The organism is Lachnospiraceae bacterium JLR.KK008, assembly GCA_037015955.1.
GTDB lineage: Bacteria > Bacillota > Clostridia > Lachnospirales > Lachnospiraceae > VSOB01.
Genome location: CP143548.1, coordinates 3144969 through 3188748 on the forward strand (window position 1 = coordinate 3144969; position 43780 = coordinate 3188748).

General features: G+C 41.3%; 41 protein-coding genes and 3 tRNA genes (1 of these 44 running past the window's edge). 36 read left to right on the top strand and 8 right to left on the bottom strand.

Annotation, left to right across the window (positions count from 1 at the left end; all coding sequences use genetic code 11):
• Together mnmG and rsmG are read left to right on the top strand one after the other, a co-directional pair.
• Positions 1-572, top strand: partial view of a tRNA uridine-5-carboxymethylaminomethyl(34) synthesis enzyme MnmG gene (gene mnmG / locus V1224_15530; protein WWR15856.1) — the final stretch only. The gene continues 1345 nt to the left of window position 1, outside the view; the window shows 572 of its 1917 coding nt (coding positions 1346-1917); its start codon lies off the left edge, out of view; its stop codon occupies positions 570-572.
• Positions 573-581: 9 nt separating this feature from the next.
• Positions 582-1331 (top strand): 16S rRNA (guanine(527)-N(7))-methyltransferase RsmG, encoded by a 750-nt coding sequence (gene rsmG / locus V1224_15535; GenBank protein ID WWR15857.1) that lies wholly within the window; start codon positions 582-584, stop codon positions 1329-1331.
• Here the strand turns inward: rsmG and V1224_15540 are convergent.
• On the bottom strand, positions 1328-2275 hold the full coding sequence (locus V1224_15540) for an alpha/beta fold hydrolase (GenBank protein ID WWR15858.1): 948 nt from the start codon (positions 2273-2275) through the stop codon (positions 1328-1330). The genes rsmG and V1224_15540 overlap by 4 nt on opposite strands.
• A gap of 96 nt (positions 2276-2371) precedes the next feature.
• Here V1224_15540 and V1224_15545 point away from each other — a divergent pair, with 96 nt between their 5' ends.
• From V1224_15545 to V1224_15590, 10 genes are all read left to right on the top strand, one after another.
• Positions 2372-3019, top strand: a complete 648-nt coding sequence (locus V1224_15545) for a sensor histidine kinase (GenBank protein WWR15859.1) — start codon at positions 2372-2374, stop codon at positions 3017-3019.
• Positions 3020-3023: 4 nt separating this feature from the next.
• Complete coding sequence (locus V1224_15550; protein WWR15860.1) at positions 3024-3668, top strand: response regulator transcription factor; 645 nt, start codon at positions 3024-3026, stop codon at positions 3666-3668.
• A 240-nt stretch (positions 3669-3908) separates the two neighbouring features.
• On the top strand, positions 3909-4676 hold the full coding sequence (locus V1224_15555) for an AAA family ATPase (protein WWR15861.1): 768 nt from the start codon (positions 3909-3911) through the stop codon (positions 4674-4676).
• Between the two features lies 1 nt (position 4677).
• Positions 4678-5571, top strand: a complete 894-nt coding sequence (locus V1224_15560) for a ParB/RepB/Spo0J family partition protein (GenBank protein WWR15862.1) — start codon at positions 4678-4680, stop codon at positions 5569-5571.
• Positions 5572-5598: 27 nt separating this feature from the next.
• Entirely contained in the window at positions 5599-6111 is a 513-nt protein-coding gene (locus tag V1224_15565; protein ID WWR15863.1) for a DUF4446 family protein, read from the top strand.
• A gap of 10 nt (positions 6112-6121) precedes the next feature.
• A complete protein-coding gene (locus V1224_15570) occupies positions 6122-7180 on the top strand; it encodes an HD domain-containing phosphohydrolase (protein WWR15864.1) in 1059 nt (352 codons plus the stop codon).
• Positions 7181-7209: 29 nt separating this feature from the next.
• Positions 7210-8487 (top strand): serine--tRNA ligase, encoded by a 1278-nt coding sequence (serS, locus tag V1224_15575; GenBank protein ID WWR15865.1) that lies wholly within the window; start codon positions 7210-7212, stop codon positions 8485-8487.
• Between the two features lie 44 nt (positions 8488-8531).
• Positions 8532-9431: a DUF3881 family protein gene (locus V1224_15580; GenBank protein WWR15866.1), complete on the top strand. Its 900-nt coding sequence runs from the start codon at positions 8532-8534 to the stop codon at positions 9429-9431.
• Positions 9432-9492: 61 nt separating this feature from the next.
• Positions 9493-9566 (top strand) — tRNA-Arg (locus tag V1224_15585).
• A gap of 98 nt (positions 9567-9664) precedes the next feature.
• A complete protein-coding gene (locus V1224_15590) occupies positions 9665-11149 on the top strand; it encodes a D-alanyl-D-alanine carboxypeptidase family protein (GenBank protein ID WWR15867.1) in 1485 nt (494 codons plus the stop codon).
• A gap of 16 nt (positions 11150-11165) precedes the next feature.
• On the opposite strand, the gene V1224_15595 is transcribed toward V1224_15590, so the two are convergent.
• Positions 11166-12122 carry a 3'-5' exonuclease gene (locus tag V1224_15595; GenBank protein WWR15868.1) on the bottom strand — a complete coding sequence of 319 codons (957 nt, stop codon included), beginning with the start codon at positions 12120-12122 and terminating at the stop codon, positions 11166-11168.
• On the bottom strand, positions 12119-14248 hold the full coding sequence (locus V1224_15600) for an alpha-amylase family glycosyl hydrolase (protein ID WWR15869.1): 2130 nt from the start codon (positions 14246-14248) through the stop codon (positions 12119-12121). Before V1224_15600 ends, V1224_15595 begins: the two co-directional genes overlap by 4 nt.
• Positions 14249-14409: 161 nt before the next feature.
• Between V1224_15600 and trmB the strand changes: the two genes are divergently transcribed.
• From trmB to V1224_15660, 12 genes are all read left to right on the top strand, one after another.
• A complete protein-coding gene (trmB, locus tag V1224_15605) occupies positions 14410-15066 on the top strand; it encodes a tRNA (guanosine(46)-N7)-methyltransferase TrmB (protein ID WWR15870.1) in 657 nt (218 codons plus the stop codon).
• Positions 15067-15112: 46 nt separating this feature from the next.
• The gene (trxA, locus tag V1224_15610; protein WWR15871.1) at positions 15113-15433 is read left to right on the top strand and encodes a thioredoxin; all 321 of its coding nucleotides are present in this window, start codon (positions 15113-15115) and stop codon (positions 15431-15433) included.
• Between the two features lie 61 nt (positions 15434-15494).
• A complete protein-coding gene (locus V1224_15615) occupies positions 15495-15974 on the top strand; it encodes a Na+/H+ antiporter subunit E (GenBank protein WWR15872.1) in 480 nt (159 codons plus the stop codon).
• Complete coding sequence (locus tag V1224_15620) at positions 15962-16279, top strand: monovalent cation/H+ antiporter complex subunit F (protein WWR15873.1); 318 nt, start codon at positions 15962-15964, stop codon at positions 16277-16279. The genes V1224_15615 and V1224_15620 overlap by 13 nt, the downstream gene beginning before the upstream one ends.
• Positions 16272-16595 carry a monovalent cation/H(+) antiporter subunit G gene (locus V1224_15625; protein WWR15874.1) on the top strand — a complete coding sequence of 108 codons (324 nt, stop codon included), beginning with the start codon at positions 16272-16274 and terminating at the stop codon, positions 16593-16595. Before V1224_15620 ends, V1224_15625 begins: the two co-directional genes overlap by 8 nt.
• Positions 16592-16873, top strand: coding sequence for a hydrogenase subunit MbhD domain-containing protein (locus V1224_15630; protein ID WWR15875.1), 282 nt, complete (start codon positions 16592-16594; stop codon positions 16871-16873). Before V1224_15625 ends, V1224_15630 begins: the two co-directional genes overlap by 4 nt.
• Complete coding sequence (gene mbhE / locus V1224_15635) at positions 16842-17822, top strand: hydrogen gas-evolving membrane-bound hydrogenase subunit E (GenBank protein WWR15876.1); 981 nt, start codon at positions 16842-16844, stop codon at positions 17820-17822. The genes V1224_15630 and mbhE overlap by 32 nt, the downstream gene beginning before the upstream one ends.
• A 1-nt stretch (position 17823) precedes the next feature.
• Positions 17824-18198: a cation:proton antiporter subunit C gene (locus V1224_15640; GenBank protein WWR15877.1), complete on the top strand. Its 375-nt coding sequence runs from the start codon at positions 17824-17826 to the stop codon at positions 18196-18198.
• Positions 18199-19692 carry a proton-conducting transporter membrane subunit gene (locus tag V1224_15645; protein WWR15878.1) on the top strand — a complete coding sequence of 498 codons (1494 nt, stop codon included), beginning with the start codon at positions 18199-18201 and terminating at the stop codon, positions 19690-19692.
• Positions 19693-19704: 12 nt separating this feature from the next.
• Positions 19705-21084 carry a proton-conducting transporter membrane subunit gene (locus V1224_15650; protein ID WWR15879.1) on the top strand — a complete coding sequence of 460 codons (1380 nt, stop codon included), beginning with the start codon at positions 19705-19707 and terminating at the stop codon, positions 21082-21084.
• A 113-nt stretch (positions 21085-21197) separates the two neighbouring features.
• Complete coding sequence (locus V1224_15655; GenBank protein WWR15880.1) at positions 21198-22673, top strand: proton-conducting transporter membrane subunit; 1476 nt, start codon at positions 21198-21200, stop codon at positions 22671-22673.
• A gap of 16 nt (positions 22674-22689) precedes the next feature.
• On the top strand, positions 22690-24819 hold the full coding sequence (locus V1224_15660; protein WWR15881.1) for a proton-conducting transporter membrane subunit: 2130 nt from the start codon (positions 22690-22692) through the stop codon (positions 24817-24819).
• 114 nt (positions 24820-24933) lie between these two features.
• Here V1224_15660 and V1224_15665 read toward each other — a convergent pair whose 3' ends face one another.
• Positions 24934-25953 carry a LacI family DNA-binding transcriptional regulator gene (locus V1224_15665; GenBank protein ID WWR15882.1) on the bottom strand — a complete coding sequence of 340 codons (1020 nt, stop codon included), beginning with the start codon at positions 25951-25953 and terminating at the stop codon, positions 24934-24936.
• A 320-nt stretch (positions 25954-26273) separates the two neighbouring features.
• Here V1224_15665 and xylB point away from each other — a divergent pair, with 320 nt between their 5' ends.
• The 6 genes from xylB to V1224_15695 all read left to right on the top strand — a co-directional run bounded on the left by xylB (position 26274) and on the right by V1224_15695 (position 35863).
• A complete protein-coding gene (gene xylB, locus V1224_15670) occupies positions 26274-27743 on the top strand; it encodes a xylulokinase (protein ID WWR15883.1) in 1470 nt (489 codons plus the stop codon).
• Positions 27744-27795: 52 nt separating this feature from the next.
• Complete coding sequence (locus tag V1224_15675) at positions 27796-28416, top strand: DUF4867 family protein (protein WWR15884.1); 621 nt, start codon at positions 27796-27798, stop codon at positions 28414-28416.
• A 50-nt stretch (positions 28417-28466) separates the two neighbouring features.
• Positions 28467-29951, top strand: coding sequence for an L-fucose/L-arabinose isomerase family protein (locus V1224_15680; protein WWR15885.1), 1485 nt, complete (start codon positions 28467-28469; stop codon positions 29949-29951).
• Positions 29952-31126: 1175 nt separating this feature from the next.
• Positions 31127-32611, top strand: a complete 1485-nt coding sequence (locus tag V1224_15685) for a flagellin (GenBank protein WWR15886.1) — start codon at positions 31127-31129, stop codon at positions 32609-32611.
• A 145-nt stretch (positions 32612-32756) separates the two neighbouring features.
• Complete coding sequence (locus V1224_15690; GenBank protein WWR15887.1) at positions 32757-34952, top strand: glycosyltransferase; 2196 nt, start codon at positions 32757-32759, stop codon at positions 34950-34952.
• Positions 34953-34975: 23 nt separating this feature from the next.
• A complete protein-coding gene (locus tag V1224_15695; protein ID WWR15888.1) occupies positions 34976-35863 on the top strand; it encodes an alpha-1,2-fucosyltransferase in 888 nt (295 codons plus the stop codon).
• 83 nt (positions 35864-35946) lie between these two features.
• On the opposite strand, the gene V1224_15700 is transcribed toward V1224_15695, so the two are convergent.
• The 4 genes from V1224_15700 to V1224_15715 form a co-directional block, all read right to left on the bottom strand.
• Positions 35947-37971 (bottom strand): flagellin, encoded by a 2025-nt coding sequence (locus V1224_15700; protein WWR17506.1) that lies wholly within the window; start codon positions 37969-37971, stop codon positions 35947-35949.
• A 194-nt stretch (positions 37972-38165) separates the two neighbouring features.
• On the bottom strand, positions 38166-38756 hold the full coding sequence (locus tag V1224_15705; protein WWR15889.1) for a tyrosine-type recombinase/integrase: 591 nt from the start codon (positions 38754-38756) through the stop codon (positions 38166-38168).
• 235 nt (positions 38757-38991) lie between these two features.
• Positions 38992-39065 (bottom strand) — tRNA-Pro (locus V1224_15710).
• A gap of 107 nt (positions 39066-39172) precedes the next feature.
• Positions 39173-39580 carry a hemerythrin domain-containing protein gene (locus tag V1224_15715; protein ID WWR15890.1) on the bottom strand — a complete coding sequence of 136 codons (408 nt, stop codon included), beginning with the start codon at positions 39578-39580 and terminating at the stop codon, positions 39173-39175.
• Between the two features lie 141 nt (positions 39581-39721).
• On the opposite strand from V1224_15715, the gene V1224_15720 reads away from it, so the two are divergent.
• The 6 genes from V1224_15720 (at position 39722) to V1224_15745 (ending at position 43477) form a co-directional block, all read left to right on the top strand.
• Positions 39722-40093, top strand: a complete 372-nt coding sequence (locus V1224_15720) for a VOC family protein (GenBank protein ID WWR15891.1) — start codon at positions 39722-39724, stop codon at positions 40091-40093.
• Positions 40094-40180: 87 nt separating this feature from the next.
• Positions 40181-40306 carry a hypothetical protein gene (locus V1224_15725; GenBank protein WWR15892.1) on the top strand — a complete coding sequence of 42 codons (126 nt, stop codon included), beginning with the start codon at positions 40181-40183 and terminating at the stop codon, positions 40304-40306.
• Positions 40284-41558 carry a GTPase HflX gene (hflX, locus tag V1224_15730; GenBank protein WWR15893.1) on the top strand — a complete coding sequence of 425 codons (1275 nt, stop codon included), beginning with the start codon at positions 40284-40286 and terminating at the stop codon, positions 41556-41558. Before V1224_15725 ends, hflX begins: the two co-directional genes overlap by 23 nt.
• 12 nt (positions 41559-41570) lie before the next feature.
• Positions 41571-42413: a fumarate hydratase gene (locus tag V1224_15735; protein ID WWR15894.1), complete on the top strand. Its 843-nt coding sequence runs from the start codon at positions 41571-41573 to the stop codon at positions 42411-42413.
• 235 nt (positions 42414-42648) lie between these two features.
• A complete protein-coding gene (locus V1224_15740; protein ID WWR15895.1) occupies positions 42649-43197 on the top strand; it encodes a Fe-S-containing hydro-lyase in 549 nt (182 codons plus the stop codon).
• Between the two features lie 192 nt (positions 43198-43389).
• A tRNA-Ser gene (locus V1224_15745) sits at positions 43390-43477 on the top strand.
• The last annotated feature ends 303 nt before the right edge of the window (positions 43478-43780 follow it).

The window sequence follows — 43780 nt, forward strand, 5'->3', positions numbered from 1 at the left end:
TGCTCCGTCAGGATAATGCCGATTTGCGGCTGAGAAAAAAGGGATATGAAGTAGGTTTGATTACGGAAGAACAGTATCAGAACATATGTTTGAAAGAATCTATGATTTCAAATGAGATCGAGAGATTGAAAACTACTTCTGTCGGTGCGTCTTCTGACATACAGAAATTTCTACGAGATCATGGAAGCGCTGAGCTCAGGACTGGTACCTGTTTGTCGGAATTGATGTGCAGGCCGGAATTATCTTATGATTTGTTACAGGAGATTGATCATAAACGGAAACCTTTGCCGAAGAGCGTAATTGAGCAGGTGGAGATTGAAATCAAATATGAAGGATATATTTCCAGGCAGCTTCGTCAGGTAGAGCAGTTCAAAAAAATGGAGAAGAAGAGGATTCCCGAGGTTTTGGATTACGATGATGTTCCCAGTCTCCGGATTGAGGCGAGACAGAAGTTGATTGCTTACCGTCCATCTTCCGTTGGACAGGCTTCGAGAATATCTGGAGTATCTCCTGCAGATATATCCGTGTTATTGATATATTTGGAGCATTATAATAAATACAGAGGAGTTTAGAAATAGCAGATGGTGACAGAGGATACAATTTTATTGGAGAAGTATGAGACGAGTTATTTTGTCGAAGATTTGCAGGAATTGTCGCTTACCTTAGATAAACGACAAATATGTCAGTTTTTAAAGTATTATAATCTTCTTGTTGAATGGAATTCGTTTATGAATTTAACAGGGATTACGGAATATCCGGAAGTCATTAAGAAACATTTTATTGACAGTCTTTCCGTTGTCAAATGTATTGATCTTTTAAAAATAAATTCGGTCATTGATATTGGTACAGGAGCGGGTTTTCCAGGAATTCCTTTGAAGATTGTATTTCCTCATTTGAAAATTACACTGTTGGATTCTTTACAGAAGAGAATTCGTTTTCTTGATGAAGTGATCGGAGAATTGGAACTTTCCGGGATTGAGACGATACACGGAAGAGCGGAAGAGTTTGCAAAGCCGGATAAATTACGGGCAAAGTATGATTTGTCTGTTTCAAGGGCAGTAGCAAATTTATCTACACTCTCAGAATACTGTATTCCTTTTGTTAAAAAAGATGGTTTCTTTCTGTCTTATAAATCCGAGAAAATTTCGGAGGAGTTATCAATGGCAGAGCGGGCGATCCATGTATTAGGAGGTGAATTGATGGACAGAGTAGATTTTACGCTTCCTCGTACAGATATGAAACGAACGATTCTTCTTATAAAAAAAGTAAAGGAAACTCCGCTTAAGTTTCCACGTAAGTCGGGGCTTCCTTCAAAAGAACCGATTCATTAATTTAAAAATATATCAAGTTGATTTATTACTTTTTGTGGTGCTTCCAAATGGGGATACTGTTTTGTGTCAGAGATATAAATGGTTTCAATGGAATTATTATAGGATAAATAACTTTTTACTATTGATTCGCTCTCCTTTTTTTCTTTGCCCGCAATAATAAATATACTGTGATTGATTTCTTTTAATGAGTGTAAAATATTGAGATTCATATATCTTCCAATATAACTGGAAAATGAATATTTTGAATTATAATCATTGATATGACTGGATTCTATATAGGCCATAATTTCTTCTTTTTCAATTCGGTCAGCATTGGCATAATAGTATTTACGGAATAATTTTTTGTAAGAATATTTGGAAGTAATTATATTGTAAATGAAAGTTCCCAGTATTGGGGTGTCTATGATTATTTTAAGTGCCTTTGTTTTTTTGGAAGGTATTAAGTGAAACTGATACAGGCTTTGAGGATTAATGAAGAACAGTTTATTAAATACTTCCGGGTTGTTGTGGCATGTCATGACTACAAGTGAAGAGGAGTCTCCTGTTGCTATGACATTTGTTTTTCTTCCAATGACAGTCTTTATAAAATCCGTAATTAATTGCACATATAGAAAACTGGTGTAAGTGATATTTGGTTTATCAGAGAGTCCATAGCCAAGCATATCGATACAGTAGACTTCATATTGTTTAGAAAGTTGGTCGATTATTTTATGAAATTCATAACCAGAGCTTCCAACCGTAAGGTCATGGATCAAAAGAAGTGGTGTACCGTTTCCTCTTTTGGTATAACGAATTTTCCCAAATCGCCATTCATAGTATTGATTGTATGTGCTGCTTAATATTTCTCTGGCAGTGGATGCAGAATATTGTATTTTGTTTATAATATGGATTGCCGTAGTGATAGTACTGGCAATTATGGCGATTTTATTACTATTTTTATTCATGGCAAACCTCTTTTTTTATTTTATTATATAAGAAAAGCGGAGAGGTTACAAGAAAGAAATTTTTTATAAAATTAATAATATTTAAAGGGAGATATTATGACAGACAGAGAGAAAAAATTGGCTTTTGATATTCAAGAGCTGGACAGAAAAAGGATAGCGAGAGAAATTCATGATGTACCGCTTCAAAATTTGACACATGTTGTGCACAATCTTGAGTTGGCGTCTCTTTATATGGATAAAGATATTGTGCAGGCAAAACTGGAAATTGCTTCAATCACAAAAAATATAAATGATACGATCCAGGAGATCAGGGATATTATCTATGACCTTCGACCGATGATCTTTGATGATCTTGGTTTGCGGGAAGCAATCGAAAGACATCTTGCCAGAATTAAAGAAATATCGGATATGGTTATTTTATCGGAAATTGATGAGATAGATCTGAATAAGTCTGATAGTCTTACTATTTTTCGAATTATCCAGGAGTCAGTAAACAATGCCTGTAAACATTCTCAAGGAAGAAATTTAAAAGTATTATTAAAGAATAATCCGGAATACATAGAAATTTATGTAGAGGATGATGGTGTCGGTTTTGATCTGGAGCAATATAAAATAAGTAATAGAAATTTCGGGCTGATCGTATTAAAGGACAGGGTAGAATCTATATCAGGAAAAATGAGGATTACATCACTTCCTGGAATAGGGACGAAAGTTCATGTCATTATATTAAAAAAGAAAGGATGAAGAAATGGCAAGTATAAAAGTTATGATTGCAGACGATCATGTATTGGTAAGAGAAGGAATCAGACGTTTATTAGAATTTGATGGGGATATAGAAATAATAGCGGAAGCAGATAATGGTGTGAAATGTCTTGATATATTAAACTCTGTTTTACCTGAAGTTTTGTTGTTGGATATTAATATGCCACAGATGGATGGAATTGAAACATTACGGGAAATTAGAAGTAGAAAGATACCGGTTAAAGTTTTAATTTTGACAGTACACAATGAAAGTAATTATCTTGTTAAGGCAGTAGATATTGGTATTGATGGTTATCTATTGAAAAATTCCAGTTCTGAGGAACTGAAAAAGGCAATTAGATCTGTATTAAATGGTGAGTCGTATATTCAGCCGGAATTGATACCGGAGCTGAATTCACAGTTGATCCGCAAAAATGATCACAAAGAGAAAATAGATTCTTTAACTAAAAGAGAATTGGAAGTGCTTATTTTACTTGCACATGGGGTTTTTAATAAAGAAATTGCAGAAAAAATGGGGATTAGTGAGAGAACGGTTAAGAATCATATATCCAGTATATTTCGAAAAATAGATGTGTCAGATCGAACACAGGCTGCGGTTTTTGCTATTAAGAATGATTTGATTGTTATTTAAAATGTTTCACGTGAAACATTTTTTAGATTTTCATTTTCTGCTATTGTCATTGTGTTGATAATCAATATACAAAGAAAAGAGGACAATATATAAATAATACAATTATTGAAATCATTGTTACTAGATATAGATGTTTCACGTGAAACATTCATCAAGATATTGTTATAGATTCTATGATAATAAAGTGATATAATCATAACAATACATATAAATAAAAGTAAAAGAACGAAAGGTGAAATAATGGGAAGAATAATAGCAATCGCTAACCAAAAAGGTGGCGTGGGAAAGACAACGACATCAATTAATTTATCGGCATCTCTTGCTGCAAAAGGGAAGAAAGTATTAATGATCGATACAGATCCGCAGGGAAATGCAACAAGTGGATATGGTATTGATAAAAACGATTTGGAAAATACAATATATGAATTAATATTGGGAGAGTGTTCTATTCAAGATTGTATTATCAGCAATGTAATAGAGAATGTATCTATATTGCCCTCTAATGTAAATCTTGCAGCGGCAGAGATAGAATTAATTGGTGTAGAAAAGAAAGAGTTTATCTTAAAAAACGAGATGGATTGGATCAAGGACTCTTATGATTTTATTATTATAGATTGTCCACCTTCATTAAGTATGTTGACTGTCAATGCAATGACAACAGCAGACAGTGTGCTTGTACCAATTCAGTGTGAGTATTATGCTCTGGAAGGATTGAGTCAGCTAATACATACTGTGAATTTAGTAAAGGAAAGATTGAATCCTAAACTGGATATGGAAGGTGTAGTATTTACGATGTTTGATTCCAGAACTAATTTGTCTAATCAGGTCGTAAAGAATGTAAAGAAAAATTTACAACAAAATGTATATAAGACAATTATTCCTCGTAACATCAGATTAGCAGAAGCACCCAGCCATGGTATGCCAATCAATCTCTATGATCCCAAATCTGCGGGAACAAGCAGTTATATGTCGTTGGCGGATGAAGTAATAAACAGAAAGGATATTTGACATGGCAAGAGGATTAGGTAAAGGTCTGGATTCTTTGATTCCCAACGCAATCGGGGAAGGCAAAAAAAACAGTGATGACGTAAATAGCAATGGACAGGGTGAAAAAGGTTCTGAAACAGTTGTTAAAATTACATCGGTGGAACCAAACAGAGAACAACCACGTAAAAATTTTGATGAAGATGCTTTACAGGAGCTGGCAGATTCTATCAAGCAGTTTGGATTATTGCAGCCTATTCTTGTACAGGATCGGAAAGATCATTACGAGATCATTGCCGGAGAGAGAAGATGGAGAGCTGCAAAAATAGCAGGGTTGAAAGAAGTCCCTGTTATTATTAAGAATTTAGAGGAAAGAGAGATTGTAGAAATCTCTTTGATTGAAAATATTCAGAGAGAAAATTTAAATCCGATTGAAGAGGCACAGGCATATAAGAGACTGTTGACGGAATTCAATTTAAAACAGGATGAAGTAGCAGAAAGAGTTTCCAAGAGCAGGACAGCTGTTACCAACTCAATGAGACTGTTAAAACTGTGTGACGAAGTACAACAGATGGTAATTGACGATATGATTTCCACCGGCCATGCAAGGGCGATTCTTTCGATTGAAGATCCGGAACAACAATATATGATAGCACAGAAGATTTTTGATGAAAAGATGAGTGTCAGAGACGTAGAAAAGTTTATCAAGAATCTTAATAAACCAAATAGTAAAAAGATACAAAACAATGATAAAAATAAAAGTTTAGAATATATTTACCAGGATACTGCAGAAAAAATGAAGGAATCTCTGGGAACAAAAGTAAATATTTCTGCAAAAGATAACGGTAGTGGAAAGATAGAAATCGAATTCTTTTCACATGAGGACTTCGATCGGTTAGCTGGTATGATCATAAGATAAACAGAAAGAAGTATACGGAGGAGAATTATGTCTAGTGCACTATTAGAAAGTATGGGTCTTGGTTTTCTTGATATTGCTTATATTTTTATTGGGATGATCGGCATTATTTTGGTGATGTTTATATTGATCATTGTACAGATGGTAAAGTTATCTAAGTTAAAAAAGAAATATGAAAAATTTATGGGAGGAAAAGATGCCAAGAGTCTGGAGGAAAAAATAGCAAGTATTTTTGAGATAAACAATGCTCTAAAAGCAGCGGCAGACAAAAATAAAAAAGAAATTCGCAAATTATCCCATAATATGGAAGACACATATCAAAAATCGGGAATTGTAAAATACGATGCATTTCAGCAAATGGGAGGGAAGATGAGCTTTAGTCTGGCGTTGTTGAATAAAAGAGATGATGGTTTTATTATCAATACAGTACACAGCAGCGACGGGTGCTATTCTTATACAAAAGAAATCCATGGTGGAAAATGTGATATATCACTTGGAGAAGAAGAAGAAAGAGCATTGAGGATCGCAATCGGAGAAGAATAGGAAAGTAAGTATGAAAAAATACAGTATCTATGATATTAGGGGTGGTGAAATACTAGCCAATCCTATTATGACATCTTCTTATCAGATTTTGTTATCAGAGGGAACAGTATTACAAAAAGAGTATATAGAAAATTTTGAACAGCTTAATATTTCCTATGTTTATATTTATGAAGAAAAAGATATACTGAACAGAGACATTGAAAAGGCGAGAAAGGAAGCCGCAGATTACTTTAAGACGCAGGTAAAGAGTGTGCTGGAGAAACATATCTACTCAAAAAATAATAACCTGCAAAAATTGAGTGGGACAGCACATGGTATTATGGACAACATATTGAAAGAGAGGAAAATTGTTGAAGAGTTAATAGAAATGAAACAAAAGAGTGAAGATTTATACGAACATTCGCTTAATTGTTGTACACTTTCTATGATATTAAGTTTGCGTCTGAATTATAATAACGAAATCGTTCATGCAATCGGTGTGGGTTGTCTTTTGCATGATATAGGGCTCAGATTTATGTCTATCAAGTATCACAATATAAGTTTGTCCAATATGCCGGAGAATCAGAGGGCTGAATATAAAAAACATTCTATTTATGGATATTCTTCAGTTGAAAATGAGAACTGGCTGCATATGGTCAGTAAGGATATTATTTTATATCATCATGAGCGTATGGATGGGACAGGCTATCCGTTTCGTAAAAAGAAAGTTTCTGAACCGATTGCAATCGCAATCGTCTGTGATGTGTTTGATGAGATGGTTAGTGGAATTGGTTTTGAATATTCTAAAGTCCATAAAGCTATTGAATACTTAAAATGCTTTAGAAATGTTAAATTTGATGCTAAAATAGTAAATGAATTTTTAAAGGTTGTTGCAGCATATCCGGTTGGCAGTCATGTATTGACAAATAAAGGTGAAATAGGTATAGTTATCAGGCAGAACAAAGGATTTCCGGAGAGACCGGTGCTACGTATTGTGATTGACAGATACGGCAGAGACATCTGCAAAGATAATACAGTTGATCTGCTGAAGGAAAATTCTGTTTTTATTGAAGAAGTAATTAACGATTAAACGATAAGAGACGAAAGGGGTCAAATCAGATGATAGACATTAAATTTTTAAGAGAAAATCCGCAGATTGTAAAAGATAACATAAAAAAGAAATTTCAGGATGAAAAGCTGGCGTTAGTTGATGAAGTGATCGCCCTGGATGAAGAGAGTAGAAGGACTCAGAAAGATGCGGATGATTTGCGTGCTAATCGTAATAAGATTTCCAAACAGATCGGTGGTCTGATGGCACAGGGCAAAAAAGAGGAGGCAGAGGCCAAAAAAGCGGAAGTTGCTGCCGGCGCAAAACGTCTTTCAGAATTGGAAGAAAAAGAAAAAGAGTTACAGGACAAGATTACAAAAATAATGATGACAATTCCCAATATCATTGATCCCAGTGTTCCGATTGGTAAAAATGATACGGAAAATGTGGAAGTAACAAAATATGGGGAACCGGTGATTCCTGATTTTGAGATTCCCTACCATACGGATATTATGGAGGGGCTGCGTGGAATTGATCTTGACAGTGCAAGAAAAGTAGCCGGTAATGGTTTTTATTATCTGATGGGAGATATTGCGAGACTTCATTCCGCAGTGATCGCTTATGCAAGAGATTTTATGATCGGCAGAGGATTTACGTATTGTGTTCCCCCTTTTATGATTCGCAGCAATGTAGTGACCGGTGTCATGAGCTTTGCTGAAATGGATGCCATGATGTATAAAATAGAAGGAGAAGATTTATACTTAATTGGTACGAGTGAGCATTCCATGATCGGAAAATTTATCGATACGATTATCGCAGAAGAAAATCTCCCACAGACACTTACAAGTTATTCTCCTTGTTTCAGAAAAGAAAAGGGAGCTCATGGACTGGAGGAGAGAGGTGTCTATCGCATCCACCAGTTTGAAAAACAGGAGATGATTGTTGTCTGTAAACCAGAAGAATCTTCGATGTGGTTCGAAAAATTGTGGCAGAATACGGTCGATCTGTTCCGCTCTCTCGATATTCCTGTGAGAACACTGGAATGCTGTTCCGGCGATCTGGCTGATTTGAAAGTGAAGTCTTATGATGTGGAAGCATGGTCTCCCCGACAGCAAAAGTATTTTGAAGTAGGAAGTTGCTCCAATTTGGGAGATGCTCAGGCGAGAAGATTAAAAATTCGTGTCAATGGAGAAAAAGGAAAATATTTTGCTCATACATTAAATAATACGGTAGTCGCACCTCCGAGAATGTTAATTGCATTTTTGGAAAATAATCTTCAGGAAGATGGTTCGGTCAAAATCCCTGCTGTTTTACAGCCCTACATGGGAGGACAGACAGAGATCAGGTAATTTGTCAAGATGACCGATATATAAAAAAAGAAAGTTGAAATGAGGTGAATTCCTTGCATAAATATTTACGTGCTATCGGATTTAGCCAGATAAAAAACAGAAAGCAGTTGCAAATTTTGATCACAGAATGTATCCGCAGTGCAAAGCAGAGAGATTATATCTCTCTGCCTGATCATGAGGACTTTGTTTTTATGGAATGCTGCAAAGAATTTGCCGAAGGGATTGGTATTGCTGTTCGTGGAGAATTTGATGAAAATAATAATTATATCTACAATTATTATTATCCCTTTCTCCGTGGCAATTATATCAGCTCGGAAGAAGATATATCGATTGAGCGTCATGCGGAAAAAGAGTCCTATGCCGGTATCTGTGATGATTTGAGAGTTGGGGTTTCCCTGATCTTCTATTTTCAAAATATTATCTCTTATTTGAAATACAAGGAGAAGAGAAAATTACCGGCAAAAGGAACTACTTTGACGTTGTCTGCACTTTCCTGCCATGGCACAATTATTATGTCAATCATCAAAAATGAGAATGAGAAAAAAAAGGTAAGAAAAGTTTCCAGGCAGAGAAGTCATTTGATTGAGGCTGCCCGAAAAGGCGATGAAGAAGCGATTGAAAACCTCACTCTGGAAGATATGGATACTTACACAGTCATCTCCAAAAAGATTCGTAAGGAAGATGTGTTCAGTATTGTAGATACTTATTTTATGCCTTATGGGGTAGAGTGCGACCAGTACTCAATCCTCGGAGAGATCATGAATTGCAATAAAATACAGAATTATATAACAAATGAGAACATTTATCATATGACGATCAACTGTAACGAACTTATATTCGATCTCTGTATCAATGAGGCTGATCTTTTGGGAGAGCCGGAAGCAGGTCGGAGATTTAAAGGAGTGATCTGGATGCAGGGTTATATTAATTTTCCGGAAGGATAAATTTGGTGAATCGCTTGCCAATATTTTGTATTTATGCTAAACTAATCTAGCATAAATAATTGTTTCCGTAGCTCAGCAGGATAGAGCGTCCGCCTCCTAAGCGGAAGGCCAGCGGTTCGAATCCGCTCGGGAACGCTGTAGTGCCGTAACTTTCAGAGGTTGCGGCATTTAGTTTCATACACAGAGAAAATTTCTCTTCTCAATGACAGACAGGAGCATATTGGGAGTTTTATATGAAAAAATGTAAAAAACGAGTTTTTTGTTTGGGAATGGGTATTTTGCTTGCTGCGCATGTAAGCATATCCAGCAGTTTTGTTTCCAATGCCACAGACTATGCGGCAGAGGAGGAGGCGAGAAAAGCGCTTCCGATCGCTTCTAACAGTTATGAAGAATGGCCCGATGGACCAGCAGTGGGAGCTCAGGGTGCTATTTTGATGGAAGCAGAGACAGGAACCATTCTTTATGAGAAAAATATTTATGAACATCTGTATCCTGCGAGTGTGACTAAAATATTGACTTGTCTGATCGGTGTGGAAAACTGTCAGATGGATGAAACAATTACCATGTCAAAAGAGGCGGTATTCAGTATACCGAGAGACAGTTCCAATGTCGGTCTGGATGTCGGAGAACAGATTACAGTCGAACAGTGTCTGTATGGGATTCTGGTCGGTTCGGCAAATGAAGCGGCGAATGCACTTGCGGAGCATGTGAGCGGCACGATGGAAGATTTTGCATCTTTGATGAATGAACGGGCAAAAGAGCTGGGATGCGAAAATTCTAATTTTGTGACTACGAACGGACTGCATGATGAGAATCATTATACTTGTCCATATGATCTGGCGTTGATCGCGCAGAAATTTTTTGACAATGAACTGTTGTGTAAGATGTCATCAACTCCAACCTATCAGATTCCGCAGTCACCGACACAGCCGGATGATGATCTGATTATCAACACCCATAATAAATTGTTGTTTCCTGGAGGAAAATATAATTACGATTATATTGTTGGCAGTAAGACAGGTTACACGAATGATTCCAGACAGACACTTGTCAGTTGTGCGGAAAAAGATGGCATGAAATTGATCTGTGTCGTGATGAGAGAAGAGTCTCCTCATCAGTTTGACGATACGATCAGTTTGTTTGAGTATGGATTTTCGAATTTTCAGAAGTTAAATATTGCGGCAAATGAAACAGAGTATACGGTAGATAACAACGATTTTTTCCAGACAGAAAATGATGTATTTGGCGCTTCCAATCCGATCTTATCGATCAGCCCGACTGACAGTGTTGTTATTCCGATTACAGCCGTGTTTGATGATATGGATTCCGAATTGATCTATGATACGGTTTCAGCAAACTCGGTGGCGTCGATTCAATATACGTATCATGGCATCCCGGTTGGTTCTGCTACGGTGGAACTGGCTGAAGAACAGATAGAAAATACGTTCGATTTTGAAAATCAAAATGTTTTGGAAAATGAAGAAAACGCATCTGAACCGGAAACGGAAGAGGATGCGTCAAAACCCAAAGAAAAGATCGTATTTGTCAATGTAAGAACAGTCATAGCCTGGATCATTGGTATCGCAGGATTCTTTATTCTCCTCTGTGTGATCAAAGCAATTATCGACAATTATCAATTTGCAAAAAGAAGAAAAGAAAGAGTCAGACATAAAAAAAGAAAAAGAATTCGTTCTGAATTTGATGACTTTAACTTTTAATTACAAAATAGAGATGTCAGGAAGATTTGGCACGAATCCGCTTCTGTTTCCGAAGCTCTCTTGCCTTATCCTGGCGTTCTCTTATTTTTTTTACATCATCCTCAGAAATAAATTTTAAAGTTTTTACAACATAGATTCCTTCTTCATCCGCATCTTTTCGTATGCGGATTTTTCCTTTCATATAGCCATGTTTATCACAAAGAGAAATACTATAGTAGTGCTTCCCGTTGGGCGTGAACCAACGTACTTTCCGCTTAATGTTTTTATGACAATAATAACATTTTGTGCTGCATACTTCACGGTCTCGCAAGGCTTCCTGCTTATCTGCAAACTTCCGCGAAATATATTTGAAATAATCGTCGAAAACAATATGGATTTCTTCTTTTCGGTTTCGTGGTTTGTGAAAAAGATCAAATGATATTTTTTTTTCAGCTTCTGTATCCAGTTTTGCCAGTATCTTAGCCGTATAGTAGGCGTCACTGAACGCTCTGTGAAAAGGAATATCTTTTTCTACCTGTAAATAATCAATCGCATATTCGAGAGCACGACGTGATTTTCCATCTTCATAGACAATGCTGAAAAGTTTCTGGACATCCAGAAAGCGAAGAGGACCATTGGCAATCGGTTCCATGTGATAATAAGCCATATTGCGTTGAAGCTGCGTAAGATCCAGAGGTCCCCAGGTACAAAACATTATATCATCGCCGCACCATTGGAGGAAACGATTCGATACATGGACAAAATCATCTGCATTTTTCAACTCATCTATCTGCAGATGAATGAGTTTACTGGTAATTTTGTGCATCTTTTTGTATACATGAGGACGTATCAGTTCACTGAAGCGGTCTGTCATGCGTTTCTGATGATCGAGCTTTACAGCGCCGATTTCGATAATCTCAAAGGGGAGTTCTTTGATCTCCCCCTCGGGATAACTGCTCTGGTTCCATTCCAGATCAAAAACGATATAATTCATCGTTTGCTCCTTCCTGTAAAAATAGCTACACTTCGATCTTTCATTAAAAATTCATTTTCAACTCCCGGGCAGTCACTGACGTCAAAAAAGAGTTCTTTTTCATTGGAAATGCCTGTATCTACCATTAAATTCCAGGAATAGCCTTCCGGAAGTATCGGAAGATAGATCGTGCAAGGCTCCCAGTAAGCGTTAATGCAAAAGTAAACAATATCTTCTTCTCGTTTTTCTCTGTTATATCCGGTATAGAGGATTCCCAGAGTTCTTGTGTTTTCATTTGTCTCCGAGAAATCAGGAGCGCCATTGTGGATGCTGATAAAGTCGTAGCCGGTACCGGACGGTTCCAGATCATTACGGATGATCGGATGATCCTTACGGAAAGCAATCATATATTTGAAAAAGCGATAGATGTCATGATTCTTCTCAAGCAGACTCCAGTCCAGCCAGGAAATAATATTATCCTGGCAATAAGCATTATTATTGCCAAACTGTGTATTGCCAAATTCATCTCCCGCCAGAAACATTGGGGTGCCACGGCTGCACAGCAGTACCGCACAGGCGTTTTTTATCATCTTCTTGCGCAGTCCAATAATCTGTGGATCGTCAGTCTCACCTTCGACACCACAGTTCCAGCTTCTGTTGTCGTCGCTGCCATCTGTATTGTTCCAGCCGTTCTCTTCATTATGCTTTTGATTATAAGCATATAAATCATAGAGCGGAAAACCGTCATGGCAGGTGATAAAGTTGACAGATGAATTGTGTTCTTCTCCATAAGTTCCGTAGAGATCAGGAGAACCGATGATTCGCAGTACGGCTTCCGGGGCTGCCCAAATATCACCCTTCAGATAATTTCGCAGACAATCTCTGTATTTTCCGTTCCATTCTGCCCAGCGGTTCCAGGAAGGAAAACTGCCGACCTGATAAAGCCCACCTGCATCCCAGGCCTCCGCGATCAGTTTCGTCGAACCGAGAATAGGATCAAAGGCCAGTTGTTTTAAGAGAGGAGGATTATTCATTGGAGATCCGTCCTCGTTGCGCCCTAAAATTGTCGCCAGATCAAAACGAAATCCATCAATGCGGTAATCAGTTACCCAATAGCGCAGACACTCCAGAATCATCTGCTGTACGACGGGATGATTACAGTTCAGTGTATTTCCGCAGCCGCTGAAATTATAGTAATGACCGTCCGGCGTCAACATGTAATAAATGTTGTTGTCAAATCCCTTAAAAGAAATATAGGGTCCCCGCTCATTGCCTTCTGCCGTATGATTGAATACGACATCAAGGATCACTTCGATTCCATTTGTTTTCAGATCCCGGATCAGTTCCTTTAACTTCGTACCTTCACGGTTATACTCTCTGTTGGAATTATAACTGGTATTGGGAGCGAAGAAACTGACCGAATTGTAACCCCAATAGTCAAGTAACTGCTTGCCGTTTACGGTTCTCTTATCCCTAGTCTCATCAAATTCGAAGATAGGCATCAGTTCCACGGCGTTGACACCCAGATCTTTCAGATAAGGGATCTTTTCACGCAGTCCGGAGAAAGTGCCGGGATAAGTGACGCCGGAAGACTCATCCATCGTAAAGCCCCTCACATGAAGCTCGTAGATGATAAGGTCATTCATTGGAATAAATGACTGCTTCTCTGTGCCCCAGTCAAAGTTATTGCGTACTACTCTTCCGCGATATCCCTTCTGGTTGGAAGACATACCCCAGTCGCTCTGTCCGGCAACCGCCTTGGCATAGGGATCGAGCAGGATGCGCGTCTTGTCAAAGATAAGTCCTTTTTTCGGGTCATAAGGACCGTCCATACGATAAGCATATTCAAATTCTTCGATCTTCAGACCAAATACGATCATGGAATATACGTTACCAATCCGATAGTGCTCGGGAAACGGGATGACAGCAAAAGGTTCCTGACTGCCTTTGTGAAAGAGAAGCAGTTCACAGGAAGTGGCGCTTCTTGACTGGACCGTAAAATTGACACAACTGTTTGAGAGAGCGGTTGCTCCGTTCTGCTCATAAAATCCGGGACGGACTTCATATCCGTTGATAATATCCAGAGCTTTCAGCTCCGGTACAGGTAAGGCAATCGAGGTGAGCTGCATTGAATTATTTTCTGTCATATATCATTCCCTCTTATACAATCATGTGATTATGTTTACAAGTTTTTTTTATTTTATCACAAAGAATATTCATTTCCTACATTTTTCAAAAAATTGTTCTTTCAGTATTTGATTTTATAAAATAAGTGTTGTAGAATACATACAGTAAAGTGAGGAAAATTATGCGTTTAAGAAATATACCCGGTTCCCAGGATGTGATTGATCATAGCCCATACGTTATCAAAGATGCGGAAAAAAGGAGAGGATCATGGAGAGAGCTTTTTAGGAATGATCATCCGCTTCATATCGAAGTAGGAATGGGAAAAGGCAGGTTCCTGATGGAGCTGGCAGCCCGTAATCCTGATATAAATTTTGTCGGCATTGAGCGCTATACAAGCGTGCTTCTGCGGGCATTGCAAAAAGTGGAGAGACTGCAGGAAACAGAGAACAAAACGCTCCCCAATCTTTTATTCATATGTGCGGATGCGTCTGGCCTGGAAGAGATATTTGCAGAAGGAGAAGTATCAAAAATATATTTGAATTTCTCCGACCCATGGCCGAAAGACAGACATGCCAGGCGAAGGCTGCCGTCGCGGGAATTTTTGGCCAGATACGATAAGATTCTGAAAAAAGACGGCAGACTGGAATTTAAGACAGACAACAAGGCATTGTTTGAATTTGCCATAGGAGAATTGGAACCTGCGGGATGGAGAGCGGAGAAGATTACTCATGACCTGTATGCGGATCATGAGATGATGAGGGGAAATGTGATGACAGAATATGAAGAGAAATTCTCCTCTGCAGGAAATCCTATTTATAAATATATTATTTACAGGTAACAATAATAAATAAAAAAGTAAAAAAATAGAAAGGATGGTACAAAATATGGAATACAAATTTACAGACGCGGATTTTACACAGGAGGTATTACAATCGGATATTCCCGTTCTGGTTGATTTCTATGCGGACTGGTGTGGTCCCTGTAAGATGATGGCGCCGATTGTAAAAGAATTAGCGGAACAGTATAGCGGAAAAATAAAAGTTGGTAAAATCAATGTAGATGAAAATCCGGAAACGTCCGCTAAATATAAAGTAATGTCAATTCCCACGTTTCTTTTCTTTCAAAATGGGGAGAAGAAAGAATCTGTTGTAGGTGCGGTCTCTAAAAATGATTTGCAGAATGCGATTCAAAAAGTGTTAATATAGGGGGCTGATGCACCGATGATTTTATCACCGGTGCACGGCTCTTTTTCACGGAGGATTTATTATGTTTTTCGTTTTTCTAATTATGTGGATTATTTTCAATGGTAATTTCACATTGGAGATCTTTTTGTTTGGCATCGTGATAGCGGCTTTGATGTACGCATTTATCTGCAAATTTATGGATTTCAGCATACATAAGGATATGATACTCGGCAAGAATCTGATCCTGGTTTTACGGTATTTTGTTATTTTGATCACTGAGATCCTGAAAGCCAATATTGCGACGATGAAATTGCTGTTTTCTGAAAAAGAGGAAATCGAACCGGTACTCGTACGTTTTCGTACAAATTTGAAAGCGAAGACGACGAGAGTACTTCTGGCGAATTCCATTACGCTGACACCGGGTACGATCACAGTGTCTCTGGAAGGAAATGAACTGCAGGTTCATTGTCTGGATAAATCACTGGCGGAAGGTCTCGAGGACTGTATCTTTGTTAAAGAACTCGAAAAATTAGAGAAGGTGAATGAAATATGGATACGTTGACAAATGTACAGAATATTGTCTATATTGGCGCATTGATTATCCTGGCTGTTATGCTTATGCTCTGTCTGCTCCGGGCAATCCTGGGGCCGCATGTAGCTGACCGCATCGTGGCTGTCAATATGATGGGAACAATGGTTATGGTCATGATCTCCATATTGGCGATGAAAATGAAAGAAGGGTATCTGATTGATATTTGTCTGATCTACGCTATGATCAGTTTCCTTTCCGTAATCGTGATCACTAAAGTATATATGGGTGTATACAGAGAAAAGAAGATGAGAAAAAAGGAGGAGCACAATGTTTGAATGGATCAGATTTATTATCGGCGCCTGCTTTCTTTTGACAGGAATTGTTATATTCGGGATTGAACTGTATGGTGTATTTCATTATCGTTATGTACTGAACAGAATGCATACTGCCGCCATTGGAGATACATTGGGGATTGGTGTCTGTCTGATCGGACTGATGATTATCAGTGGATTTCATTTTACTACATTAAAAATTTTACTGATTATCATTTTTCTCTGGTGTGTGTCTCCGGTGTCCTCTCATCTGATTTCCAGACTGGAAGTGACGACCAATGAAAATTTGGATGAGTACGTGGAGGTAGAGGAGAAATGACCGTATTTACCTGTTTATTAATGGGATTTTTGATTATCTGTGCAATCTCTGTCAGTCTGTCCAAGAATTTATTAAATTCTATTTTAATTTATATGTCTTTTAGTCTGATTATGTCGATTATATGGGTTAATTTGGAATCTCCGGATTTGGCGATCACAGAGGCAGCAGTGGGAGCCGGCGTTACCAGTATTTTATTTTTCGTTACATTGAAGAAAATACATGCAATAGACGGAAAGGAGCAGAGCGATGAGCAGAAGGAAGACGGAAAAGGAATATGAGAAGACATTTGCTTATCATTTTTTCCGTTGGTTAAGCGGGGAGAAAGATCCTTATCTTGGAGAAGTGGAAATGCAGCCGCAGATTCCATTCAGCGAGACGGAAGAAGAAGTGGAAGAGCGAGTGCGTGAGAGAACGCGTCTTTTTTCAAAAATATATGGAACCGTAAAAAACAGAGAAATCAAGCGTCTTGAAGTCGGTTATAAGGTGGCAAGTATAATTTTCTGTTGTATTCTGATTTATCTGCTTTTACTGACAGTATCTTATCTGCCCCCGACCAATGAGCCGCAAAGGCCGGTCAATAATGAGGTCGCGCAGCGTTATATTGAAAAGGGACTTCAGGAAACCGGGGCGATTAACATTGTCAGCGGTATGATTCTGGATTACAGAGCTTTTGATACATTGGGGGAATCTCATGTATTATTCGTAGCCACAATGACAGTATTGATTCTTCTTCGTCTGGACAAGAAGAAAAAAGATGGAAAAGGTATCTCGATACAGGAAGCGGAAGTCAATGACCGTATCTATGAACCGAAAAATGATGCGATCCTGCAGATGGCAGCTTATATTTTAGTGCCGATTATTATAATCTTTGGTATTTATGTAATTTTAAACGGACATCTGGGGCCCGGCGGCGGATTTTCCGGCGGCGCTATCATTGGCGCGGGTCTGATCTTATATCTGAATGCGTTTGGATTTCAGAAAACGGAACGGTTTTTTACAGAGAAGACTTATAAGTGGATCTGTTTCGGTTCCCTGTCGTTTTATTGTGTTGCCAAGAGTTATTCTTTTTATACGGGAGCAAATCACCTGCACAGTATCATACCCAAAGGAACACCGGGGGCTATCCTGAGCAGTGGACTGATTTTACCTTTGAATATCGCGGTGGGACTGGTTGTTGCCTGCACGATGTATGCTTTTTACGCGATGTTCCGAAAGGGGGGTTTTTAAGATGGGCAGCAATTTATTTGTAAATTATGGAGAAGCAGTGGCAACCATTTTGTTTGGCATTGGTTTCGGGAATCTGCTGCTTCAGCAAAATCTGATTAAAAAGATTATTGGTCTCAATATTATGGACTGTGCCATTTATCTGTTTCTGGCAGAGAAGGGATATATCGCGGGCAGGGCGGCTCCGATCGTCGTCGATGGTGTACAGAGTGTGGAAGCCTATATCAATCCGATTCCAAGCGGCCTTGTGCTGACGGGTATCGTTGTTTCGGTCTCGGTCTCCGCATTGATGTTATCGCTGACGATCCGTCTGTACCGCAGGTATCATACGCTCGATCTCGATCAGATTTCTCTGGTGATGAAAAGGGAGGGACAGTAAATGGACTTCGTATGTAACATTCCTTTTTTTTCGATCTTGCTTTCTCTGTTTTCCGGAACGATCTGTTCAATACTTTCCGGAAAAGCCGCAAAATGGGTAAATACGGCGGTGATCGTGACAGTGGGCATCATGTCCGCCATATTGCTTGATTATGAACTCAGAACAGGTGAGAGCTTTGTCTATATGATGGGACATTTTCCTGCGCCGTGGGGAAACGAGATACGAGCAGGTGTTCTGGAAGCCGCGATGGCTTTATTTTTCTGTATCATCATGCTCCTTTGTATGTGGGGAGGCAAGAAGAAACTCGATGAAGAGGTGGAGGCGAGCAAGCATAATCTGTATTACATATTGGTAAATCTGCTTCTCAGTTCTTTGCTGGCACTGATTTATACGAACGACCTGTTTACCGCCTATGTATTTGTGGAGATCAATACGATCGCAGCCTGTGGTCTGATTATGATCCGTCAGATCGGGCGTGTTCTGGAGGCTGCCGTCCGTTATATGATTATGAGTCTGGTCGGCTCCGGTATGCTGCTGATCGGACTTTGTATGCTTTATGATCTTACGGGGCATCTGCTGATGTCCAATATCCGTCAATCAGTCGATCAGATCATTGCGGATGGCACATACACAATTCCTCTTGTCGTTACGATTGCATTGATGGTGACCGGCCTGGCGATTAAGAGCGCATTATTTCCTTTTCATGCCTGGCTTCCGGACGCCTATGGATATTCTACGATCTCTTCGGCTGCAATCCTCTCAAGCCTTGTGTCAAAAGGATATATCTTTTTGCTGATTAAGATTATATATCGGGTAATCGGTGTGGAAGTATTTCGTGATTTTCATGTGATCAATGTATTGTTTGTGTTTGGTTTGATGGCGATGATCGTCGGTTCTCTCAGTGCGATCAAAGAGAACGATATTCGCCGGATGATTGCCTTTTCTTCTGTGGCGCAGATCGGTTATATTTATATGGGTATCGGACTGGGCACGGAAGCCGGTATGGTTGCAAGTGTTTATCATATTATCGCACATGCAACCGGTAAGGCGCTGCTTTTTATCTCTGCGATCGGTCTGACAGATGTGTCCGGTTTCAGCCGGAATTTCTTTGATCTGACAGGGGCAGGATACCGCAATAAGGCAGCAGGTATAGGGTTTACCGTCGGTTCTCTGTCGATGGTAGGTATTCCCGTTTTTGCAGGCTTTGTCAGTAAGCTCCTGTTTGCGCAGGCAGCAGTCGATAATATAGGAAAAATGATGCCGACCATGATTGCACTGGGAATCAGTACGATACTGAATGCCATCTATTTTATGAAAACAGTGATCCGCATCTATGCTCCGAATCCGAAGTGCCCCTTTCAAGGGATTGAGACGAAAAATGAGAAAATATATGCACTGACAATCGTTCTCTTTGTGGTCGTCACGGTCATGCTCGGTATGTTATCGCAGCCTGTAGTAGATGCAGTCCGCACAGGGCTGGAAATGTTTGGGTAAGGAGGGAAAAACATGAACGAGTCAGTTACATTGATATTTCCTGTATTTTTTCCGATTATAATTGGAACTGTCCTGTTTTTCCTGCCTTCTGATAAAAACAGGAAATTACTGCTTGGTTTGACAGGAATTACGTTGATTTTAACAACAGTTTCGGTTTTTACAATTCTATGTTCCGAGATTGATACATACACGTTGTTTTATCTGACGAAGACATTGCCAGTCTATTTTAAACTGGATGGAATGGGGCGCGTTTTCGTAGTGGCAGTCTCGATTGTCTGGCTGTGTGCCGGTTTCTTTTCCTTCACGTATATGAAACATGAAAAGGAAGAGAAACGGTATTTTGGTTTTTATCTGATTGTTTATGGAATTTTGGTGGCACTGAACTTTGCCGGTAATATTGTAACTTTTTATATGTTTTATGAGCTGATGACGCTGCTATCCATGCCGCTTGTGTTACATTCAAAGTCAAAAGAAGCTGTGATGGCCGGCCTGAAATATTTATTTTATTCTTTCTGTGGTGCGTATATGGTACTCTTTGGTATTTATTTTCTGTATCGTTTTTCCAATACGCTTACATTTACGGCAGGTGGAGTATTAAATCAGGAATTAATAGTTGGCAGAGAACCATTTTTATTATTTGTGGCATTTTTGATGATTCTTGGGTTTGGTGTAAAGGCAGGTATGTTTCCGATGCACGGATGGCTTCCAACCGCACATCCGGTCGCGCCGGCGCCGGCTTCCGCCGTTTTGTCAGGGATTATTGTAAAAGGCGGCGTACTGGGCATTGTCCGTACGATCTATTTCTTGTTTGGAACTGCATTTTTGAGCGGAACATGGGTACAGACCGCTTGTCTGTGTCTGACTCTCTTTACAGTATTTATGGGTTCCATGTTGGCATACCGGGAAAAGCTGTTAAAAAAACGCCTGGCATATTCCACGGTCAGTCAGGTTTCTTATATATTATTCGGACTGGCCTTGATGCAGAAGAATGCTTTGACCGGTTCCATGCTCCATGTTCTCTGTCACGCATTTATTAAATCAGGATTATTTTTATGTGTGGGTGCGATCATCTATCAGACTGGTAAGACGCGAGTCGACGAGATAAATGGAATCGGCAAAAAGATGCCGTTGCTACTGTGGTGTTATACATTGTGCTCCCTTGGTCTGATCGGAATTGCACCAACCGGAGGATTTTTAAGTAAATGGTATCTGGCGACAGGTGCGCTTGGCAGCGCAATTCCGTTCTTTTCCTGGTTTGGGCCTGTTGTACTGCTGATCAGTGCATTGCTGACGGCAGGTTATCTGTTGCCTGTCACTATCGGGGATTTTTCCCGGGTAAGGATTATAATTATGAGAAACACGAAAAGAATGAACCGGAACTCAATATGTTAATTCCTGTTTTAATACTTACCATATTGTCTGTGATTGCAGGAATCGGTTCTTCCGCCGTCTTGTCATATATAGTGACAGCCACACAGGGAATGTTAGGATAGGAGGGGATAGATATGAGACCAGTTATGATGTTTATTGTAGTATTACTTCCATTTCTGACAGGCATTGCTGTCCCTGTCCTTCCATTTAAAAACAGGAGACATATGGAAGTTCTGATCGAAGGGCTTGTGATCATCAATACTATATTAGTCTTTGGATTGCTGTCTCATCGACCGGAGGACAGTTTCGCGATCGTGAAATTTACCGGTGATCTGACGCTTTCTTTTAAGGTCGATGGTATGAGTATGGTATTTGGCGCTTTGGTGGCTACCTTATGGCCGTTGGCAACGTTGTATTCCTTTGAATATATGAAGCATGAGAAGAATGAGCGTGTGTTTTTCATGTTTTATACGATGACTTATGGAGTGACGCTTGGTATCGCCTTCGCGGAAGACATGGTGACGATGTATTTCTTTTATGAACTGCTTACGCTTGTGACATTGCCGCTTGTTATGCACACATTGACCCGGGAAGCAATACTTGCCAGCCGCAAATATTTGTACTATTCACTTGGCGGCGCGGCTTTTGGTTTTGTCGGATTGATCTTTATTATCGCATACAGTATGTCCCCTGATTTTGTAATGGGAGGAGCGCTGGATCCTGCGCGGATCGGAGACAGAACAAATATCCTGCTTCTTGTCTATGTATTGGCATTTTTCGGGTTTGGTGTGAAAGCAGCCCTCTGTCCCTTTAACTCCTGGCTGCCGGACGCCGGCGTGGCGCCAACTCCCGTCACGGCTCTGCTTCATGCGGTGGCTGTCGTTAAGGCAGGTGCTTTTGCTATCATCCGCATGACATATTACTGTTTTGGAACGGAATTTCTGCAGGGGACTTGGGCACAGGATGTTGTGATGACGGCGGCGATTGTGACAATCGTATATGGCTGCAGCAGAGCGGTGAAAGAGACTCATATTAAAAGAAGACTTGCCTATTCCACAATCAGTAATCTCTCTTATATTCTGTTTGGAGTGACAGTGATGACGCCTCTTGGTCTGGTCGGGGCGCTCACACATATGGTATTCCATGCGGTCATGAAAATATGTGCTTTTTTCTGTGCAGGTTCTGTGATGTATCAGACGGGCAGAAGTTATATTCACCAGTTGGACGGATTCGGCCGTAAAATGCCGGTGGTGTTCGGGGCCTTTACCGTTTCTTCTCTGGCGATCATGGGAGTGCCGGGACTTTGCGGTTTTATCAGCAAATGGAATCTGGCCAATGCCGCGGTAGTCAGTGACAATCCTCTTGCCTTTGCAGGGGTGGGAGCTCTACTGATCTCGGCACTGCTCACCGCGATCTATATGTTGACGATTGTGATCCGGGTATTTTTCCCATCCGGGGAATTTGACTATGAGACGATCAAAGAGGTGAAAGATCCAAACTGGTATATGGTATTTCCTCTATGTCTCTTTGTTGTGGCGATGGTTGTTTTTGGTTTGTATTCCGCACCGGTTGTAGAATTTTTCATGAAGGTTGCGGAAGGCGTCTATTAGAGGGGGATGAGTGGATATGGAAGGAAATCTGATTTTACTATTCTGTGTGATGCTGCCCTTCCTGGGGGCGCTTCTCTCATATGCGGTTGGCAGAGTGAATAAGAAAGCAAGAGATTACTGTGCGGACGGGATTACGATTGCGGAATTTCTTCTTTTTCTTGGCTTGTTTTTGAATTTTGCACAGATGGGGCAGCAGGAGTTTGTATGGAAAGAGGTCTGTGGACTGGGTTTGTCGTTTTCTCTGGACGGTTTCCGGGTTACTTATGGTCTGATTGCCGCTTTCATGTGGATGATGACGACTGTCTTTTCCAGAGAGTATCTGACACATTATCGTAACAGAAACCGCTATGACATGTTTGTTTTATTTACGCTCGGGGCGACGATCGGTGTCTTTTTATCGGCGGATCTATATACAACCTTTCTCTTTTTTGAGATTATGTCGTTTACATCCTATGTCTGGGTGGCGCATGATGAAACGAAAGAAGCGATGCGTGCGGCGGGTACTTACCTGGCGATCGCTGTGATCGGCGGTATGGTGATGCTGATGGGACTGTTCATGTTATATCATACATTGGGGACGCTGCGGATTGAAAAGCTGTGGGTGGCAACGATCGCGTGTTCCAATCCGGGAATGCTCTGGCCCGCGGGACTTTGTCTTCTCTTTGGGTTTGGAGCAAAGGCAGGGGCTTTTCCTCTGCATATCTGGCTTCCAAAAGCACATCCTGTGGCGCCTGCACCTGCGTCTGCTCTCTTGTCCGGTATTCTCACCAAAGCCGGTATTTTTGGAATTTTAGTCGTAAGCTGCCGGATATTCTGGCACAATGGCGCATGGGGGACTCTGATCTTATCTCTCGGTGTGATTACAATGTTCCTTGGAGCGGTATTGGCTCTGTATTCTGTCAATATCAAGCGTACACTTGCCTGTTCTTCTCTGTCCCAGATCGGATTTATTATGGTGGGAGTTGGTATGGCAGGTTTGCTTGGGGAGGAGAACGGACTGGCAGTGAGGGGAAGTCTGCTCCATATGGTAAACCATTCTCTGATCAAGTTGGTTTTGTTTATGGCGGCAGGTGTGATCTATATGAATCTGCATAAGCTGGACTTGAATGAGATTCGGGGATTTGGGCGTAATAAACCATTGTTTCATATGATTTTTCTCGCGGGATCGCTTGGTATCGGCGGGGTACCGCTTTTTAACGGCTATGTGAGCAAGACTTTGCTGCATGAGAGCATTGTGGAATACAGGGAATTGCTTGGAGAAGGTCTGGTGTCTCCTTTGCTTTACAGCGCAGGCGGTATGAGTATCATTGAATGGATCTTCCTGATCAGCGGTGGTCTCACAGTAGCTTATATGACGAAATTATATGTCTGTGTGTTCGTGGAAAAAAATGCGGACCCGGGAAAACAGACACTGTATGACGGCTTAAAAGGGAAGTATATGAATGCTGCCAGTGCAGCGGCTCTCACCATCAGTGCGCTGGTGATCGTAGTGCTCGGTATCGTTCCCGGACTGACGATGGACAGACTGGCAGATTTGGGACAGGGTTTTTTGCTTTTTGAAGAGAAGGTGCATCCGGTAACGTATTTCTCCATTGTCAATCTGAAAGGCGCTTGTATTTCTCTGCTTATTGGTGCAGTAATCTATGGACTGATTGTCAGAAACTATATGATGAAGCGCAGTGAGAATGGATTGAGAGTATATAAAAACAGATTTTCGGAGAGTCTGGATCTGGAAAATCTTATATACAGGCCATTGATTTTACGGATTCTGCCTTTTGTGGGCGCTGTCTTTTGCAGAATCGGGGATTCCATACCCGATGCGGTTATCGTTATGCTGAGAAAAACGATCTATAAAGACAGTCCGCTTCCCTATGAGCTGCCGGAAGGAACGGAAGTGACCCATTTGATCGGTTCTGCTCTGGATCATATTGTCTATTGGATTAAACATCTTCTTTCCATACACAGAGAAGAAAAGCCTGGATACAAAAAGCGGTTTGAACATAAACTGGCAATGCTTCATGAGACGATGAGAGAATATAACACAGTTGTCACGCGCAGTATGTCATTTGGATTATTTTTATTCTGTGTCGGTTTTTTAAGTATGATGGTTTATTTGCTGTTGTATTATTTTTCAGAGATTTTCTGAATAAAAAATCGGGTGTGAGAATACGGTCAGTATTCATAACACCCGATTTTTAATTACGTATGTTTTTGACAAATAAAAACAATTTATGACAAAAATAGATAAATTAAATCAGAATTATATATTTTCTGCAATGCGAATATCGACTGCCACATAATTGCGTTCTGTCTCCGGCAGTTCTCCGGCAGCCAGATAGTTAAAGAGAATATCCAGAGATTTTGATCCCTGAACAAAAGGTTGCTGGCATATCGTAGCAGAGATGATACCGGACTTCACGAAACTGCGGGTCGTATCTACCTTGTCGTGAGAGATAATAGTCAAAGAATGCTGACGGTTTTCGGCAATGACTGCCTTACAGCCGCCATCCACCCCTCCGGCGGCAAAGTAGAGAGCGTTAATTTCAGGGTGTTTCCGCAGCAGCTTTTGTGTCACGAGAAAGCTCTCTGTCTCATCGTCCTGATTTTGTACTTCGGCGGTGATATGGATATGGGGATATTTTTTGCGGACACAGCTCTGGAATCCGGCTGCTCTGTCCGTATGACATAAGATCCGCTCATCTCCTAAAATAACACCCGTGTGGATTTCTCCTTTTGTCATCAGTCCCATCAGCCCGCCGGCTGTTTCGCCTGACAGGAAGTAATTGCTTCCAACGTAAGCGATACGTCTGGAATGATCGATGTCTGTGTTCACGGTGACAACCGGGATACCGTTTTCATAGAGTTCATTGATCTTTTTTACGATAGCAGAGGAATTATAAGGAGCGAGTACAATTCCGTGTACCTGTTGCGTGAGAAGTTCTTCAATTGCCTTTAACTGTTCTTCTGCGTTGTAAGAGATCTGCTTTACAACGATCGTGCAGTTATAGCTGGCAAGTTTTTGCTGTTGATAGCAGACGCCTTTCATCACTTCTTCAAAAAAAGGATTGCTGCTACCGTAAAGGATGACTCCCAGTTTCAGGCGCTTTTTCTGGGCAGCCAGAGTAAGTCCTGCCTTGTTCGGTTTATAATCGAGTTCTTTTATAATTTGCAGTATTTTTTCTGCAGTTTTTGCGTTGACACTGCCTCTGTGATTAAGGACCCGGTCTACGGTACCTCTGGAGACACCGGCAATTTCTGCAATTTCTTTTATCGTAGCCATATGATACCTCTTGACATAAGGTTCTGTTTATTATTTACCAAAGTAGCATGACCAGGGGGTTCTGTCAACTGCCGGGTCTATCGTTCTGACATTTCCCATACGATAGATAAGAGCAGTTATTTCGTGAATTTTACCAAACAGGACTTTGAAAAGTGCAGAAAATAACAGCAGATTCGTGCACTTTTCCGAAAAATATGGAAATAGGGAAAGTCTATTGATTTTTCATAGTAATCCATGTATGATGAAGAAAACGTGCACGTGCACGCAAATAGAGAAAACATAGTAAAAAGCGTATATCGTTGAATTAAGGAGGGTATCAAATGCTGTATGTAGGTATTGATCTGGGGACATCGGCGGTCAAATTGCTGCTGATGGATGAAAAGGGCAATATTCAGAAGATTGTTTCCAAAGAATATCCATTATGTTTCCCACATCCGGGCTGGTCTGAACAGAATCCGGAAGATTGGTATGCGCAGACAATGTCAGGTATGAAGGAATTGCTTGCGCAGGCCGATAAAAGTCAGGTGGCAGGGATCAGTTTTGGCGGACAGATGCATGGACTTGTAATATTGGACGAGAATGACAAGGTGATCCGCCCGGCGATTCTCTGGAATGATGGCAGGACATATGAAGAATGCGATTACCTGAATCATGAAATCGGGAAAGAGACGCTTTCCAAATATACGGCGAATATTTCCTTTACCGGTTTTACGGCGCCCAAACTTTTGTGGGTGAAAAACAAAGAGCCCGAGAATTTTGCCAGGATCAAAAAGATTATGCTTCCCAAAGACTATATTGCATATAAACTGACCGGCGTACATTGCACAGACGTCTCGGATGCTTCCGGTATGCTGCTCTTTGATGTGAAAAACCGCTGCTGGTCAAAAGAAATGTGTGAGATCTGCGGCGTAAAGGAAGAACAGCTCGCGAAAATTTATGAGAGCTACGAGACAGTGGGCACGGTACTTGGAGAGATTGCAGAAGAACTTGGCATTGGCAAAGAGGTGAAAGTAGCCGCAGGTGCGGGTGACAATGCAGCGGCAGCCGTAGGTACCGGCACAGTCGGCGATGGGATGTGCAATATTTCTCTCGGCACAAGCGGAACCGTATTTATATCCTCCAAAAACTTTGGTGTGGATAAGTTCAACGCGCTTCATTCGTTTGCACATGCGGACGGACACTACCATCTGATGGGCTGTATGCTCAGCGCTGCTTCTTGCAATAAGTGGTGGATGGATGAGATTATCGGCACGAAGGAATATGCACAGGAACAGGAAGCGGTCAATAAACTTGGAGAGAACAAAGTATTTTTCCTGCCCTATCTGATGGGAGAGCGCTCTCCTCATAACAATCCGAATGCAAGAGGTACGTTTATTGGTATGACGATGGATACGTCAAGAGCCGATATGACGCAGGCTGTGCTTGAAGGTGTGGCATTTGCCCTTCGGGATTCTTTTGAAGTAGCGAGAGAACTGGGAATTCATATTGAGCGGACAAAGATCTGCGGCGGCGGCGCCAAAAGTCCTCTCTGGAAAAAGATCATTGCCAATGTTCTGAACATCAAAGTGGATGTACTTGAAAGCGAAGAAGGTCCTTCCATGGGCGGTGCGATGTTGGCGGCAGTAGCTTGTGGAGAATATGGCAGCGTGGAAGAAATCGCTGAGAAACTGGTGAAGGTTGTCGATACGATAGAGCCGACACCGGAACTTGCGGAGAAGTATGAAGCAAGGTATCAGCAGTTCAGAAAAATTTATCCGGCATGTAAAGAATTGTTTGATGTAATTGTTTAATATTTTATTAAATTAAGATTAAATATTAAGAGGTGTGAGAAAGGAGCAGAAAATGAAGATTTATAAAGTGACAGACCCGGAATTCCGGAAATACGGGCAGCTTCTTGAGGGTTATGATTTCACGGAAATTATCGGAAAAATGCAGGAAATGCCGCTTCCAGCAGATGATGTTGTCTATGAACCTTCCGTAAAAGAACTGGAAGAGCTTGCAATCTTTGCAGAGTTAAAGAGCCGGGGATTTGGAGAAAGTCCGATTCAGATTGGATATTGCAATGGCAACAACCATAAGCTGAATGCGCTTGAGTATCACAGAGGTTCTGAGATCAATATTGGCGCTACCGATATGATCGTATTGTTAGGAAAACAAGAAGAATTAAATGAAGATTATACATATGACACTTCTTTAGTAAAAGCATTTTTGATTCCCAAGGGCGTAGGTGTGGAATTTTTTGCGACTACACTTCATTATGCTCCCTGCAATGCGCAGGAAGGAGGATTCCGCGGCGTTGTCGTACTTCCGAAAGGTACGAATTATCCCTTATCTGATGAACACAAGGGAGGAAAAGAAGATGCGCTGCTGGCTGCAACAAACAAATGGCTGATCGGACATAAGGAAGGAGGCCTTCCTGAAGGCAGCTTCCTCGGTTTGATCGGTGAAAATATTACTGTATAGCATTTAATAAATAATTAAAACTAAATTATATAACAAGGAGGAAAAACGAAATGAACAACATTCCCAAAATCAAATTAGGTCTCGTGGCTGTCAGTCGTGACTGCTTCCCGGAAAGTCTTTCTGTAAACAGAAGAAAAGCGCTTGTCGAGGCTTACCAGGCAAAATATGGTGCGGAGGATATTTATGAATGTCCAGTTTGCATCGTGGAGAGTGAGATCCACATGGTACAGGCGCTGGAAGACATTAAAAAGGCAGGCTGCAACGCATTGTGCGTATATCTTGGAAACTTTGGTCCTGAAATTTCCGAGACATTACTGGCAAAACACTTTGATGGACCGAAAATGTTTATCGCAGCAGCAGAGGAGAGCCAGAATGATCTTTCCGACGGCCGTGGCGACGCATATTGCGGTATGTTAAATGCAAGCTATAATTTAAGACTCCGCAACATTCAGGCATACATTCCGGAATATCCGGTGGGAACTGCAGAAGAATGTGCAGATATGATGAACGAATTTCTTCCGGTAGCGCGTGCGCTTGTCGGACTGTCCGAACTGAAGATTATCAGCTTTGGTCCGAGGCCGCTCAACTTCCTGGCATGTAATGCGCCGATCAAGCAACTCTATAATCTCGGTGTGGAGATTGAAGAAAATTCTGAGCTTGATCTTTTCGAAGCCTTCAACAAACATGCAGATGATCCCCGTATTGCCGCTAAAGTAGAAGAAATGGCAGCTGAACTTGGCACAGGCAATAAGAAACCGGAAGTGCTTCCGAAACTTGCACAGTATGAACTGACTCTGCTTGACTGGATCGAAGAGCACAGAGGTTACAGAAAATATGTTGCGATCGCCGGAAAATGCTGGCCGGCATTCCAGACACAGTTCGGTTTCGTTCCCTGTTATGTAAACAGTCGTCTGACAGGCATGGGGATTCCGGTATCCTGTGAAGTGGATATTTACGGCTGCCTGAGCGAGTTCATCGGCGCATGTATCAGCGAAGATGCCGTGACACTGCTTGACATTAACAATTCCGTACCGGCTGATATGTACGAGGAAGCGATCAAAGGCAAATATGATTATACACATAAAGATACCTTCATGGGCTTCCACTGCGGTAATACCTGCTCCTCCAAGTTGTCCTTCCATGAGATGAAATATCAGAAGATCATGGCAAGAAGTCTTCCGATCGAAGTGACAAACGGTACGCTGGAAGGAGATATTATTCCTGGCAACATCACTTTCTTCCGGTTACAGTCTACGGCGGATGCACAGCTTCGCGCTTATGTGGCAGAAGGGGAAGTGCTTCCGGTAGCGACGAAGTCCTTCGGTGCAATCGGTGTATTTGCAATCAAAGAAATGGGAAGATTCTATCGTCACGTGCTGATCCAGAAAAATTATCCTCACCACGGAGCAGTTGCATTCGGACATTACGGTAAATCATTGTTTGAGGTATTCAAATACATAGGCGTTCCGATGGAGGATATTAATTATAACCAGCCGAAGAGCATTCCATATCCGACAGAGAATCCGTTTGCATAGTAAAAATTAAAATAAGATTTGATAATAACACGGCATAGCTGCATGGCTATGTCGTGTTAGTTTTTAATAATGCCGAAAGGAAAAACAGAGAAAATGAGTGCCCAATTCGCATTAAAGTTTAAATTAATAATATATGCTTTTGTAAGATTAAAAAATAGTTATTTCTACAGATATTTTTATCCTCAGAATTATATTTAATACCATATGTTATATAAATAAGGGAATTGCGGTGAGAAATCTTTGTTAATCGTGGAAAATGCGGGGATTGCCAAAGCCAAAGTACGATAACATGACGCCGCCTTTGTCACCCTGTGCATATCCATGAGAAACAGCATTCAAACACTTTATAAGGGACAGAAAGAGAGATGTATTTGATTAAATTTAGATTTGATTTTATAGGTGTTGGAGTGGGTACTTTTAATCAGGAACTTCAATATTTTTTCAGGTAGAAAATTAAATAAAAATTTCAAGCAGTTTTTTCTTATATAATTTAAATACAAATGTTATTTATTATAGGTTGTTTGCTTCTGACATCTTATACATATATCAGAAATCTCATGCGATATGAGTCATTTTCCATATATAGATACCAATGATGATGAAAAGATCAGGGCCATCAAATATCTTCAATACCGATGTCTGTATCTACTATAATAAGAAGAAAAATACAATCAGTCATGATACCCTCAGTGGACAAGAGGACATACGCTCTGAACCATGATATTTCGGTAATTTTCTGCGTTATCCTCAATCATCGTACGTCCAGTACGCTTCAATCGTCCGCCTTGTAAATTACCGAAATATCTATAGATCTGGCAGGTGAATCACATTTTACTATTATATGTAAGGTCCGGGCTGTTTTCAAATGATTTGTTCCATATATTATTTTATATCATATGTAAGCAGAAACACATGAAAATAGAATACTGATCAAAAAATTAAAAATTTTTTAAATTGCCTATAAAGTATTTTATCTTTGCACCGATATAAAAGGTGTAAAGCATAAAACACAACACAATGATACAGAAAGTTGTGTTACATGCAGAGTATGATGTAATAGCTGGGGCTTTCTAGAGGCCCCGGATATTATAAATCATCACAGTAACAACATAGGCAAAGGGAATTGTCTATGAGTTTATAATCGGCAAAGGCCGAAAAACAAGGAGGTAAATTTTATGAGTATGGTAGTACAACACAACCTGACAGCAATGAACTCTAACAGAATGTTAGGTATCACGACAGGAGCACAGGCTAAGTCAACAGAGAAGTTATCTTCCGGTTATAAGATCAATCGTGCAGCAGATGATGCAGCAGGTCTTGCAATTTCTGAGAAAATGAGAAAGCAGATCAGAGGTCTTACACAGGCTTCCGCAAACGCACAGGATGGTATCTCCGCAGTGCAGACAGCAGAAGGTGCTTTGACAGAAGTACACGATATGCTTCAGAGAATGAATGAGCTGGCAGTTAAGGCTTCCAACGGTACACAGTCTATTTCCGACCGTGATGCTATCCAGGCAGAGATCGATCAGCTCGTAACTGAAATCGACCGTGTTGCTGAGACAACCAAATTCAACGAGACATACCTGTTAAAGGGTGACAAGAATGTGACAAAAGCATATTCTTACAGCTACAATTCGGTAGCAGCTTCTACAGCAGCAGTTGTTAAGACAAACGGTACTGCTGGTGCGTTGACAACAGGTAATGCTGGTCTGACAGCAACAATCAGCTTCCATGCAGGAACATCCGCTGGAGCTCAGAACGACATTGCTAACTCTCTTGTTAAACAGGGTCTGAATATTACAGCAGAACTGACAACAGACAAGAATGATCCGGCTGCAGCTCAGGAAGTTCGTTACAGCATTTCCCTGAACGGTGCAGTAGCTGATAAATATACAATCACAGCTACATCTTCTTCACCGACGAAGTTTAACGTCAGAGATACAGAAGGTAACATCATTGCTACGATTACAGCAAGTGGTATTGCAGCAGGCGGCGCAGCTGACGGTGTATACAGCGCAAACGTAACGGCTGGCAGAGTTGATAAAGCAGCAGCTACAGTTGGTGAGAGCGAGAAGTTCTATGATGCAGATGGTAACGGCATCGCTGCTAACGCTTTGAATAACTACTTCACAGCAGCATCCGGAACATGGGCAGCTAACTCCAGTGCAGGTGCAGTATATGATGCAGCTGGTAACAAGATTGCACTGACAGCAATGGCTGGAAAAGTTACAGCAAATCAGGATGTTACAGGTCCTCTTCAGCTCAAACTTCATGTTGGTGCTGACGCAACGACTAACAACCAGATCGCACTGAACCTTCAGTCCATGAGCTCTAAGGGTCTTGGTATCGTAGGCCTCAGAGTAGATGGCTCCAATGATACGAATGCGCTGAGCGCAATCGAGACAATTAAGGAAGCTCTTCAGAAAGTTTCCGCACAGCGTTCCGACCTCGGTGCTGTACAGAACAGACTTGAGCACACCATCAACAACCTGGATAACGTTGTAGAGAATACAACATCTGCAGAGAGCCAGATCCGTGATACAGATATGGCAACTCAGATGGTTGAGTACTCCAAGAATCAGATTCTTGCACAGGCTGGCCAGTCCATGTTGGCACAGGCTAACCAGTCCAACCAGGGTGTATTGTCCTTACTTCAGTAATCCATTAGGATTTATGTACAACAACAGAAAGAGCAACCGCATAAATCGGTTTACTCAGGAAAGAGCGGCGTCAAAACCGCTCTTTCTTTTTCGCTTATCTGATATTTGTTTTATAATATAACAATTTGTTTCATGGAGGGAACTTATGAAAAAGAAAAAACCGTTGCTTACCATTTCCCTGTTGTCTTCCGGCAGAGAAAAAACTATTAAAAAGTGTCTTGATTCGCTGGTACCGCTGATGGAAAAAGTTGACAGTGAGCTGATCATTGTCGACACCGGTTGTAATGAAGAAGTCAAAAAGCTGATGTCAGAATATACGGATAAATTTGTACCATTTACTTGGTGTGACGACTTTTCCAAAGCACGGAATGCGGGACTGAGGCAGGCTACCGGCGAATGGTTTCTCTATATCGACGATGATGAGTGGTTTCTTGATACAAAGGAGATCGAAGATTTTTTCTTAACCGGCGAATATAAAAAATATTTCTATGCCTGCTATAACCAGAGGAATTATATGCGTTATGACAGAAAACTGTATACGGACGCCTGGGTATCTCGAATGGTCCGTCTGGACAAAGGCGTTAAGTTTGTCAGTATGATCCATGAATATTTTTCTCCATTGTATGATCCCTGTAAATTGCTGCATTGTACAGTGGAACATTTTGGATATATTTATGAATCAAAAGAAGAAGAGCGAAAACATATCCGGCGTAATATTGTACTTCTCCTGAAAATGATTGAAAAAGAAAAAAATACAATTCGCTGGTGGACGCATCTGTTGCAGGAATATCGGGCAGCGGAAGAATTTCAGAAGATGGAGGAGCTTGCCAAAGACGGGCTAGAACACTTCAAAGATTTCGATGATCTTGAGATCAACAGAGAACGAGGTGCCTTATATTGTGGTATGGCAGAAGCACAAGTATTGTCTGCCTACTATGAGCGGGCTGAGCGGACGATTAAAAAGGCACTGAAAGATAAGAGAAATAATCAGATGTGCCAGATGCGGCTCTACAATCTGCTGGCGGAAGTATTCTTTAAACAGGAAAATTACGCTGAGGCAGAGAAAAGCTGTGAAAAATATGTCGAATTTTATAACTTATTTAAAGATGACGAAGATGCGAGGATGCAGCAGGAAGCGATCTTTGTCATGTATGCGTTTACTGCGATGGGCAAGGGCAGCGCATTCTGTTATTATATTTTGTGTGGTCTTTACAGAAATGATACGACAATACTCAAAAAGTATTTCTGGGAATTAGACTGGGACGGCACACTTATGCTTTACCGTGGGTTTGTCAATGAGGTGATAGATGCCATGTCACATCTGCCATATGAGGAAGAATTTGTCCGTATGGCTGAAACGATGACCGGTAGAGTAGGCTTCCGGGAGCCCTGGGATAAGCTGTTGGCGATGGAGCAGAAGAAGAATTCATCCGATGAGAAAGAAAGAGAACAATTTTACCGTGTTGCCCGGATCTTTTCGCAGGTGTCGACGTTCAATCATTATACATGGTACCTGAAAATCCTCTATGCCGATTATGCAGGTGAGCAGGTAGATTGGAATGAATATTATGAAAACATGTTCCACTATGTCACAGACATTTTCCAGCTGGATGATATTGTCTTCACGATAGCAGAAAAAAATCATGTAAATTTAGGGCCTCAGTTTGAGAAGATTCCCTTTGATCAGTGGAAATTGGGTATCGATGCGTTCTTTACGAACAGTGATTACAAGAAAATATTAAATCGTGCTCAGTTTGTTACGAATACACTGTCTGTTTATGAAGAAGAAATGATAAGTGAGAAACTGGCAGTGAGACGAGACTACTTCTATATGAAACTGGCCGAGGCGACGGTCATCTTTGGAACCGACGGTAGATTTGATACTTTTCAGGAAAGTTTCCGCAGTTTTTCAGACAAATGTCTTGCCTTTTACCGTCAGTTTTACAAGGACAATGCGTTTGAAGGTGAAATGGAGCTGCTTACACAGCCCTGTCGCGCGGCGGTACGTTTGAGAAATCTTTTGCAGGCTTATGAAAGAGGAGACAGGCAGGAGATTAGTGCCTGCCTGAAAGCGGCGGTAGGTGTTTTCCCATCTTTTGATCCGATTATCAAGATGTATACGAAGCTCTATGTCGAGATGGAGAAAGAAAAATTGGAGACGGAAACCGTGTCGCCGGAAATGCGGGCGTTGGGAGAACAGATTAAAGGAAAACTCCGGATATTGCTCGATCAAAACATGACGGCAGAGGCATATCAGGTATTGGAACAGTTGAAAACATTCATACCGGGCGATCAGGAATTAGTGTTATTAGAGGAAGAAATTCAGAAAAAGTTTTCCTGATGGCAGAGAGAAGAGGAAATTAAATGAAAGTTCAATTTTTGAACGGTGGCCTTGCCAATCAGACGTTTCAATATATTTTTGCCAGACACTATGAGTTATCTCACTCTGGTGAGGTCATGTATCTGGATGATAGTTATTTTGCATTGAACACAGTTCACAATGGATATGAACTTGGGAAAGTATTTGGTCTCAAACCGCACATGCTCAGTGAATGCTTTGATGACGAAGTATGGAATTATATTCTTGAACAAAAGAATGCTGGTAAGAGCATTCCACAAATCTTATGTGAAAATGGTATAGAAATGTATCTGATTTCCGAGGTGGAAGATACCTACAAAAAGTTTAATCCATTTGATGGAAAAGTGATATACGCAGATTGTAATCAATATGATCCTGTCCTCTTTGGAGCGCCGGGAGATGTCTATTATCATGGATATTGGATTAATAAAAACTGGTTTCTGAAATATAAGGACATATTTTTAAAGGAATTGAGCTTTCCTGAAATTACAGAGAAACATAATTGGAATTATGCCGGGCAGATCATGAATACAAATTCTCTGTCTATTCATATTCGACGGGGAGATTATGTGACACTCGGGTGGTCGCTTGACGCGGAATTTTATCGGGGATCTGTGAATACCTTTATTGCTTCCTGTACTGCCAACTGGCACCTGTTCGTATTTTCCGACGATATAGACTGGTGTCGTCAGAATGCGGAAGCCATGGGGTTTCCATACTTTTCGGATGTGACTTATATAGAAGGAAACAATAACGGAAATAATTACAGGGATCTTCAGCTGATGAGCATGTGTAAGGCGATGATCATGTCAAACAGTGCTTTCTGCTTTTTAGCGGCGTTGCTTAATCCGAAAAAGCAATACCTCCTGAACATGACGACAAGAGATATATAGACATCAGAAATATAGTTTTACGATACAAAAGAGCGGCCATGCAGCCGCTCTTATGATTGTTGTAGTATTTAACTTCTGATCGTTTACTGAAGTAAGGACAGTACGCCCTGATTGGACTGGTTTGCCTGTGCCAGCATCGATTGTCCTGCCTGTGCCAGAATCTGGTTTTTGGAGTATTCAACCATCTGCGTCGCCATATCGGTATCACGGATCTGGCTCTCTGCGGATGTTGTGTTTTCCACAACGTTGTCGAGGTTGTTGATTGTATGCTCCAGTCTGTTCTGGACTGCACCAAGGGCAGAGCGCTGCGCGGACACTTTGGAGATGGCATCTGCGATGACATCAATCGCATAAGTTGCGGAAACGCCGTTATCATTGAATGTCTTGCCGTTCTCATCTCTGCCGACTGCATCTAATCCTCTGACTCCGAGACTTACTGCGCTCATTGCGTCGATTGTGACATTGATTTTATTTGTCATATCGGCGTCGGCGCCTACGTGGAGATTAAAGGAGAGACTCTCTTTTACGGTAGCCGTGCCCTTTGTGATTGTGAAGTTACCTTTTCCGTCACCTGTCACAGCCGCTTCTTTTCCTTCGTCGGTGCCGATACTGCTTGCCGTCTGAAGTTCTTTGGCAATCATGTCGTAGGCTTCTGATGCGGAGATTGTTTTTGCAGTACTGCCTTCCTTCTCGGGAAGACCAATGTCGCCTATGACGGTCATAGCCGCCCCGCCGTTAGCACTGACAGTATCCCCGTCATGAATTTTGGCAAGAATTTCTTCTTTGGTTAATTTAAAAGCTGCTTCATCGACATCTGCCTCGTCAACGATTGTATAGGTAACCGCATCGACGTCAGTACCAATTTTAACTGTATTACCTGCAACCAATGCGTCGATCGCATCATAGGCATCTTTAGCCGCTGTTGCAGCTGCAGCGGTAGCGGTAGTTGTCACACCGCCTGCTGTAACACTGTCACCCGCTTTTAACGTGACTGCTGCCGTACCGCCTTTGCCATCTGTAGCACCGGCTTTGGCAACAGTCGGTACCTTTAAATCTGCCAGTTTTGCAGTACTGATTTCTCCTTTTTCCAAAGAAGCAACGATCTGTACCCCTGTTGTCACTCTGGCATTTGCATTTGCGTTTGTGCCATCTTTTACCTGACTGACAGTTACACCGGTCGTACCTCCGGTAACCTGTTTTCCTTCAGCCAGTGCATCAGCAATGGCTTTCTTTGCGTCAGCTTCGGTGATTTCCTGTGCTGTTGCTTCAGCTGCGCCGTCCTGTGTACCGTTGGCAGCTGCGATCTTATAGAAGTGATCTCCAATTTTAAAGGTATCACCTGTTGCCCAGGCAATATCATCCACTGCGAGTTTGTCAACTAGGCTATAAGTTTTGCCGTCGTAAGTGACGCTGTCACCGGCTGCAAGTGTAGCAGTGGTAAAGGCCGCATCTGTGCTGATCGCGTATCCGGTCGTATCTGTATTCATTTCATCCGGATCAAGGATTGCACCTCCGCTCTTTCCGGCACCGGCGCCACCGATCGTATATTCTTCTCCGGCGATTTTAATCTTGTCTCCGTCCTCAAGTTCTTTATCGAGTGAGAATGTCGCTGTGGAGCCATTATCAACCAGTTTTCCTACGATACCAGCATCATGCGCGTTCGTCTTCATCTCTGTGGATGCTCCGGTCTCTTTCCCTTTAAGCAGATAGGTTTCGTTAAACTTTGTCGTTTCGGAGACACGGTCGATCTCTGTCACGAGCTGATCAATCTCATCCTGGATAGACTGACGGTCTGTCTCGGAATTTGTACCATTGGAAGCCTTTACGGCCAGTTCATTCATTCTCTGAAGCATATCGTGAACTTCTGTCAGAGCGCCTTCTGCTGTCTGCACAGCACTGATGCCATCCTGTGCATTTACGGAAGCCTGTGTGAGACCTCTGATCTGTTTTCTCATTTTCTCACTGATGGAAAGGCCTGCTGCGTCATCTGCCGCACGGTTGATTTTATAACCGGAAGAGAGTTTTTCGGTTGCTTTTGCCTGCTTTCCTGTCGTGATGCCAAGCATTCGATTAGCGTTCATCGCTGTCAGATTGTGCTGTACTACCATACTCATAAATTTACCTCCTTGTTTTACGGCTTTTGCCATGTGTTCACAGGCAAATCCATTTGCCCGTGCCATTATTTGCTAATCTGTATCCGGTGTCTCCGGAGAACACCGGTCCAGCTTCACATAAAATGCAACACTATGTATCAAATTGTTGTATTGGGATACAAGAAAGTATAGGAGTCAGATCTTTCAGACTAAAGAAGAATGTTTCGATAAACTTCGTCCCTCTCATCCTGTTCAATGCAGAGGTATCTTTTGGTAATCTTATAGGAAGAATGATTGTATATATCCATCAGCAGGGCGGGTGGTGTACCCTGCTTCCAGGCGTGATAGCCAAATGTCTTGCGCATGGAATGACAACTGACATGTGAGAAGAGTCCCGCAGCGAATGCCGCTTCCTTTATAATACGAAATGCCTGAGAGCGGCTGAGCGGTTTATTTTTTCCTTTGCGGCTTAAGAAAAGATAAGAATCTCTGTTATAGGGATTTTTTTGAAATACCTGCTCTTTATATTCCAGTAAAACCTGCTTTGCTGTCTGATTGACAGCAATGATGTTGATTTTCCCGGTTTTCTTTTCTTTTACTTCCAGATGTTCCTGCATTTGCTGCGTACTGTCATTGAACAGATCCGACCAGCGTAATTGCAGAATATCGGAAATGCGCAGAGCAGTGTTTAAACCAAGGATAATGAGAGCGTGGTTTCGAATATTCGGCTTTTGGTGCAGATAATAATTTTTAAAGGTATTAAGTGCTGCTCTGTCTTTGATTGGCTGTGTTGTACTCATAATAGGCTTTCTCCTTTTTCTGAATGGTTCCGTTTATGGTTATTGTTGCCCATTATAGTGACTATAACGATATTTTGAAACATTAAGGAAAATTTTAGACCATATTACAGCAATACTATACTATAATGGAAGACTTTAATATCAAAGAAAAGGTGTAAAAAAGTAGCCATTCCACAATGGAATGGCTACTTTCAGGTACTTTCACAAACACAATGAATCATTAAAATAACAAAAATCGGCGTGACAGGATTCGAACCTGCGGCCTCTACGTCCCGAACGTAGCGCTCTACCAAGCTGAGCCACACGCCGATGTGATTTATTGCATTTACCGAAATACATAATACAATAAAATCTGTCCGATGTCAAAGAAAAAATGCAAAAAAATTAAAATTTTTATAGAATCTGTGAAACATCGATCATTTCTCAGAACCAGCTGCTCTCACCATCTCCTGATCGATGACTAAAATATGTTTTTGCAGCCATTCCGTCAAATATTCGAGAAGCTGTGCAAGAATAGAATCCTGTGTGCCGAGAGAAATCCGGGTAACTTCTCTTTCAATTTGGTCCAGATTATCGATAAAAATTTGATGGAGATGTTTATGTTCTTCCATTTTCGTATATGAGAACCCTGTCATAAAAGATTCTTCTTCTACAAAATGAGATAAGGTGTAGTCTCTGATCTCTTTCAGAATCTTTTCAAGATCATCAAATTTATAAAGCATGTTTTCATCTTTCAGTAATGTCTGTGCCTCATCGGTCAGACGAAATAACTGGCTGTGCTGCTCATCCAAAACAGCAATCCCTGTCTGATATTCAGAATCCATCGGATACATGACAAGCTCCTTTCTTCTTTTGTATTGTCGTCAAATGTATTCTAACATTTTTACGGCAGGGATTCAATGAAAAGATTCATCTTGACATAAAGGTTGCCAAATTGTAGTCTTTAACAAAAGGAGATGATAATTATGAAATTTACATTCGCACACAACAATCTTAATGTAGTGAACATGGAAAAATCTTTAAAGTTTTATGAGGAGGCGTTGGGGCTGACGGTTGCCAGAAAAAAAGAGGCCTCTGACGGCAGCTTTGAGCTGGCGTTTCTGACAGATGGTACAACAGTTCATCAGTTGGAGCTCACCTGGCTCAGGGATTGGGAAAAAGATTCTTATAATTTGGGGGACAATGAGTTTCATCTTGCTTTTCAGGTAGATGACATGGATGAGGCACATAAAAAACATAAAGAAATGGATTGTATCTGCTATGAGAATACGGATATGGGAATTTATTTTATTGCTGATCCGGACGGTTACTGGATCGAAATCATACCGGCAAAATAGGAGCTGCGGGAAGATGTTGGCGTTTCTACAGATGTCGCTCTGGGAAAAAATGAATTTGAACAGACAGGCGTCAGCCGGGGAATTGATGTGGTAAAATGGCAGGGAACGATAGACTGGCAGCAATCCAATGATTATGATCGGATACAACCGATTGCAGTTGAGAGAATTAAAAAGAAAAGGAGAACAATGAATGGCAGAAGCCGGGAAGAATAAGGAACGTGTGATTCTGGCAGGCGCAAACACAGGAGAGGACGAAGACGATTTCGACTGTTCAATGAAAGAGCTCGGAAATCTGGCAGAGGCTTGCAATATGGAAGTTGCGGGAATTTTGACCCAGAAGATGAGTATGGTCAATAAATCTCTGTATCTCGGATATGGGAAAGTCGATGAATTGAAGGAATTTGCCGTGGATACAGATGCGGATGTCATTATATTTAACGATTCGCTTTCCCCTTCTCAGCTGCGCAATTTGCAGCAGATGATTCACATGCCGATTTTGGACAGAACTTCTTTGATCTTAGAAATATTCTCGACCCGTGCGAGAACCAAGGAAGCCAAGATGCAGGTTGAGGCTGCCAGACTCCAATATCTGCTTCCAAGACTGATTGGCATTCATGAAGCGCTCAGCCGTCAGGGTGGCGGGAGTGGTCTTGCCAACAAAGGTTCGGGTGAAAAAAAACTGGAATTAGACCGGCGGAAAATTGAACATAGACTGTCAGAGCTTCGAAAAGAGCTGGAAGTGATCTCCAGAGAACGGGAAACACAGCGTAAGAAAAGAGTTGCTTCCGCACTTCCGATTGTAGCACTTGTCGGCTACACAAATGCAGGAAAGTCTACCCTAATGAACAGGTTTATCAGATGTTATAATCAGGATGAAGTGAAAGAGGTACTGGAAAAGGATATGCTTTTCGCTACTTTGGATACGACTGTGAGGCGAATCGAATTGCCGGAAAATCGCAGATTTCTGCTTTCTGATACGGTAGGCTTCATACACAGGCTGCCGACGGCGCTGGTCAAAGCCTTTCGCTCCACCCTGGAAGAGATTGAAAACGCAGATCTGCTTTTGCACGTTGTTGATTATTCTGATCCTAACTATAAGAATCAGATGAAAGTGACGGAGGAAACACTGGCGGAGCTTGGATGCTCCAACATACCGGTTATATATATTATGAATAAGGCAGATCTTTGTATGGAAGATTTTCCTAAAGTGACAGGTGAGAATCGTATATATATGTCTGCGAATACCGGTTCCGGCTTAGAATTACTGGCAGAGCTGATCGGCAGAAAGCTGTTTGCCAATTACGAGCAGGCCGAGTTTATAATTCCCTATGAAGAAGGGCATGTAATGTCATATTTAATGGAACATGCATTCATTCAAAATACAGAGTATACGGAGGAAGGAATTCACATCAAAGGCTGTTGCAGTAAGAAAGATTATGACCGGTATCGGTCATATGCCAGATGAAAGGACAGAAAAATGAGAACTGTACCATTAGGGGAGATAATAAAGAACATTAAGGAAATGTGCATTGAAGCCAATTATAGTCTGACACCAGATATGAACAGTGCATTGCAAAAGGCGCAGGCGGAAGAGCAGTCTCCTCTTGGCAGGCAGATTTTGCATCAGCTTCAGGATAACCTGCGGATTGCAAAAGAAGATGAGATTCCAATCTGTCAGGATACAGGTATGGCAGTCATTTTTATGGAGATCGGTCAGGAAGTTCATTTTGAAGGCGGCATCCTGGAGGATGCGATCCATGAAGGAGTGCGACAGGGGTACCGAGACGGTTATTTACGCAAGTCCGTTGTGAAAGATCCGTGTCTTAGAGATAATACAAAGGATAATACACCGGCGGTCATCCATTACGAAATAAAACCGGGAGATCGGGTAAAGATCACGGTAGCGCCGAAAGGATTCGGAAGTGAGAATATGAGCAGAGTATTCATGCTCAAACCTGCGGACGGCATAGAAGGAATCAAAAATGCCGTGCTGACTGCGGTGAAAGACGCGGGTCCCAACGCCTGTCCGCCAATGGTTGTGGGGGTCGGAATCGGCGGCACTTTCGAGAAATGCGCAATTATGGCAAAAAAGGCGTTGACGCGGCCTACAGGACAACATTCAGAGATCTCTTATGTGAAAGAGATGGAGGAACAACTACTGGATGAAATCAATGCTTCCGGCATCGGCCCCGGAGGGCTTGGCGGTAGTGTTACAGCATTGGCAGTCCATATTGATACCTATCCCACTCATATAGCAGGACTTCCGGTAGGTATTAATATCTGCTGTCATGTAAACAGGCATTGTGAACGAACGATCTGAACATCAACCGTGTCCAATGCTGTAATATGAAATCGTCATAAGACATCTATTATAGAATTATAGAATATGAAACAGGATATTAAAAAATGAAAACCATATTTCTTCTATATATAGTGGTTTTTATTACTGAGAAGTCAGTATATTGTTCTGCCGGGAACATTTCTTTCTTAAAATGGCAATAAGAATTACAATAAGTTTCGGAAAGAACAAGTCGTCTGACTCCGGAGGATATAAGATGGAAAAATATATTCAGGCACCTGTCAGAGAAGAGGATATGGTTTCTCTGTGTGCAGGGGACTATGTGTATCTTACGGGTACGATATATACGGCGCGGGATGCCGCGCACAAACGTATGCAGGAAACATTGGCAGAGGGCAATGCACTTCCGATGCAGTTGGAAGGCAATATTATTTATTATATGGGGCCATCTCCGGCAAGAGAGGGGCGAGCGATCGGATCCGCAGGTCCTACGACAGCAAGCCGGATGGACAAATATACACCGGCGCTTCTGGATCTCGGTTTAAAAGGAATGATTGGAAAAGGAAAACGCTCTCTGGAAGTAAAGGCTGCAATCAGACGAAACAAAGCAGTCTACTTTGCAGCCGTAGGCGGGGCCGGCGCTCTTCTGTCCAAGTCAATCGTGAAATCGGAAGTGATCGCCTACAATGATCTGGGCACAGAGGCGATTCGGAAGCTGGAAGTAAAAGATTTTCCTGTTATAGTCGTCATTGACAGTGACGGAAACGATCTCTATGAGACTGCGGTCAGCGCCTGCCATAAATAATTGTTGACTGCTTCTGCGCTGTATGATGATGACCAGAGAGAATTTTGTATCTGCCTGCTATTTCTTTGTGCATTTGTTGTGAAATAAATGGAAAAAAGGAATTGACAAATGGAATTCCTTTCGATATAATCATATATGCGTCGTTGACAAACACGCAAAACTTTATATTGGTAGAGGATATGTTCAGACTGTGGAGAAATACTCAAGAGGCTGAAGAGGCGCCCCTGCTAAGGGTGTAGGTCGTTTACGCGGCGCGAGGGTTCAAATCCCTCTTTCTCCGTTTTCTCTACCATATAAACAAAAAAGAATCCTGGGATGGTTGAGGTTTCTTTTTTTTGTCTGTGAGTTGCAGAAAATTTACGGATAAACGGAATTGTTGCAGAAATATAAAAAATAAATAAAATTTCTGTTGACAAAAAAGTCTGGACAAGATATAATAAAGTTCCACCGCGGGGGAACAAAAGCGAGAAGCAGCCAGCGGATGGAAGAGAACTTCCAGAAAGAGGAAGAAAAAGTAAAAAAGGTCTTGACAAACTAAAAAAGCCGTGTTAATATAACGGAGTTGCGTCTGAAGAGACCAAAC

Bases quoted from the DNA above. Each gene is read 5' to 3' on its own strand.
- rsmG (WWR15857.1), top strand. From the start codon at position 582: ATGGTGACAGAGGATACAATTTTATTGGAGAAGTATGAGACGAGTTAT.
- V1224_15540 (WWR15858.1), bottom strand. From the start codon at position 2,275: ATGAATAAAAATAGTAATAAAATCGCCATAATTGCCAGTACTATCACT.
- V1224_15545 (WWR15859.1), top strand. From the start codon at position 2,372: ATGACAGACAGAGAGAAAAAATTGGCTTTTGATATTCAAGAGCTGGAC.
- V1224_15550 (WWR15860.1), top strand. From the start codon at position 3,024: ATGGCAAGTATAAAAGTTATGATTGCAGACGATCATGTATTGGTAAGA.
- V1224_15555 (WWR15861.1), top strand. From the start codon at position 3,909: ATGGGAAGAATAATAGCAATCGCTAACCAAAAAGGTGGCGTGGGAAAG.
- V1224_15560 (WWR15862.1), top strand. From the start codon at position 4,678: ATGGCAAGAGGATTAGGTAAAGGTCTGGATTCTTTGATTCCCAACGCA.
- V1224_15565 (WWR15863.1), top strand. From the start codon at position 5,599: ATGTCTAGTGCACTATTAGAAAGTATGGGTCTTGGTTTTCTTGATATT.
- V1224_15570 (WWR15864.1), top strand. From the start codon at position 6,122: ATGAAAAAATACAGTATCTATGATATTAGGGGTGGTGAAATACTAGCC.
- serS (WWR15865.1), top strand. From the start codon at position 7,210: ATGATAGACATTAAATTTTTAAGAGAAAATCCGCAGATTGTAAAAGAT.
- V1224_15590 (WWR15867.1), top strand. From the start codon at position 9,665: ATGAAAAAATGTAAAAAACGAGTTTTTTGTTTGGGAATGGGTATTTTG.
- V1224_15595 (WWR15868.1), bottom strand. From the start codon at position 12,122: ATGAATTATATCGTTTTTGATCTGGAATGGAACCAGAGCAGTTATCCC.
- V1224_15600 (WWR15869.1), bottom strand. From the start codon at position 14,248: ATGACAGAAAATAATTCAATGCAGCTCACCTCGATTGCCTTACCTGTA.
- trmB (WWR15870.1), top strand. From the start codon at position 14,410: ATGCGTTTAAGAAATATACCCGGTTCCCAGGATGTGATTGATCATAGC.
- trxA (WWR15871.1), top strand. From the start codon at position 15,113: ATGGAATACAAATTTACAGACGCGGATTTTACACAGGAGGTATTACAA.
- V1224_15615 (WWR15872.1), top strand. From the start codon at position 15,495: ATGTTTTTCGTTTTTCTAATTATGTGGATTATTTTCAATGGTAATTTC.
- V1224_15620 (WWR15873.1), top strand. From the start codon at position 15,962: ATGGATACGTTGACAAATGTACAGAATATTGTCTATATTGGCGCATTG.
- V1224_15625 (WWR15874.1), top strand. From the start codon at position 16,272: ATGTTTGAATGGATCAGATTTATTATCGGCGCCTGCTTTCTTTTGACA.
- V1224_15630 (WWR15875.1), top strand. From the start codon at position 16,592: ATGACCGTATTTACCTGTTTATTAATGGGATTTTTGATTATCTGTGCA.
- mbhE (WWR15876.1), top strand. From the start codon at position 16,842: ATGAGCAGAAGGAAGACGGAAAAGGAATATGAGAAGACATTTGCTTAT.
- V1224_15640 (WWR15877.1), top strand. From the start codon at position 17,824: ATGGGCAGCAATTTATTTGTAAATTATGGAGAAGCAGTGGCAACCATT.
- V1224_15645 (WWR15878.1), top strand. From the start codon at position 18,199: ATGGACTTCGTATGTAACATTCCTTTTTTTTCGATCTTGCTTTCTCTG.
- V1224_15650 (WWR15879.1), top strand. From the start codon at position 19,705: ATGAACGAGTCAGTTACATTGATATTTCCTGTATTTTTTCCGATTATA.
- V1224_15655 (WWR15880.1), top strand. From the start codon at position 21,198: ATGAGACCAGTTATGATGTTTATTGTAGTATTACTTCCATTTCTGACA.
- V1224_15660 (WWR15881.1), top strand. From the start codon at position 22,690: ATGGAAGGAAATCTGATTTTACTATTCTGTGTGATGCTGCCCTTCCTG.
- V1224_15665 (WWR15882.1), bottom strand. From the start codon at position 25,953: ATGGCTACGATAAAAGAAATTGCAGAAATTGCCGGTGTCTCCAGAGGT.
- xylB (WWR15883.1), top strand. From the start codon at position 26,274: ATGCTGTATGTAGGTATTGATCTGGGGACATCGGCGGTCAAATTGCTG.
- V1224_15675 (WWR15884.1), top strand. From the start codon at position 27,796: ATGAAGATTTATAAAGTGACAGACCCGGAATTCCGGAAATACGGGCAG.
- V1224_15680 (WWR15885.1), top strand. From the start codon at position 28,467: ATGAACAACATTCCCAAAATCAAATTAGGTCTCGTGGCTGTCAGTCGT.
- V1224_15685 (WWR15886.1), top strand. From the start codon at position 31,127: ATGAGTATGGTAGTACAACACAACCTGACAGCAATGAACTCTAACAGA.
- V1224_15690 (WWR15887.1), top strand. From the start codon at position 32,757: ATGAAAAAGAAAAAACCGTTGCTTACCATTTCCCTGTTGTCTTCCGGC.
- V1224_15695 (WWR15888.1), top strand. From the start codon at position 34,976: ATGAAAGTTCAATTTTTGAACGGTGGCCTTGCCAATCAGACGTTTCAA.
- V1224_15700 (WWR17506.1), bottom strand. From the start codon at position 37,971: ATGGTAGTACAGCACAATCTGACAGCGATGAACGCTAATCGAATGCTT.
- V1224_15705 (WWR15889.1), bottom strand. From the start codon at position 38,756: ATGAGTACAACACAGCCAATCAAAGACAGAGCAGCACTTAATACCTTT.
- V1224_15715 (WWR15890.1), bottom strand. From the start codon at position 39,580: ATGGATTCTGAATATCAGACAGGGATTGCTGTTTTGGATGAGCAGCAC.
- V1224_15720 (WWR15891.1), top strand. From the start codon at position 39,722: ATGAAATTTACATTCGCACACAACAATCTTAATGTAGTGAACATGGAA.
- hflX (WWR15893.1), top strand. From the start codon at position 40,284: ATGGCAGAAGCCGGGAAGAATAAGGAACGTGTGATTCTGGCAGGCGCA.
- V1224_15735 (WWR15894.1), top strand. From the start codon at position 41,571: ATGAGAACTGTACCATTAGGGGAGATAATAAAGAACATTAAGGAAATG.
- V1224_15740 (WWR15895.1), top strand. From the start codon at position 42,649: ATGGAAAAATATATTCAGGCACCTGTCAGAGAAGAGGATATGGTTTCT.